The sequence below is a fragment of the Pantoea phyllosphaerae genome (assembly GCF_051025595.1).
Classification (GTDB): Bacteria; Pseudomonadota; Gammaproteobacteria; order Enterobacterales; family Enterobacteriaceae; genus Pantoea.
Window position 1 is genome coordinate 1 of sequence record NZ_JBPFDE010000019.1, and the last position, 56917, is coordinate 56917.

At 62.4% G+C, this 56917-nt stretch carries 50 protein-coding genes (1 of these 50 cut by a window edge); 15 read left to right on the top strand and 35 right to left on the bottom strand.

The window, feature by feature from the left end; genetic code table 11:
- Window positions 1-158: 158 nt before the first annotated feature.
- On the bottom strand, window positions 159-1397 hold the full coding sequence (gene amiC / locus ACR6A7_RS19160; protein WP_434126867.1) for an N-acetylmuramoyl-L-alanine amidase AmiC: 1239 nt from the start codon (window positions 1395-1397) through the stop codon (window positions 159-161).
- A gap of 231 nt (window positions 1398-1628) precedes the next feature.
- Between amiC and argA the strand changes: the two genes are divergently transcribed.
- Window positions 1629-2957, top strand: a complete 1329-nt coding sequence (gene argA / locus ACR6A7_RS19165; protein ID WP_033752832.1) for an amino-acid N-acetyltransferase — start codon at window positions 1629-1631, stop codon at window positions 2955-2957.
- A 248-nt stretch (window positions 2958-3205) separates the two neighbouring features.
- On the opposite strand, the gene recD is transcribed toward argA, so the two are convergent.
- From recD to rppH, 12 genes are all read right to left on the bottom strand, one after another.
- Window positions 3206-5044, bottom strand: coding sequence for an exodeoxyribonuclease V subunit alpha (gene recD, locus ACR6A7_RS19170; protein WP_434126868.1), 1839 nt, complete (start codon window positions 5042-5044; stop codon window positions 3206-3208).
- The gene (recB, locus tag ACR6A7_RS19175) at window positions 5041-8577 is read right to left on the bottom strand and encodes an exodeoxyribonuclease V subunit beta (protein WP_434126869.1); all 3537 of its coding nucleotides are present in this window, start codon (window positions 8575-8577) and stop codon (window positions 5041-5043) included. The genes recD and recB overlap by 4 nt, the downstream gene beginning before the upstream one ends.
- Window positions 8574-11465 carry a pitrilysin gene (gene ptrA, locus ACR6A7_RS19180; protein WP_434126870.1) on the bottom strand — a complete coding sequence of 964 codons (2892 nt, stop codon included), beginning with the start codon at window positions 11463-11465 and terminating at the stop codon, window positions 8574-8576. The genes recB and ptrA overlap by 4 nt, the downstream gene beginning before the upstream one ends.
- A 117-nt stretch (window positions 11466-11582) precedes the next feature.
- On the bottom strand, window positions 11583-14960 hold the full coding sequence (gene recC / locus ACR6A7_RS19185) for an exodeoxyribonuclease V subunit gamma (protein ID WP_434126871.1): 3378 nt from the start codon (window positions 14958-14960) through the stop codon (window positions 11583-11585).
- Between the two features lie 102 nt (window positions 14961-15062).
- Window positions 15063-15422 (bottom strand): prepilin-type N-terminal cleavage/methylation domain-containing protein, encoded by a 360-nt coding sequence (locus tag ACR6A7_RS19190; RefSeq protein ID WP_434126872.1) that lies wholly within the window; start codon window positions 15420-15422, stop codon window positions 15063-15065.
- Complete coding sequence (locus ACR6A7_RS19195) at window positions 15349-15741, bottom strand: DUF2509 family protein (RefSeq protein WP_434126873.1); 393 nt, start codon at window positions 15739-15741, stop codon at window positions 15349-15351. The genes ACR6A7_RS19190 and ACR6A7_RS19195 overlap by 74 nt, the downstream gene beginning before the upstream one ends.
- Entirely contained in the window at window positions 15738-16271 is a 534-nt protein-coding gene (locus ACR6A7_RS19200) for a prepilin peptidase-dependent protein (RefSeq protein ID WP_434126874.1), read from the bottom strand. Before ACR6A7_RS19200 ends, ACR6A7_RS19195 begins: the two co-directional genes overlap by 4 nt.
- On the bottom strand, window positions 16262-16726 hold the full coding sequence (locus ACR6A7_RS19205) for a prepilin peptidase-dependent protein (RefSeq protein ID WP_434126875.1): 465 nt from the start codon (window positions 16724-16726) through the stop codon (window positions 16262-16264). The genes ACR6A7_RS19200 and ACR6A7_RS19205 overlap by 10 nt, the downstream gene beginning before the upstream one ends.
- Before the next feature lie 187 nt (window positions 16727-16913).
- Complete coding sequence (gene thyA, locus ACR6A7_RS19210) at window positions 16914-17708, bottom strand: thymidylate synthase (RefSeq protein ID WP_434126876.1); 795 nt, start codon at window positions 17706-17708, stop codon at window positions 16914-16916.
- Window positions 17705-18586 (bottom strand): prolipoprotein diacylglyceryl transferase, encoded by an 882-nt coding sequence (gene lgt / locus ACR6A7_RS19215; protein WP_434126915.1) that lies wholly within the window; start codon window positions 18584-18586, stop codon window positions 17705-17707. Before lgt ends, thyA begins: the two co-directional genes overlap by 4 nt.
- Before the next feature lie 119 nt (window positions 18587-18705).
- Window positions 18706-20952, bottom strand: coding sequence for a phosphoenolpyruvate--protein phosphotransferase (gene ptsP, locus ACR6A7_RS19220; RefSeq protein ID WP_434126877.1), 2247 nt, complete (start codon window positions 20950-20952; stop codon window positions 18706-18708).
- Window positions 20953-20963: 11 nt separating this feature from the next.
- Complete coding sequence (gene rppH / locus ACR6A7_RS19225) at window positions 20964-21494, bottom strand: RNA pyrophosphohydrolase (RefSeq protein WP_033752842.1); 531 nt, start codon at window positions 21492-21494, stop codon at window positions 20964-20966.
- A 686-nt stretch (window positions 21495-22180) separates the two neighbouring features.
- Between rppH and mutH the strand changes: the two genes are divergently transcribed.
- The 4 genes from mutH (at window position 22181) to ACR6A7_RS19245 (ending at window position 25190) form a co-directional block, all read left to right on the top strand.
- Window positions 22181-22858, top strand: coding sequence for a DNA mismatch repair endonuclease MutH (mutH, locus tag ACR6A7_RS19230; protein WP_434126878.1), 678 nt, complete (start codon window positions 22181-22183; stop codon window positions 22856-22858).
- A gap of 60 nt (window positions 22859-22918) precedes the next feature.
- A complete protein-coding gene (locus tag ACR6A7_RS19235) occupies window positions 22919-23629 on the top strand; it encodes a TerC family protein (protein WP_434126879.1) in 711 nt (236 codons plus the stop codon).
- A gap of 161 nt (window positions 23630-23790) precedes the next feature.
- The gene (locus tag ACR6A7_RS19240) at window positions 23791-24009 is read left to right on the top strand and encodes a YgdI/YgdR family lipoprotein (RefSeq protein ID WP_434126880.1); all 219 of its coding nucleotides are present in this window, start codon (window positions 23791-23793) and stop codon (window positions 24007-24009) included.
- A 140-nt stretch (window positions 24010-24149) separates the two neighbouring features.
- Window positions 24150-25190, top strand: a complete 1041-nt coding sequence (locus tag ACR6A7_RS19245; protein WP_434126881.1) for an NADP(H)-dependent aldo-keto reductase — start codon at window positions 24150-24152, stop codon at window positions 25188-25190.
- Between the two features lie 184 nt (window positions 25191-25374).
- On the opposite strand, the gene dinB is transcribed toward ACR6A7_RS19245, so the two are convergent.
- On the bottom strand, window positions 25375-26427 hold the full coding sequence (dinB, locus tag ACR6A7_RS19250) for a DNA polymerase IV (protein ID WP_434126882.1): 1053 nt from the start codon (window positions 26425-26427) through the stop codon (window positions 25375-25377).
- Between the two features lie 288 nt (window positions 26428-26715).
- Here dinB and dpaA point away from each other — a divergent pair, with 288 nt between their 5' ends.
- On the top strand, window positions 26716-27462 hold the full coding sequence (dpaA, locus tag ACR6A7_RS19255; protein ID WP_434126883.1) for a peptidoglycan meso-diaminopimelic acid protein amidase: 747 nt from the start codon (window positions 26716-26718) through the stop codon (window positions 27460-27462).
- Here dpaA and ACR6A7_RS19260 read toward each other — a convergent pair.
- A complete protein-coding gene (locus ACR6A7_RS19260; RefSeq protein WP_434126884.1) occupies window positions 27433-28200 on the bottom strand; it encodes a class II glutamine amidotransferase in 768 nt (255 codons plus the stop codon). The genes dpaA and ACR6A7_RS19260 overlap by 30 nt on opposite strands.
- Before the next feature lie 54 nt (window positions 28201-28254).
- Window positions 28255-28833 carry a D-sedoheptulose 7-phosphate isomerase gene (gene lpcA, locus ACR6A7_RS19265; protein ID WP_434126885.1) on the bottom strand — a complete coding sequence of 193 codons (579 nt, stop codon included), beginning with the start codon at window positions 28831-28833 and terminating at the stop codon, window positions 28255-28257.
- A gap of 224 nt (window positions 28834-29057) precedes the next feature.
- On the opposite strand from lpcA, the gene fadE reads away from it, so the two are divergent.
- Window positions 29058-31505, top strand: coding sequence for an acyl-CoA dehydrogenase FadE (gene fadE / locus ACR6A7_RS19270; protein WP_434126886.1), 2448 nt, complete (start codon window positions 29058-29060; stop codon window positions 31503-31505).
- Between the two features lie 184 nt (window positions 31506-31689).
- Here the strand turns inward: fadE and mtnK are convergent, their stop codons facing one another.
- Window positions 31690-32889 carry an S-methyl-5-thioribose kinase gene (mtnK, locus tag ACR6A7_RS19275; protein WP_434126887.1) on the bottom strand — a complete coding sequence of 400 codons (1200 nt, stop codon included), beginning with the start codon at window positions 32887-32889 and terminating at the stop codon, window positions 31690-31692.
- A gap of 131 nt (window positions 32890-33020) precedes the next feature.
- Between mtnK and mtnA the strand changes: the two genes are divergently transcribed.
- On the top strand, window positions 33021-34040 hold the full coding sequence (gene mtnA / locus ACR6A7_RS19280; protein ID WP_434126888.1) for an S-methyl-5-thioribose-1-phosphate isomerase: 1020 nt from the start codon (window positions 33021-33023) through the stop codon (window positions 34038-34040).
- A 32-nt stretch (window positions 34041-34072) separates the two neighbouring features.
- Here mtnA and ACR6A7_RS19285 read toward each other — a convergent pair whose 3' ends face one another.
- From ACR6A7_RS19285 to ACR6A7_RS19295, 3 genes are read right to left on the bottom strand one after another with little or no spacing between them, the layout of a single operon-like run.
- Window positions 34073-34615 (bottom strand): 1,2-dihydroxy-3-keto-5-methylthiopentene dioxygenase, encoded by a 543-nt coding sequence (locus tag ACR6A7_RS19285; protein ID WP_048781551.1) that lies wholly within the window; start codon window positions 34613-34615, stop codon window positions 34073-34075.
- Window positions 34612-35289, bottom strand: a complete 678-nt coding sequence (gene mtnC, locus ACR6A7_RS19290) for an acireductone synthase (RefSeq protein WP_434126889.1) — start codon at window positions 35287-35289, stop codon at window positions 34612-34614. Before mtnC ends, ACR6A7_RS19285 begins: the two co-directional genes overlap by 4 nt.
- Window positions 35286-35900: a methylthioribulose 1-phosphate dehydratase gene (locus ACR6A7_RS19295; RefSeq protein WP_434126890.1), complete on the bottom strand. Its 615-nt coding sequence runs from the start codon at window positions 35898-35900 to the stop codon at window positions 35286-35288. The genes mtnC and ACR6A7_RS19295 overlap by 4 nt, the downstream gene beginning before the upstream one ends.
- 132 nt (window positions 35901-36032) lie before the next feature.
- On the opposite strand from ACR6A7_RS19295, the gene ACR6A7_RS19300 reads away from it, so the two are divergent.
- Both ACR6A7_RS19300 and ACR6A7_RS19305 read left to right on the top strand, forming a co-directional pair.
- Entirely contained in the window at window positions 36033-37193 is a 1161-nt protein-coding gene (locus ACR6A7_RS19300; RefSeq protein ID WP_434126891.1) for a pyridoxal phosphate-dependent aminotransferase, read from the top strand.
- A complete protein-coding gene (locus ACR6A7_RS19305) occupies window positions 37181-37951 on the top strand; it encodes an amidohydrolase (RefSeq protein ID WP_434126892.1) in 771 nt (256 codons plus the stop codon). Before ACR6A7_RS19300 ends, ACR6A7_RS19305 begins: the two co-directional genes overlap by 13 nt.
- Before the next feature lie 83 nt (window positions 37952-38034).
- Here ACR6A7_RS19305 and katG read toward each other — a convergent pair whose 3' ends face one another.
- The 10 genes from katG to hpxU form a co-directional block, all read right to left on the bottom strand.
- Window positions 38035-40293: a catalase/peroxidase HPI gene (gene katG, locus ACR6A7_RS19310; protein WP_434126893.1), complete on the bottom strand. Its 2259-nt coding sequence runs from the start codon at window positions 40291-40293 to the stop codon at window positions 38035-38037.
- Between the two features lie 106 nt (window positions 40294-40399).
- Entirely contained in the window at window positions 40400-40735 is a 336-nt protein-coding gene (gene uraH / locus ACR6A7_RS19315; protein WP_434126894.1) for a hydroxyisourate hydrolase, read from the bottom strand.
- Window positions 40732-41226 (bottom strand): 2-oxo-4-hydroxy-4-carboxy-5-ureidoimidazoline decarboxylase, encoded by a 495-nt coding sequence (gene uraD / locus ACR6A7_RS19320; protein WP_434126895.1) that lies wholly within the window; start codon window positions 41224-41226, stop codon window positions 40732-40734. Before uraD ends, uraH begins: the two co-directional genes overlap by 4 nt.
- Complete coding sequence (hpxK, locus tag ACR6A7_RS19325; protein WP_434126896.1) at window positions 41223-42482, bottom strand: allantoate amidohydrolase; 1260 nt, start codon at window positions 42480-42482, stop codon at window positions 41223-41225. Before hpxK ends, uraD begins: the two co-directional genes overlap by 4 nt.
- The gene (locus tag ACR6A7_RS19330) at window positions 42479-43711 is read right to left on the bottom strand and encodes a pyridoxal-phosphate-dependent aminotransferase family protein (RefSeq protein ID WP_434126897.1); all 1233 of its coding nucleotides are present in this window, start codon (window positions 43709-43711) and stop codon (window positions 42479-42481) included. The genes hpxK and ACR6A7_RS19330 overlap by 4 nt, the downstream gene beginning before the upstream one ends.
- An 18-nt stretch (window positions 43712-43729) precedes the next feature.
- Entirely contained in the window at window positions 43730-44461 is a 732-nt protein-coding gene (locus tag ACR6A7_RS19335) for an amino acid ABC transporter ATP-binding protein (RefSeq protein ID WP_434126898.1), read from the bottom strand.
- Window positions 44442-45098: an amino acid ABC transporter permease gene (locus ACR6A7_RS19340; protein ID WP_434126916.1), complete on the bottom strand. Its 657-nt coding sequence runs from the start codon at window positions 45096-45098 to the stop codon at window positions 44442-44444. The genes ACR6A7_RS19335 and ACR6A7_RS19340 overlap by 20 nt, the downstream gene beginning before the upstream one ends.
- Window positions 45098-45763: an amino acid ABC transporter permease gene (locus tag ACR6A7_RS19345; protein WP_434126899.1), complete on the bottom strand. Its 666-nt coding sequence runs from the start codon at window positions 45761-45763 to the stop codon at window positions 45098-45100. Before ACR6A7_RS19345 ends, ACR6A7_RS19340 begins: the two co-directional genes overlap by 1 nt.
- A gap of 9 nt (window positions 45764-45772) precedes the next feature.
- The gene (locus tag ACR6A7_RS19350) at window positions 45773-46558 is read right to left on the bottom strand and encodes a transporter substrate-binding domain-containing protein (protein ID WP_434126900.1); all 786 of its coding nucleotides are present in this window, start codon (window positions 46556-46558) and stop codon (window positions 45773-45775) included.
- A gap of 181 nt (window positions 46559-46739) precedes the next feature.
- Window positions 46740-47579: a MurR/RpiR family transcriptional regulator HpxU gene (gene hpxU / locus ACR6A7_RS19355; RefSeq protein WP_434126901.1), complete on the bottom strand. Its 840-nt coding sequence runs from the start codon at window positions 47577-47579 to the stop codon at window positions 46740-46742.
- 135 nt (window positions 47580-47714) lie between these two features.
- On the opposite strand from hpxU, the gene ACR6A7_RS19360 reads away from it, so the two are divergent.
- From ACR6A7_RS19360 to hpxZ, 4 genes are read left to right on the top strand one after another with little or no spacing between them, the layout of a single operon-like run.
- Window positions 47715-49301, top strand: a complete 1587-nt coding sequence (locus ACR6A7_RS19360; RefSeq protein WP_434126902.1) for a gamma-glutamyltransferase family protein — start codon at window positions 47715-47717, stop codon at window positions 49299-49301.
- A 14-nt stretch (window positions 49302-49315) separates the two neighbouring features.
- Window positions 49316-49501, top strand: a complete 186-nt coding sequence (gene hpxX / locus ACR6A7_RS19365; RefSeq protein ID WP_434126903.1) for an oxalurate catabolism protein HpxX — start codon at window positions 49316-49318, stop codon at window positions 49499-49501.
- Window positions 49498-50895, top strand: coding sequence for an AtzE family amidohydrolase (locus ACR6A7_RS19370; RefSeq protein WP_434126904.1), 1398 nt, complete (start codon window positions 49498-49500; stop codon window positions 50893-50895). Before hpxX ends, ACR6A7_RS19370 begins: the two co-directional genes overlap by 4 nt.
- Window positions 50885-51274, top strand: a complete 390-nt coding sequence (gene hpxZ, locus ACR6A7_RS19375) for an oxalurate catabolism protein HpxZ (RefSeq protein WP_434126905.1) — start codon at window positions 50885-50887, stop codon at window positions 51272-51274. The genes ACR6A7_RS19370 and hpxZ overlap by 11 nt, the downstream gene beginning before the upstream one ends.
- A gap of 1 nt (window position 51275) precedes the next feature.
- Here hpxZ and ACR6A7_RS19380 read toward each other — a convergent pair whose 3' ends face one another.
- From ACR6A7_RS19380 to ACR6A7_RS19400, 5 genes are all read right to left on the bottom strand, one after another.
- Window positions 51276-52004: an HPP family protein gene (locus ACR6A7_RS19380; protein WP_434126917.1), complete on the bottom strand. Its 729-nt coding sequence runs from the start codon at window positions 52002-52004 to the stop codon at window positions 51276-51278.
- Between the two features lie 140 nt (window positions 52005-52144).
- Complete coding sequence (locus tag ACR6A7_RS19385) at window positions 52145-53356, bottom strand: oxalate decarboxylase family bicupin (protein WP_434126906.1); 1212 nt, start codon at window positions 53354-53356, stop codon at window positions 52145-52147.
- 310 nt (window positions 53357-53666) lie between these two features.
- Window positions 53667-54623 carry an allantoinase PuuE gene (puuE, locus tag ACR6A7_RS19390; RefSeq protein WP_434126907.1) on the bottom strand — a complete coding sequence of 319 codons (957 nt, stop codon included), beginning with the start codon at window positions 54621-54623 and terminating at the stop codon, window positions 53667-53669.
- 34 nt (window positions 54624-54657) lie between these two features.
- Window positions 54658-55389 (bottom strand): allantoin racemase, encoded by a 732-nt coding sequence (gene hpxA, locus ACR6A7_RS19395; protein ID WP_096072615.1) that lies wholly within the window; start codon window positions 55387-55389, stop codon window positions 54658-54660.
- On the bottom strand, window positions 55386-56108 hold the full coding sequence (locus ACR6A7_RS19400; RefSeq protein WP_434126908.1) for a GntR family transcriptional regulator: 723 nt from the start codon (window positions 56106-56108) through the stop codon (window positions 55386-55388). The genes hpxA and ACR6A7_RS19400 overlap by 4 nt, the downstream gene beginning before the upstream one ends.
- 144 nt (window positions 56109-56252) lie before the next feature.
- Here ACR6A7_RS19400 and ACR6A7_RS19405 point away from each other — a divergent pair, with 144 nt between their 5' ends.
- Window positions 56253-56917: the 5' end (the start) of an NCS1 family nucleobase:cation symporter-1 gene (locus ACR6A7_RS19405; protein WP_434126909.1), read on the top strand. 832 nt of this gene lie beyond the right edge of the window; only the first 665 of its 1497 coding nucleotides appear in the window; it begins with the start codon at window positions 56253-56255; its stop codon lies beyond the right edge, outside the window.

Below are 56917 nucleotides of genomic sequence, written 5' to 3' on the forward strand. Positions count from 1 at the left end.
CGGGATGGAGCAGCCTGGTAGCTCGTCGGGCTCATAACCCGAAGGTCGTCGGTTCAAATCCGGCTCCCGCAACCAACATTTAAGCACCTGAAAGGGTGCTTTTTTGTTTTTGTACTCTCTGAAAAGCGGGACGGCCTGCGCCATCCCCTCTCCTCGCCTTAGCGTCGCGCCCCGACGTTGTCGAAGTAAGCCTTTATGCCATGAAAAATCGCTTCCGCCACCTGCTGCTGATAGCGGCTGGTGCGTAGCTTGCGCTCTTCTGCCACGTTGCTGATAAACGCCGTCTCCACCAGTATCGACGGAATATCCGGCGCCTTTAGCACCGCAAAGCCCGCCTGATCGACGGTGCGCTTGTGCAGATGGTTGATGCGCCCCATGCGATGCAGCACCTCTTTACCGAAGTTAAGGCTGTCATGGATGGTCTGGCGCTGCACCATATCGAACATGGTGTGGTCAAGATAGCGATCGCCGCTCTTGCTGACGCCGCCGATAAGATCCGATTCATTCTGCGTTTGCGCCAGGAAACGCGCCGCCGCCGAAGTGGCACCTTTGGTGGAGAGCGCGAACACTGAGGAGCCGCGCGCGCTACGGCTGGTAAAGGCGTCGGCGTGTATCGAAACAAAGAGATCGGCGCGCTGCTTGCGCGCTTTGGCCACCCGCACCCGCAGCGGAATGAATACATCCTCGTTGCGCGTCATATAGGCCTTCATATTCGGCTCTTTGTCGATCAGCGCCTTGAGCCGCCGCCCCATCTTCAGCACGATATCCTTTTCACGCGTTTTATATTTGCCGTGCGCGCCGGGATCTTCGCCGCCGTGCCCGGGATCGATCATCACGATCAGCGGCCGATCGCGCCCCGCCTTGCCGGGCAGCGGCGCGGATGCCGGTTCGCTGCGCCCCAGATCGCCCTGGTTGTAATCCTTGAGCAGCGCCAGCAGCGGATCGTCTTCAGCGGTATCCTGGCTCGGATAAAGATCCACCACCAGCCGGTGTTTGATGCCGGCCACCGGCGCCAGGGTAAAGGTTTTCGGCGCGACGTTGCGCTTCAGCTCCAGCACGATGCGCACGGTACTGGCGTCGAACTGCCCGACCCGTGCGTTTTTGATAAAAGGATCGTTGACGCGCACCAGCTTGTCGACGCCCTTCAGCACCGGATTAAGATGCATATTTTCGATATCGATAACCAGCCGATCCGGATGCGAAAGCGCGAACTGCTTATAGTGAAGCGGCACGCTGGACTCCAGCGTCATACGCGAATAGGTAGAAGATGGCCAGATGCGTACCGCAACGATATGATTTTTTGCCGCCAGCCCTGTGCGGCTGACGCTCAGCAGCAATAATGCGCCGGTTCCCTGCAGGAGCCTTCTGCGGGAAATGAGGGGATTTGATTCTGACATGCCGCTCCAGCTGCTCTGTTCTGTCTAAAAAAGCGCCACTTTAATAAACGGCGCTGAAAACTTTAGCCCATCCCTTTGGCGAAGTCATCCAGGAAAAGCCAAATAATGCAGTCTCTTAGCAGCGAGCGCACCCTAAAAAACGTAAATTTACGTCAGGTTTAACGCTTGCAAATAGCGCCCTAAAAGAATAAAAATACAAAAATTACGAATAATCATTCATTGAGGTTTGCCGTGAAGGAACGTAGTACTGAGCTGGTTCAGGGTTTTCGCCACACCGTTCCCTATATCAACGCCCACCGGGACAAGACCTTTGTCATCATGCTGGGCGGCGAAGCGATCGAGCATGAAAACTTCTCCAGCATCGTTAACGATATCGGCCTGCTGCACAGCCTCGGCATTCGTCTGGTGGTGGTCTATGGCGCGCGTCCGCAGATCGACGCCAGCCTGGCGGCGAACCAGCTCGAGCCGGTTTATCACAAATACACCCGCGTGACCGACGCGCAGTCGCTGGAGCTGGTGAAGCAGGCGGCGGGACGGCTGCAGCTCGACATCACGGCGCGACTTTCAATGAGCCTGAACAACACGCCGCTGCAGGGCGCGCACATCAACGTGGTCAGCGGCAACTTTATTATCGCGCAGCCGCTGGGCGTGGACGACGGCGTCGATTATTGCCACAGCGGGCGCATTCGCCGCATCGACGAAGAGGCGATTCATCGGCAGCTGGATAACGACGCGATTGTGCTGCTCGGCCCGGTGGCGGTCTCCGTGACCGGTGAGAGTTTCAACCTGACGTCGGAAGAGGTCGCCACCCAGCTGGCGATTAAGCTGAAGGCGGAGAAGATGATCGGCTTCTGCTCCGAGCAGGGTGTGACCCGCCGCGACGGCACCATTATCTCCGAACTGTTCCCGAACGACGCGCAGGCGCGCATCGACGAGATGGAGAGCGACGGCGACTACCTTTCCGGCACGGTGCGCTTCCTGCGCGGCGCGGTGAAAGCCTGCCGCAGCGGCGTGCGCCGCAGCCATCTGATTAGCTATCAGGAAGATGGCGCGCTGTTGCAGGAGCTCTTCTCACGCGACGGTATCGGCACGCAGATCGTGATGGAGTCGAGCGAGCAGATCCGCCGCGCCACCATTAACGATATCGGCGGCATCCTGGAGCTTATTCGCCCGCTGGAGCAGCAGGGTATCCTGGTGCGCCGCTCGCGCGAGCAGCTGGAGATGGAGATCGACAAGTTCACCATTATTATTCGCGACAACCTGACCATCGCCTGCGCGGCGCTCTACCCCTTTATGGATGAGAAGATCGGCGAGATGGCCTGCGTGGCGGTGCATCCCGACTACCGCAGCTCGTCGCGCGGCGAGATGCTGCTGCAGCGCGTCGCGCTTCAGGCGCGGCAGATGGGGCTGGAGAAGCTGTTCGTGCTGACGACGCGCAGCATTCACTGGTTTCAGGAGCGCGGCTTTACGCCGGTGGATATCGAGTCGCTGCCGGAGAGTAAAAAGCAGATGTATAACTACCAGCGGCGCTCAAAGGTGCTGATGGCGGACCTGACCTGAGTCAGGCCAGCCGGCTCAACTTTCAGACGGCACCGTCGCTGATGCGCGGGCGGCATGGGCCGTGGAGCAAAGCGTCCTGCGCCAGGGACAAAAACGCCGGGAGCGTTTTTGAACAACGCGGCGCGTTGGCCCGTTAACGGGCGCACCTCAGGGATGAGGTGCGTATTGGCGCAGGCCGAGCGGGCAAGGATGCGCAAGCGACTTTGCGTAACGGCCCATGCCGCCCGCGTTCGCCCCTGATGCGTCCTTTATACCAGACTTAGCCTTTCCACCAGCCCGCTGCGGCGCTGGGTTTGCAGCTGCACCGCGCGCTGAAACACCGCGGGTTCGCTGTAGAGCGTCAGCCGTTTGCGCGCGCGGGTAATAGCGGTGTAGACCAGCTCGCGCGTCAGCACCGGCGAGAACTGAGCTGGCATCACCAGCGCGGTATGCTCAAACTCCGAACCCTGCGACTTATGCACCGTCATCGCCCAGGCGGTATCGTGCGGCGGCAGGCGGCTCGGCTGCACCGCCTTCACCGATCCGTCCGGCAGCGGGAAAAAAACCTTCAGCTGATTTTCCGCATCGCGCAGGGTAATGCCGATATCGCCGTTGAACAGCCCCAGCGCGCTGTCGTTGCGCGTCACCATCACCGGCCGTCCCGCATACCAGCGGCTGCCTATCGCCGGTCGCCGGATGCGCTGTAGCTGCACCAGGCGCTGCTCGATGCGCTGGTTCAGCCCCTGCACGCCAAACGGCCCGTCGCGCAGGGCGCAAAGCAGCTGATAGCGGCTAAAGGCCAGCAGAATCTCCTCCACCGGCGCGCGCGACTGCACTAGCTTCAGGAAAGGCCGGTAGCCTTCCGCCACGGCGTCGAGCATCGCCTGATAGGCCTCGCCGCTCTGTAGCGCCTGGAAATCGATATCCTCAAAGGCGGCGTTAATCACCGACTCAACGGCGCGCGCGTCGCCAAGGTTGACCGCCCGCGCCAGCTGGCCGATGCCCGACGTCGCATCAAAGCGGTAGCTTTTGCGCAGCAGGCAGATGCTGTCGCGCACGTCGGGGGCGCCCGCGTCATCCGCGCCGTCGAGGGCGCACTGGGTCAGCGCCGCAAGCTGCTGCGCGCGCGACAGGCTGTAGCCCGTCTCCGCGCAGCGGCAGATATCGCCCAGCACCGCGCCTGCTTCCACCGACGCCAGCTGATCGCGATCGCCGAGGAAAATCACGCGCGCATGGTCGGGCAGCGCGGCGATCAGCTTCGCCATCATCGGAAGATCAACCATCGAGGCCTCGTCCACCACCAGCACGTCGAGATGAAGCCGGTTGGCGGCGTGATAGCGCAGCCGCTGCGTATCGGGCTGCGCGCCCAGCAGACGGTGCAGCGTGGTCGCTTCGCTGGGAAAACGCGCCCGCTCCTCGTCGCTGACCGACAGCGCCTGCAGCGCCTGGCCGAGCGATTCGGTAAGGCGCGCCGCCGCTTTGCCGGTCGGCGCCGCCAGCTGGATGCGCAGATTGCTGCGGCTGAGGCGGATCAACGCCGCCAGCAGCTTCGCCACGGTGGTGGTTTTGCCGGTGCCGGGGCCGCCGGAAATCACGGCGGTTTTGCGCGTCAGCGCCACGGCGGCGGCGATTTTTTGCCAGTCGTCAGGCCGATCGCCGAACAGCGCGCTCAGCACGCCCTGCGCGGCGGCGATATCCATCTCCGCCATCTCCGCCTGCCGGGTGAAAAAGTGCGCCACCCGACCTTCGCTTTGCCACAGACGATGCAGGTAGAGCCGCTCATGATTGAGCACCAGCGGCGTGGCGATGCCGCCGTCGCTCAGCGCAGGCCAGCCGGCGAGCGCCGTTTTCCAGCATGACGGCGCGCCTGCAGCGCGCCATAGCGCCTGCGCCAGTTCAGGATGACGTCCGGCGAACAGCGTATCGGGCGTCAGGTGCGCCAGCGGCAGGCAGACGTGACCATCGCCCGCTTCGGCGCTGACGCAGGCGGCCGCCAGCAGCCATGCCGGCTGCGAGGCGTCGGCCAGCAGCCGCGCGAACTGAAGATCGAGCGACCGTAGCAGACGTTTCTCTACCGCCTGATCGAGCAATGACACAATTTCCGTCATACTTCCTCCTCTTTCGGGCGACGAAACAGCGCGTCCAGTCCGGCGACGAAGGCGGCCGACGGACGCGCGGTAAAGATGCCGTTTTGCGGCGAACTGCCATCGACACCGCGTAAAAACAGATAAAACACGCCGCCAAAGTGGCGCTGGTAATCATAATCGGGCAGGCGATGCTGCAGATAGCGGTGCAGCGCCAGCGTGTAGAGCTGGTACTGCAAATCGTAGCGGTGATCCACCATCGCCTGCGCCATCGCCTCTGGGGTATAGGCCGCTTCGCTGTCGCCGAGCCAGTTGGATTTGTAGTCCAGCAGATAATATTGACCGTTCCAGCGAAACACCAGGTCGATAAAGCCCTTCAGCATGCCCTGCACCTGGTGGAACTCCAGCTTCGGCGCGCGCGCCGACAGCGCATCGTGCTGGCGCATCAGCGCATCCAGCTCCGACGCGTTCAGCATGCGCTCCAGCGGCAGATAAAAGGCCATCTCCACCAGCCTGTCCTGGTTCTGCAGCGCGCCCAGCGTCAGGCCGTCGCGATTAAGCGGCGTATGCAGCACGCGCGCGATCCAGGCCTCCAGCACCGGCAGCCAGTGCGGCGGATAGCCGTTCTGCTCCAGCGCTGTTTCCAGCAGTGCCCTGTCTGGCGGCCGGGTAAAATCGATCGATTCAAACAGGCCGTGCAGGAAAGTGCCCGGCGCCGCGCCGCGCGGAAAGTGATGCGGCGTCAGGGCGCTCTCCGCCTCGCCGCCCTCTTCGCCCGCCGCGTCGATATCAAAGGTGGGCATCGCCTCCAGCAGCGGCGAACTGCTGTGCTGCTGCAGCCCGGAGTAGCTGGTGACGCGCCAGGCGTCGCGCAGGTCGCGCGTCACCTGACGACTGCTGAGCGCATCGTCGGACTGCGCCTGTTCGCGCCAGTTTTCGCCAGGAATAAGATCGTCGCGCAGCACTTCGGTGTCCGCATCCGCCAGCGTCGCCAGACAGGCGCGCAGGCGATCGGCGTCGCCGCTCTCGCCCTGCTGCACCAGATAGCCCAGCGCGCTCTTGTGCAGGTCGCTGTCGCCCTCTTTTTTGCGCGCGCCCTTAAACAGCGGCGCAATGCCGACGCTACAGTGAAACACCGAGCGCGTTAAGGCGACGTAGAGCAGGCGCAGATCTTCCGCCAGGCGCTCCTGCTCGGCCAGCGTCATGCTCTCTTCGTCGCCCTGCACGTCGAGCAGCGTCGCGAAGCTCTCCCGATCGTGATAGAGCGCGCTGGCCGCCTCGCGAAAGCCGGCGGCGAAAGGCAGCCACACCAGCGGATACTGCAAGCCTTTGGATTTGTGGATAGTGACGATCTGCACCAGGTGGCGATCGCTCTCGAGCCGCAGCTGCTGCTCCGCCGACTGGCTATTGGGCCGGGCGATCTGCTGGGCGAGAAAGCGCACCAGCGCATGCGGGCTGTCGAGGTGGGTCGACGCCTCCTGCAGCAGCTCACCCAGATGCATCAGGTCGGTGAGCCTGCGCTCGCCATTCTCCGAGGCGAGCATATTTTCCGCCAGCTGCCGCTGATTCATGACGTCGCGCAGCATCGGCAACACGCCGCGCTGGTGCCAGAGCTGCTGCCAGCCGGCGAACTGCTCCACCAGCGCATCCCACTCGCGCTCGTTCTGGCTCAGCCTGTCCAGCGAAGCGGCGTCGATAGCGAAGATGGAGGTGGCCAGCGCGCTGCGCAGCAGACGCTCCTGCTCCGGCGCCTGCACCGCCTGCAGCAGCCACAGCAGCTCGCGCGCTTCGGGCGTGGTATAGACGCTGTCGCGGTTAGAGAGGTAGACCGACGGAATCGACAGCCCGTTCAGCGCGTCGCGGATCAGCCCCGCCTCGTTGCGGCTGCGCACCAGCACGGTAATATCGGACGCCTGCACCGGCCGCAGGCTATCGCCTTTGCCCAGCAGCGCCCGGCCCTGCTGTCCGGCGACCAGCCAGCGGCTGATATCGGCGGCGCACTGCTGCGCCATAAACTGCTGATAGTCGCTGACGCCGACCCCGTCGCCGGGCTGCAGCCAGAAGCGCAGCGCCGGCTGCGGCTGCGCATCTTTCACCAGCGCCAGCGGCTGATTCGGCGCGGCGGGATGCACCGGCAGAAACGGAATCGCCTCGAAAAGAAAAGGCGAATCCATACGAGCAAAAAGACGGTTGACGCTCTGCACCATGCCCGGCGACGATCGCCAGTTGGTATCGAGCGTATAGTGCGCGGCGACCTCGCTGCGGGCGCGCAGATAGGTAAAGATATCGGCGCCGCGAAAGGCGTAGATCGCCTGCTTGGGGTCGCCGATCAGCAGCAGCGCCAGCTCGGGCTGATGAAGATAGAGCGTGCGGAAAATACGATACTGCTGCGGATCGGTATCCTGAAATTCGTCAATCAGCGCCACCGGATAGCGGGCGCGGATGGTGTCGGCCAGCAGCGCGCCGCCCGGCTGCTGCAGCGCCTCGTCGAGACGGCTCAGCAGATCGTCGAAGCCAAGTAGCGCGCGCAGGCGCTTCTCTTTACGCACGGCGTCGCGCACTTCCACCAGCGCGCGGGCGATAACCAGATCGCGCAGCGACAGCGGCTCGGCAAGAAACGCCTCTACCGCCTGGAACAGCGGATGCTGCGGCGGCTCCCCTTTTTTGGTCTTCTCCACCAGTACAGGCTGGGCGAAACGCTCCAGCTCTTTCGGGAAGAGATAGTCGGTTGTTTCGCTGTTGGCCCACTGGGTGACTTTCGCTACCCAGAGCGGCAGATATTTGCTGCTGTAGCTGCGCTTATCCACGCCGGACTGGCTGACGATGCCTTCAACTTCGTCACTCACCGCCTGCCACTGGCGCTTCATCTCGCTGATGCGCGCCAGGTTGGCGGCGTGGCGCGTCGCCAGGGTTTCCTCGTCGGTTGGCGGCCGTTTCAGCCGCGGCGATTCGCCCTGCAGCCAGGGCCGCAGCGTCGTCAGCAAACTCTCTGGCCCGTTCCACTCGGCGACGATGGCGCGCGCCACATCCAGCGTCAGCGGATAGCAGTGGCGTCGCCAGAAATCCGCCGTCGCCTGCTTAAACAGCGCCGCCTCATCCTCTATCAGCTCCTGCTCGAACAGCATGCCGGACTCGAAGGCGTTCAGGTTAAGCATGCGCTGGCAGAAGCCGTGAATGGTGAAGATCGCCGCTTCATCCATCTGACGCTCCGCCGCCAGCAGCAGCGCAGCGGCCTGCGCGAGATCGTCAATCTGCTCCAGCAGAAGCGCCAGCATCGGGTTGCCGCTCGCGCCGCGCACGCAGGCCAGGCGCAGCTCGTGAATATTTTCGCGGATGCGCCCGCGCAGCTCAGCGGTGGCGGCCTCGGTAAAGGTCACCACCAGTATCTCTTCCACCGACAGCGGACGGCTGTAGCTGTTTTCGCCGCCTAACCCTAACAGCAGGCGCAGGTAGAGCACGCCGATGGTAAAGGTTTTGCCGGTGCCCGCCGAAGCCTCGATCAGACGCTCACCGCGCAGCGGCAGCGTCAACGGATTCAGCGATTCAGGGTAACTCATTGCGTCTCACTCTTAACCGGTAGCGACTGCTGCAGTTTCGCCACCTCATTCCAGGTTTTCCAGCCGGGCAGTTGGGCAAAAGCCGCTTTATCTGTGCTGTTGCCGGCAATCTGCGACGTCATCGCCATCCCCTCTTTCTGCAGTACGGCGCGATGGAAGAAGTCCGCCAGCGCGTCCGGCGTCAGCTGCTGGATCTGCGCGATAACCTTCTGCCGCGTATCGAAGGCGTAATTCTGGCGATCGAAGTCGCGGCTATAGCGCGACGCCTCTTCGTCAAGGGTCTGCGGCCGCTGCTTCAGCTGATTGATCATCGCCTGCTGATACTGCGCGAAGTCGCTCTGCGGCATGGCGCGCAGCCGCTTCTCCGCCTGCGGGTAGAAAGCCTGGTAGCGCTGCAGCAGATAAGCGGGCTGCTTGCTGTTGCTCTGCAGCAGGAAGCCGATGCCCCACTGACGGCCGATCGGCATCTGGAAAGCGAAAACCGCATAGCCCAGCTGCTCTTCGGTGCGCAGCTGGTTGTAGAACCAGGGCTGCACGATCTGGCTCAGCATCGAACTGTTCGCCATGCCCTGATACTCGTCGTAGCCGAGCGGCACATAGAGCGCCGCCAGCGCCGAATCGGTGCTGCTGCCCGCTTTTTGCAGGTTGGCTTTTACCGGCTTAGCGAAAGAGACGTAGTTGCTGCGCCAGAGCTGCGTGCCCTGCGTCTGCATCTGCTGCTTCAGCTCGCGGCCAAGCTGGGTCACGCTTTCAGCGCTGAGGTTGCCCACCGCCAGCAGTTCAGGCGTCGCATGATGGATCAAATTGTCGCGATACGCCACCACCTCGTCGAGGGCGATCGCCTTCACCAGCGCGCGGCGCGTCTCGCGCTGCGTATAGGGGAGCTGCGACAGCATCTGCATCGGCTGGATCGCCAGCTCGAACGCCTTGCCCTTGTCCGCCGCGTCAAGCTGATCGAGATACCAGGATTTCGCCTGCTCCAGCTGCTGCGGCGTAGGCTGAAAGGTGGCATAGCCTTCCACCAGCTTTTTCAGCAGCGTCGGCAGCCGCTGGGTAAAGCCGCTGGCGCTGAAGACCAGCCCGTCGTTTTCGCTGGTAGAGAAGCTGATACCGCCGACCGACGCCTGCGAGTTAAGCTCATCCAGCGCCAGGCTGGAGAGATAGTCGTTGAGGCCGAACAGCACCTGCTGGCGCGCGTCGCTGATGGCGTGCTGGTTACGCAGCGCCAGCGTCACCGAGGCTTTCGGCTCGCTGGCGTAAAAACGGCTCGGCATCCAGTAGATCGGCATGCCGAAGTCGTTGGGCAGCGCGACCGGATGGCTGTAGCTTTTGCCATCCTGCGGGATCAGGGTGAAATCGTCAGGAATATAGGGATTCAGCGTCGGCATCGAGAGCTGGATCTGGCTGGCGCGCTGACGCCAGTCGGCGAAGGTCTGGTCGCTAATGCGATCGACCTGATAGGGCGCGTTAACGAAGTAGGCCTCTTTGTTGTGCGGCTCCTGCGGGCTGATATACCAGATGCGCGCCTGCTGCGGCGTCATCTCGTCGAGGCGCGCTTTAATGGCAGCGGCGTCATAGTCGTCAGCCAGATAAGGCGCATCCAGCGTATGCTCCACCGGCACGCGCAGCATGGTGTCCGCCAGCCACTCAATGTAATCCATATCGCGCGTCAGCGAGGGATAGCGAAAATCGAGCGCCAGCACGTGCGAAACTTCGTCAAAGTAGCGCTTGTCGATGCCCTGCTCGCGCAGCATGGCGATGTAGCTGAAAATCGCCGCCACCACCTCATCGCGCTGCGCCAGCCCTTTGTCGGTGAGCGAGGCGGTAATGGCGAAGACGCCGCTGCTGCGTTCGCTCATCGGATCGGCACCGGCATTGACGCCGTCAGCCAGCCCACGCTTTTGCAGCCAGTCGGCCAGGGTGTTTTTGCTGCGGTTGCCGATCAGATAGCCGATCAGCGTATCGGTTTTGCTGCGGAAGCGATCGCTGTTATTGGCGATGCGGAACTCGATCTTCAGCTGCTTGCGCGACTGCGCCGGAACGTAGTGGATAATAATGCCCTGCTGCGCCTCGGTCACCACAGGCACGTCGATAGCGGGTACCGTCGCGTTGTGATTGGCGATGCGGCCAAAAGTGTTGGCGGCGATCTGCGCCATCTCCGGCAGCGGTTTATTACTGTAGAGCACCGCCTTCATCAGGTTGGCGGAGTAATGGGTATGGTAGAACGCCGACAGCGCGTCGAGCAGTTTGCTGTCAGGCTTATCCTTCAGCGTGTCGAGGTTGCCGCCGGAAAAGCGCGAGCCGGGGTGGGCCGGATTGAGCGTCTCTGCGCCAACCTGCGCCATACGCAGACCGTCGCGCGAGCGCGCCATCGTCAGCTCTGCGTTGACGGCGTTGCGTTCGCGATCGGCGTTGACCGGATCGAGCAGCGGCGCGGCAATGGCATCCGCCATGCGGTCCACCGCCGGCTCCAGCGCATCGTTTTCCACCTCAAGGTAGAAGGCGGTGCGGTAGGCGGCGGTGCTGGCGTTATGGCTGCCGCCATGCTTTTTCAGGAACTCCGCCAGATTGTCCGGCTGCGGATAGCGCTGCGACCCCATCAGCACCATGTGCTCAAGGAAGTGCGCCAGCCCGAGCTGTCGATCCGGATCGTCCAGCGAGCCGATAGGCAGCGTCAGCGCCGCCAGCGACTTCGGCGCCTGCGCGTCGGAAACCAGCAGCACGGTCAGGCCGTTATCGAGCCGGACGGCCTGATACTGGCGCGGATCGTTTTCGCTTTTGCGAATGGTTTCATTGACCGGCGTCCAGCCCGTCGCGGCTTGCGCCAGCGTGGCGCAGGCCGCCAGGCTCAACATCAGCGCCGCTATCCAGCGAGCGTATCTACGCATGTAAACCCCTTCTGTTACCCTTGAAACTGCGCTGCCAGGCAGGCGCAGCCGAAAATGGTGCAAACTGACAGACCTTGTTATCCGGCGTCGAGGTGTCAGAGCTCGTCGCGCCGCTTGCTATTCATCATCCAGGTGAGCCTGCAACACCGGCAGATACCAGCGCTGCGCAGCTTCGGCAATTTGCGCGATCTGCGCCTCGTTCAATACGCGACAGAGCCGCTGCAGGTAGGGATCGCCGCCCTCGCCTTCCTGCTGATAGCCGCCCGTCCAGGCCTGCAGCAGGCGGTTGCGCGCCTTGACCTGGGTCGCTTCGTCCAGCAGCAGCTGCTGCGTTTTCTTGTCGTAACTCGCCGTCAGCCAGGCGCCACCGCTCTTGTTGAGCAGCATCAGCGGCTGCGACATGCCTTGCTGATAGCCCTGCATATAGCGCGTCAGCATCGCCTCCGCCTCTGGCTGCGCCACCGCCGCAAAGCGCCAGCGGCTCTTTTCTCTGCCCATCATGCGGCTTTCCCCGTCGCCGCCCAGCGCACAGTAGATAAGGTGCTCCAGCCAGAGCAGCAGGCCGTCGTTCATGTTCAGCACCCCAGGACGCCAGCGCAGCAGGCCGTCGCGCTGGACCTGCGTCAGCCAGCCGGTCAGCGTGACGCCGCCGAGCGGCAGCGTGACTTCCCAGCTGTCACCTTCGCTGCGCTGCTCGATGACCGCCGCCGCCACCTCCTGCATCTCCTCCTGCTGCGCCTGCCAGAACAGCTCGCCGAACGCGCCATAAGGCAGGTTGCCCGCCGCGCGATGCAGCGCGTAAAGACGCTGCGTATCTTCGCCCTCCACCAGCGCGTTCAGCAGCTCGGCGTTGATCTGGTAGCGCTCCAGGCTGTCGAGCGCGAAAGGCTCGTTGTCCGACAGCTCCGTCTCTTCCAGCCAGAAAGCGACGCCGAGCCGCTGGTGGAACCAGGCGCGCACCGGATGCCGCCAGAAGCGCAGGAACTGCTCACAGGAGACCGATTCGATCTCCGGCAGCGGCAGCGGCTGCACAAAGTCGGGCTGCGCCTCGCCTTTCCCCTGGGCAGCGGGCAGCCATTCGCGTGCAAAGCTGTGGCAGCGCGACTGCGGATGAAAATTCTCGGCGGCGAACGGCATGCGGCTGTGCAGATGCTGAATATGGTGCTGTACGCGCTGCGCGCTCTCGTCCAACTCCTTCGCCTCGTCGCCAGGCAAGCAGAAGCTCTGGCCGATGTAATCCAGCAGCTCTGTGACCAGCACCGAGGGATAGCGTTCCGTATTATCCTGAATTGCGCGGCCGATATAGCTGATATAGAGCCGATCCTGCGCCGAAAGCAGCGCCTCAAGAAAGAGGTAGCGGTCGTCGTCGCGGCGGCTACGATCGCCTTTGCGCGTCTGATGCTGCATCAGGTCGAAGCCCGGCGCCGGCAGCGTACGGGGATAGACGCCGTCGTTCATGCCAAGCAGGCAGACCACGCGGAAGGGAATCGAGCGCATCGGCATCAGCGTGCAGAAGTTAATCTGACCGGCGAGAAAGCGCTGGCTGATACGCTGCTGGTCGAGACGCGCGCGCAGATCGTCGCGCAGCAGCGTCACCGGAATAGCCGCTTCATAGCGCGCCGCCTGGCCATATTCAATCAGCTGTTTCCACTGCTCTTCAACCAGCAGCAGCGCGGCTTCCGCTTCGGCGTCGCCGTGGAAGAAGTCGTTGATCATTTCCCGACAAAGCGGCAGCCAGCCCTCCAGCGGGCGGGATTCGCTGAGCCGCGCGCGCCAGTGGTTCAGCCGCATCAGCAGCTCCGCCAGGTGGCCGGCCAGCTCGCCGACCAGGCCGCTCGACTCATCGTAGGGCAGAATGCCCTGCCAGTCGCCGTGATGGCTCTCCATTGCATAGCCCAGCAGCATGCGCTCCAGGCCGAAACGCCAGGTGTGCTGGCCGGTGACCGGCAGCGCCAGCGCTTCGGCGCTGTCGTCGTCCAGCCCCCAGCGCACGCCCGACTCATCTACCCAGCGGCGCAGCAGGCGCAGACCGCTCTCATCCACCGAAAAACGGTTCGCCAGCGCCGGCACCTCCAGCAGCGCCAGCACATCTTCCGCCGCAAAGCGGCTGTCCGGCAGCGCCAGCAGGCTGAGAAAGGCGAAGATCGCCGGATGCGCCTGGCTGGCGCGGCGATCGGAAATAGAGAATGGCAGGTAGCGATCGGCGGGCGCATTAGCGAAGACCGCCTGAATAAAAGGCGCATAGCTGTCGATATCAGCCACCATCACGATAACATCGCGCGGTTTGAGGCCAGGATCCGCCTCCATCATCGCCAGCAGATGATCCTGCAGGACCTCCACCTCGCGCTGGGCGCTGTGGCAGATCTGCACGCTAATCGACCGATCGTCAGGATCGAGCAGGCGCTTGCTGCCGCTCCAGGCGAGCTCTTCCGCGTTCAGCCCCAGCACCGCGTTATCCTGCAGATGCAGCAGGTCATGCTGCATGGCGTGCAGCAGGTTGTCTTCCTCGACCTCGACGAAGGCGTCAACGTCATCCGCCTCGTCCATCTGACTCAGCAGGAACAGGTTGTCGCGGCCCAGCTTGCCCCAGGAGGCGAGCAGCGGGTTGCTGAGCTGCTGTTCCCCTTCGGCGTTGAAACGCGCGGGCGCGTCGAGCGGATCGCTGAAAAGATCGCGCGCCTCTTCGCTGTCGAGACGACGGCGCTGGCGGCTCTGCAGCTTCGCCAGGAAGGCGTAGTCCTGAATATCGCCCCAGTAATCGCGGCAGGGATTGGTAAACAGCAGATGAATATCAATATGGCGGCCCAGCGCCTGCAGCGCCTGGAGATAGACCGGCGGCAAGGCGGAGATGCCGCAGATAAAGACGCGCTTCGGCAGGCCAGGCGGCGCATGCTCGGCTCGCTCCAGCGTCTGAATAAAGCGCGCATAGAGACTGGCGCGGTGCCATTTCGGCTGTCCCAGCGCCTCGGTGTAGGCCACCAGATCGCGCCACAGCGCCGACTGCCACAGCTGCGCCTCCCCCAGCCCCTCAACCAGCCCGCCCTGCTCCCAGCGGTTCAGCCAGTCGGCGCGATAGACCAGATACTGGTCGAAGAGATCGGCGACGCGTGAGCAGAGCTGGAACAGCTTGCGCTTGTCGCTGTCGTCATGCAGATAGTGGCGCAGCGAGACAAAGGCCTCCTCGGTCAGTAACGCCGGCAGGCGGTGCATCAGCTTCCAGCTCATGCTGGCTTTGGTAAAGGCGCTTTCGGCAGGAATATCCGGCAGCACGCGCACAAACATATCCCAGATAAAGGAGGCAGGAAGCGGAAAGTCGATATTGGCGGCGATGCCGAAGGTGTGCGCCAGCTCCATCTGCAGCCACTGCGCCATGCCGGGACTCTGCACCAGCACGGTTTCAGCGGCGAAGGGATCGCTAAGGGGGTCATGTTCAATCACCGCTGCCGCGAGAATCTTCAGAACATCGAGCTGGTTTGAGTGATAAACGTGAAACATGCAAACTCCTGTGGTGACACTGTCTGGCGCGGCAAAGCGGCAGACTGGTCACTCTACCGCGTATCGCCGGGGTTGCCCATAGCGCGGGGGCGCTTTTGCCTCTCAGCAACGTAAACGGGTTAGCCTGGCGCGCACCGCGTACGGCCCGCTGACCTCGGCGCGCTCCAGCATGCAGGTCGAGAGCGCGCCGCTGCGCTGGAGCGAGCTGCGCCAGCCTGCGACCTCGTGGCCCATCAGACGCTGCGCGGCGACGCGCACCGCCACGCGCTGCTGCCACTGCTGGTCAAAGCCCTGCGTCAGGGCACGGTGATAGTGCAGCAGCGCGCTGACGCTTGTCGCCAGCAGCAGCAGCGCGAACAGCGCTTCCGGCAGGCTGAACCCGCGTTGCCTACAGGCAGCGCGCCGCTGCCAGCGGGCAGTAGTCGATCCAGCCGTGCGGCAGCGGCCTGATCCGCTCGCCATCCCTCGCCACCCAGCGCCGCAGCGCCAGTTCGCTCGCCGCCGCGCGGCCTGTAAGTAACGCTCGCTCATCGCTTACCCTCTGCAAACAGCTTTGCCAGCCCTGCTCCGGCGCCTGCTGGCAGCCCTGCGTCCTCCAACTCAGCGTCAGCCCCCACTGCAGCGCCGACTGCGCCGCCCAGAAATCGCGATAGTGCTGCCGCTCGTCGGCTACCAGCGACATGCCCTGCTCCAGTCGCTCCCGGCTGGCGTGCAGCGTCAGGCTGCCTGCCAGCAGGATCGTCAGCACTATGCCCAGCGCGCTGTTACCCTGTTGATTCACAGATTTTCGCCCTCGATCCAGCTCTCCAGCGTTTCCAGCCAGCGACCGGCGCGACCGGTCAGTTGCAGCTTAATCAGCGCGCCCGCGCGTTCAACGCTGAACTGCTCAATAGTGAGAAAGGCGGGATCGGTCAGGCGTTCCCAGCCGGTGCCGCCGCAGCCGTCCACGCCGCGCTGGGTTTCCAGCTGCTTTTGCCGCAGCCGAAAGCCGTAGTAGTCGCTTTCGCTGTGGCCCACGCCTTCCCATTTCCCGTTGCTGTTGTCATCCCAGCGCAGCAGCAGGCAGCTGGCGGAGAGGCTGAGCGCCGTCCCGCCGCACTCGCCATTGCAGTAGCCAGCACGGCGCACCGCTTTTTCCAGCGTCTGCATCAGCTGCTGCAGATCTTCCCGCAGCTGAACGCGCTGCTGAAGGCGCAGGCTCTCGCCGATCAGCAGCGGTAAAAAGCGTCCCGCGCTCAGCATCAGCACGGCGCTAACGGCCATCGCCACCAGCATCTCCAGCAGGCTGAATCCCGCCATCTTCAGTCGCATCCCTGCTCCTCCGGCTGGCAGAGACGAATGCGGGCGCGGGCGGAGATGATCAGCCGCAGCCTGCCGCTGGCGTTGCCGAACTCGAGGCTGCCCGCCTTCGCCATATTGCGGCGGCCATAAAAGCCCGGCTCGCCGCGCAGGCTCAGCATCTGCACGCCAGCATAGGGCGCGACGAACCGCAGCCGCCCGCTGCGCGCGCAGCCGCCGTCGGGCTTCGGGCCGCTGCCCAGACAGCCGCGCTCGCCCGGTATCAGCCAGAGCGCGCGATCCTGGTTTTGCCAGTTGGCCTGGGCGCGCAGCCGCTGTAAAAAGCCCTGCAGCTGTTGCGCAGTTTCGCGCAGCTGCTGTCGCTGCTGCCAGCGCTGCCAGCCCTGCAGCGCGCCGAGGCTGAGGATGCCGACGATAACCAGCACGAACAGCAGTTCCGCCAGCGTAAAGCCTTTCTCTGTTTTCATGGCGCTACTCTGCCGCGCCGCGCGCACCGTCGCCAGCGGCGCTGGCCAGGCATGCGTGCCGCTTTCCCGCAAAAACGCGCGTGTTGCAGCGAGCCGCAAAGAAATGCGGCAGAAGGCGCAAAAGCTGGATAAAAAAAGCCCCGGCGAGCAGGGCTTCGCCGGGGCGTGGTTAGCGCAGATCGGAAGGTTACACCGCGACCGGCGCCTTAATGGCCGGATGGGGATCGTAGCCTTCGATTTCGAAATCCTCGAAGCGATAGTCAAAGATGGAGTCGGGCTTGCGCTTAATCACCAGCGTAGGCAGCGCGCGCGGCTCGCGCGTCAGCTGCAGACGCGCCTGCTCCAGATGGTTGCTGTAGAGGTGCGTGTCGCCGCCGGTCCAGACGAAATCCCCGACCTGCAGGTCGCACTGCTGCGCCACCATATGCACCAGCAGCGCATAGCTGGCGATATTGAACGGCAGGCCAAGGAAGATATCGCAGGAGCGCTGGTAGAGCTGGCAGGAGAGTTTGCCGTCTGCCACATAGAACTGGAAGAAGGCGTGGCACGGCGCCAGCGCCATCTCGTCCAGCTCGCCGACGTTCCACGCCGAAACGATAATGCGGCGTGAGTCGGGATCGCGCTTCAGCTGTTCGATAACCTTCGCAATCTGGTCGATCTCTTCGCCGCGCGCGCTGCCCCAGCTGCGCCACTGTTTGCCGTAAACCGGCCCAAGATCGCCGTTTTCATCCGCCCACTCGTCCCAGATAGTGACCTTGTTCTCTTTCAGGTAGCGGATATTGGTCTCCCCTTTCAGAAACCACAGCAGCTCGTGAATGATGGAGCGCAGATGCACTTTTTTCGTGGTCACCAGCGGAAAACCATCCTGCAGGTTGAAACGCATCTGGTGGCCAAAAATCGACAGCGTGCCGGTGCCGGTACGGTCAGATTTCGGCGTGCCGTGGTTCAGCACGTGTTGCATCAGGTCCAGATACTGTTTCATTTTACCTCTCGAGTGTGTTGCTGCGGGCGACGACGATACGCCCAGACCATCATGATAATGCCCGCCAGGATCATCGGAATGGAGAGGATCTGCCCCATACTGACGCCGCCCTCGAACAGGCCGAGCTGCGCATCCGGCTGACGGAAGAATTCAACGATAATGCGAAACGCGCCGTAGCCGATGAGGAACAGGCCGGAGACGCTGCCCATTGGACGCGGTTTGCGAATAAACAGGTTAAGGATAATAAACAGCACCACGCCCTCCAGCATCAGCTCATAGAGCTGGGAGGGATGACGCGGCAGTACGCCGTAGGTGTTCAGCAGCTCCTGATAGCGCGGGTTATTCGCCGCCAGCGCCACATCTTCGCTGCGCGAGCCGGGGAAGAGCATGGCATATTTGAAATCAGGCGCCACGCGGCCCCACAGCTCGCCGTTGATAAAGTTGCCGAGACGGCCTGCGCCGAGGCCGAACGGGATCAGCGGCGCGATAAAGTCAGAGACCTGGAAAAAGGTGCGTCTGGTGCGGCGCGCGAAGATCAGCATCACCACGATAACGCCGATCAGGCCGCCGTGGAACGACATGCCGCCATCCCAGACTTTAAACAGATAGAGCGGGTTGTCGAGAAACAGCGGCAGGTTATAGAAGAGCACGTAGCCGATGCGGCCGCCGAGGAAGACGCCGAGGAAGCCAGCATAGAGCAGGTTTTCAACCTCCTCTTTTTTCCAGCCGCTACCGGGTTTGTTGGCGCGGCGCACCGCCAGCCACATGGCAAAAACAAAGCCGACGAGGTACATCAGTCCGTACCAGTGCAGCGAAACCGGTCCGATAGAGAAGATCACCGGATCGAACTGCGGAAATGCGATATAGCCGTTATTCATCATTCACCATTCAATTTTCTGCCCTGAAAAAGGGGCGCCAGGCGGATATGTTAAAGGCTGCGCATGATAGCACAGCCTGGTTTTTTACAGAGCAGCGTAAATGTAAACGAGGATAACGCTTAGCGCCCGCCGCGGATCAGGCCGCCCAGCCCGCGCCGCTCCATAAAGACGGCGACCAGATGGCGGACCTCCGACGCGGTGTGCGCGCTCAGGCCCTGCTCGCTTAGCTTTTGCGTCTCTTCTTTATCCAGATGGCGCAGCAGATATTTTACGCGCGGCACGTTCTTGCCGTTCATGCTGAGATGGTGATAGCCAAGCCCCACCAGCAGCGCAACGCACATCGGATCGCCCGCCATTTCACCACAAAGGCAGAGTTCAAGATTCGCCAGACGGGCTTCGGTGGCGATCGCCTGCAGCGCGCGCAGCATCGCGGGATGCAGCGGATCGTAGAGGTTGGCGACGCGCGTGTTGTTGCGATCCACCGCCATCAGATACTGGGTCAGATCGTTGGTACCGACCGAAACGAAATCGACGCGCGACTGCAGCTGCGGGATCATAAACAGCATCGACGGCACTTCGATCATTACGCCGATGCGCGGTTTGGGGATCACATAGCCCAGCATCTCTTCTACTTCGCGTCCGGCGCGCTGGATAAGCCGCACCGCGTCGTCGATCTCGTCAATATGGCTGATCATCGGCAGCAGAATGCTGAGGTTGCCGGAGGCGGCGTTGGCGCGCAGCATGGCGCGCACCTGCACCAGAAATATCTCTGGCTGATCGAGCGTCAGGCGAATGCCGCGCCAGCCGAGGCAAGGGTTCTCTTCGCTGATCGGCATATAGGGAAGCTGTTTATCAGCACCGACGTCGAGCGTGCGCAGCGTGACCGGCTTGTTGTGAAACAGCTGCAGCATGCCCTGATACTGCGCCACCTGCTCCTCTTCGGACGGGAAGCCGTTCTGCAGCATAAAGGGAATTTCGGTGCGGTAGAGGCCGATGCCGTCTACCCAGCTGTCGAGCGTCTGCTCATGCTCCGGGCTGAGGCCAGCGTTGAGCATCACCTGAATGCGCTCGCCGCTTTTCAGCTCGCCCGGCTGATCCACCACCCCTTCCGCCATTTTGCTCAGCGCGTTCTCTTCGCTGATCAGACGCTGGTACTCCTGCACCAGCACCGGCTCGGGATCGATTAACAGCTCGCCGCGGTAGCCGTCGACGATCAGCAGTCGTTTATTGAGCTGCGCAGGCAGAATATCCGCGCCCATGACGGTGGGAATGCCCATGGCGCGCGTCAGGATAGCGGCGTGCGAGTTAGCGGCGCCGTCGCGCACCACGATGCCCGCCAGCCGCTCGTGCGGCAGCTCCGCCAGCGTGGTGGCGGTGAGCTCGTCGGCCACCAGCACAAAGCGTTCCGGCCAGGCGTTGGTGCCGACCAGCGAGTCATCGAGATGAAACAGCAGACGCTGGCCCAGCACGCGCAGATCGCCCGCACGCTCGCGCAGGTAGCTGTCGCTCAGGCTGGCGAACTGGGCGGCGAATTTTTCGATAACCTTTTTGACCGCCCATTCGGCGACCGATCCCTGCTCGATCTCGTCGAACAGATCTTTTTTCAGGCGGGCATCGGTCAACAGGTGGGAGTAAAGATCGAAGATCGCCGCGCTCTCTTTCTGCACGCCGGCGGCAAAGCGTTTACTGAAGCGGCGAAATTCGCTGGCGGCTTCGCTCATCGCCAGCACCAGCCTTTCGCGTTCGCGCTGCACGTCGAGCGTCGAGGCGGCGGAGACCTGATCCAGCAGCGGCTGCGTTTCGTCTACCCAGCCCGGTGCGACGGCGACGCCCGGCGCGGCGGCGATAGCGCGCACCCGCGTCTGGCGGAACTGGCCGAAAAGCTGGCCGAGCTGCGACTGCGACAGCAGGGTCGCCATCTGCGTCGCCAGCGTGACCAGGAAAGACTCTTCGCTCTCGTCGAACTGTCGATGTTCGCGCTGCTGCACCACCAGCACGCCCAGCAGCTGGCGGCGGCTGATGATCGGCACGCCAAGGAAGGAGCGATAGCGCTCTTCTTTCACTGCGGGGATATATTTGAAGCTGGGGTGACTTTGCGCATCCGCAAGGTTGATGGGCTCGGCAAGCCGTCCCACCAGGCCCACGATCCCTTCGTCGAACGCCAGCGTGACGGTGCGCCCGCGCGGCTTTTTCAGGCCGCGTGTCGCCATCAGGTAGTAGCAATGGTGATCGTGATCCGCGAGATAAACGGAGCATACTTCCGTGTCCATCGCCAGGCAGATCTCATTGACCAGGATGTCGAGCGCGTCGTTAAGCCGCGGCGCGCCCGCCACCTTTTCTACTATTTCGCGCAACTGAGTGAGCATAAGGGCGTGGCCTATCCTCTTTTCCGTCGATGGGCTGGCGCGCTGCGCTGCTGCCCCGCACTCTCCTGCATCGACATTACCACGCCAGCGAATTCCTTCATTACGCGGCGATAGACGTCGCGTTTAAAGGAGACAACCTGACGCACCGGATACCAGAAGCTCACCCAGCGCCAGCCGTCGAACTCTGGCGTGCTGCTGTGTTGTACATTGATATCCGCGTCACTGCTCATCAACTGCAGAAGAAACCACTTTTGTTTCTGGCCGATACACACCGGCTTTGTGTCCCAACGCACCAAACGTTTTGGCAATTTGTAGCGCAACCAGTTTCGGGTAGATGCAAGTATTCGAACATCTTTACGGTGTAAACCCACTTCTTCGAACAGTTCGCGATACATCGCCTGTTCGGCGGTTTCACCGGGATTGATGCCTCCCTGAGGAAACTGCCAGGAGTGCTGTCCAAAGCGCCTGGCCCACAACACTTGTCCTTGCCTGTTACAGATTACGATACCAACATTCGGGCGGTAGCCATCATCATCGATCACTGGACTACCTCAAAGCTAAATTTGAATAGCCTGATTGTTTCACACTCCTTACAGGCGGTAAACCACTGGATTGTCGGGAAGAACGCGGCACAGCACCTGGATAACTCACAGTATTGCCCCAAGTTATAAACAATTACGCCGGCAAAGAGGCGATCTTATTCACGTTTTCTGTGGATAGCTTTGTGCAGAACACGGGAATTAGCTGAAGAAACTTTTGCGCCCCTTACCGAGCCCGCCTGTGAGCAAATGAATATTTCAATTTAAAAACAGCGCATTAAACGACTCTTATTCGGAACATTAGCGGCCAGATTAAAGGTAGACGTCACGGAAGCGTTTTAACTGGTTAAAGATCAAGCGACGTCGTTTTTATCCACAGACAATGCAGTAAACTTGCTCATCACTGGATAAAAAAGCGCCTTTTTCGCCAAAGTCAAGGCTGTAAATGGAACCAGTAGCGGGAGGCTGGCAGGGTTATCCCACCGATCTGTGGATAACTCAGGCGAAGATCCTGTTCATTATTGCCGTCAGTCCGGGATAACCTTGTACGGTCGTCGCAGGCCAGCAGGGCGCGCAATTAAAAAAGCATGAGGAATCATGCTATTATCGGCATCCTTCTGCCTGGCGCCGCTGTGGGAAAAGTTTGCGGAAGAAAAACTGTCTATTTTTTAACCAACAGAGTATTCGTCATGTTCCAGCTGCCTGCCCCGCCCGAAAATGAAGCCGTTCTGCTGGCGCGCGCCCATGCGCTGGCAGGCCAGACGCTGGCGACGCTGGCCGCGCAGGCTGGCCTGCCGATGCCGGCCGATCTGAAACGCGATAAAGGCTGGGTCGGCATGCTGCTGGAGCGCTATCTGGGCGCCAGCGCAGGCAGCAAGGCGGAGCAGGATTTCGCCCATCTCGGCATCGAGCTCAAAACCATCCCTGTCGACGCACAGGGCAAACCGCTGGAAACCACCTTTGTCTGCGTGGCGCCCCTGACCGGCAACAGCGGCGTGACCTGGGAGACGAGCCACGTACGCCATAAGCTGGCGCGCGTGCTGTGGATCCCGGTAGAGGGCGATCGCGCAATTCCCCTTGCCCAGCGTCGCGTCGGCGCGCCGCTGCTGTGGAGCCCGAGCGAAGAGGAAGATCGTATGCTGCGCCAGGACTGGGAGGAGCTGATGGATATGATCGTGCTGGGCCAGGTTGAACGCATTACCGCGCGCCACGGCGCCTGGCTGCAGATCCGACCGAAAGCCGCCAATAGCCGGGCGTTGACCGAAGGCATCGGCGAACACGGCGAGCCGGTCATGACGCTGCCGCGCGGTTTTTACCTGAAAAAGAGCTTCACCGCCCCGCTGCTGGCGCGTCATTTTTTACTGTAAGTTCATCAAAGCGGATGCGTATAATCGCCGTTTACTTTTCGTTTAAGATTGAGTGTACGCATGTTTGAGTGGATAACCGATCCCAACGCCTGGCTGGCGCTGGGCACGCTGACCATCCTCGAAGTGGTTCTGGGTATAGATAATATTATTTTCCTGTCGCTGGTGGTGGCGAAACTGCCTAAACATCAGCAGGCCAGCGCGCGTCGTCTCGGCCTGATGGGCGCTATGCTGATGCGTCTCGCCCTGCTGGCCTCGATCGCCTGGGTTGCGCGTCTGACCCACCCGCTGTTTACCCTTTTTGATCACGCTTTCTCCTGGCGCGATCTGATCCTGCTCGGCGGCGGTCTGTTCCTGCTGTGGAAATCGAGCATGGAGATCCATGAAACCATCGAAGGCGGTGAAGAGGAGCACAAGACCAACGTGCACTCTTTCTTCGGCGCTATCGTGCAGATTATGCTGCTGGATATCATCTTTAGCCTGGACTCGGTGATTACCGCCGTCGGCCTTTCCGATCATCTCTTTATTATGATGGCTGCCGTGGTGATCGCCGTACTGATGATGATGTTCGCCGCGCGCGCCATCGGCGAGTTTGTCGATCGCCATCCTTCGATCAAAATGCTCGCCCTCTCTTTTCTGATTCTGGTAGGTTTTACCCTGATTCTGGAGAGCTTCGCCGTGCATGTTCCAAAAGGTTACATCTACTTTGCCATGTTCTTCTCTATGGCGGTCGAGTGTCTGAACCTGATGCGCACCAGGAAAAGCGCGGCATAAAATGTCAAGGGCGGCCACTGGCCGCCCTTTTATTTTCAGATTCATGCGATAACGCAACGCGCCAAAACCATTTATTACTACACTTTTTGCTGTTGATGCTGCGTAGCCTCTGACAGGGCGACGCGGCCCACTGGCTGACGGGAGTGAGAGGAATACATGTGATGAAAGAGTTGGCAGGCGTAGCAGTGTTGTTTTTTGCCGCCGTGACACTGAGCGGATGCAGTTCAGATTATGTTATGGCAACCAAAAACGGCCAGATGATCATGACGGAAGGCAAGCCGACCATCGATAAAGAGACCGGTCTGGTGAAATATACCGATCAGTCAGGCCATGAAGTGCAGATAAATGGCGACGAAGTGTCGACCATTATTGAGCGTTAAGTGCCATTTCAGCTCACCTGTCCCGCAATTTGCCCGGACAGGTGATTTCCCCGATTTTCCCCACTTCCTTCCCTGCTAACTCACGCGCTATAGTCCCAAATGACACACCATTACATTCCATAACAATAAGGAAGACGGCTATGCATTATCACCGCATCCCCCATAGCACGCTGGAAGTGAGTCAACTGGGGTTGGGAACCATGACGTTTGGTGAACAGAATAGCGAAGCCGACGCCCACCAGCAGCTCGATTTCGCCCTTGCCAGCGGCATCAACTTTATCGATACCGCTGAAATGTATCCGGTGCCGCCGCGCCCGGAAACCCAGGGTTTGACCGAACAGTATATTGGCAGCTGGCTGAAGGCGCGCGGCAGCCGCGATAAGGTGATCCTCGCCAGCAAGGTTGCAGGTCCGTCACGCGGCGCAGATGCCTCGATTCGTCCGAACCAGGCGCTGGATCGCAAAAATATCCGCGACGCGCTGGACGCCAGCCTGAAGCGCCTGAATACCGACTACCTCGATCTTTATCAGCTGCACTGGCCGCAGCGCCAGACCAACTATTTCGGCAAGCTGGGCTATCAGTACAGCGAGACCGCGACGCCCGTCACGCTGCTGGAGACGCTGGAAGCGCTGACCGAGCAGGTGCGCGCCGGCAAAATTCGCTATATCGGCGTATCGAACGAAACGGCCTGGGGCGTGATGCGCTATCTGCAGCTGGCGGAGAAGCATGAGCTGCCGCGCATCGTGACCATTCAGAATCCCTACAGCCTGCTGAACCGCAGCTTTGAAGTGGGCCTGGCGGAAATCAGCCAGCATGAAGGGGTGGAGCTGCTGGCTTACTCCAGCCTCGCCTTCGGCACCCTGAGCGGCAAGTATCTGAACGGCGCGAAACCGGCCGGCGCGCGCAATACGCTGTTCAGCCGCTTTACGCGCTACAGCGGCGAGCAGTCGCAGCGGGCGATTGCGGAATATGTGGCGCTGGCGCAGAAGCATCAGCTGGATCCGTCGCAGATGGCGCTCGCCTATGTACGTCAGCAGCCGTTCGTCGCCAGCACCCTGCTGGGCGCAACGACGATGGAGCAGCTGAAGATCAATATCGACAGCTTCAACCTGACGCTGGACGCTGAAGTTCTGGAAGGGATCGAGGCGATTCACCGCCGTTACACCTATCCGGCGCCATAAGAGCCGTCGTCTGTTAGCCTGGCGCCTGCGCAGGTCGCCAGGCCCGATCGCAAAGTCGCTTTACGCATCCATGCTCGCTCGGCCCGCAACATCCCTGTTGCGGGACGCTTTGCTCTTCGGGCCTGGCGACCTGCTTTTCCAACACTTTGCGGTCTGTAAGGCTCAGTTCAGGTGCCCTGTCTGACTACAACCCCAGCAGCAGCTGCCGCTCAAGCTGCGGATCGAGCAGCGTAACGTGCAGCCCCACCAGCCGCACGCCGCGTCCGGCGCGGCGCTCATCCCAGGTTTTGCGCGCCACCGCAATCAAATCCTCTTTGTTCAGCTCCGGCCAGATATGCTCCTGCGTCGTCAGCTGGAAATCGTTGAACTTGAGCTTCACGCCCTGCCGCGCGATTTGCCTGTCGGGCCGAACCTGCGTCAGGCGGCGCTCCAGCTCCGCATAGAGAAAATCGATAATCTCCAGGCAGGCTTCCCAGCTGTGAATATCTTCCGCCAGCGTGCGCTCCACGCCGACGGACTTGCGTTCGCGCTCCACCACCACGCCGCGCTCGTCGATGCCGTGGCTGCGCTCCCACAGCACGCGGCCAAACTTGCCAAAACGCTTGAGCAGCTGCGCCACATCCGCTTTCTGCACGTCGGCGCAGGTATGCAACCCCATCTCCTCGAGCTTTTTCGTCGCCACCTTGCCGACGCCGGGGATCTTCGCCAGCGGCAGCGACAGCAGAAAATCGGGCATCTCCTGCGGCGTAATCACATACTGCCCGTCGGGCTTGTTAAGATCGGAGGCGATTTTTGCGAGGAACTTAATCGGCGCGATGCCGGCCGAGGCGGTCAGCCCCGTCTCGCGCTGAATAGTATTGCGGATCTCGCGGGCGATCAGCGTAGCAGAGCCGTGGCAGTGCGGACTGTCGGTGACGTCGAGATAGGCCTCGTCCAGCGACAGCGGTTCGATCAAGGGGGTATAGCGCAGAAAGATGTCGCGGATCTGCTGCGACGCCTCTTTATAGGCGTCGAAGCGCCCCGGCAGCAGCTTCAGATGGGGACAGAGCTTCAGCGCCATGGCGGTGGGCATCGCGCTGCGTACGCCGAACTTACGCGCCGGATAGTTGGCGGTGCTGATTACGCCGCGTCGTTCGCGGCTGCCGCCAATGGCGATGGGAATATCGCGCAGCGCCGGATTGTCGCGCATCTCTACCGCTGCATAGAAGCAGTCCATATCGACATGTATGATTTTCACGCTTGCCCGCCATCCGTTTTCCGTCACGCCTTATGATACTGTATAGATGTACAGATGCAAAAGCGCCGCCGCGTCAGGCGCGCCTGAAAAACGGATTTACCCTCCGTCGCCACTAAAGTTTACAAATTTATGGCCGTCATACCTTGAGGAAAACGCGAATTTACCTGGCGGCGTCTTGATAAAAAAACAGACAATGCTAATGTTGCGCTGCGGTAGCGGAGTTTTCCGATAATGCAAGTCTGAGACGCGTCTCGCGTCATCGTTCTCTTCACTCAAGGTACACACAGCATGGGCAAAATCGCACTTCTGTTTGCGATGATTTTGATGCCAGCCCTCAGCATGGCAATGACTCCCGAGCCGACGCAGCCAGTGTCGACGCCGGTAAGTAAAGAATTAAAGAAACAGTTACTCGGTACCCCGGTCTATCTGCAGATTTTCAAGGAAGAACGCACGCTGGAGCTCTATGGCAAAATCGGCAACGAATTTCGCCTGCTCGATACCTACCGCATCTGTAACTTTTCCGGTGGCCTCGGCCCGAAGCGCCGCGAAGGGGATTTTAAAAGTCCGGAAGGCTTTTACAGCGTCAGGCTCAACCAGCTGAAGCCCGACAGCCGTTTTTATCGCGCCATCAACGTCGGGTTTCCTAACCAGTACGATCGCGAGCATGCCTACACCGGCAACTATCTGATGATCCACGGCGACTGTAAATCAATCGGCTGCTATGCGATGACCGACGCCTATATGGACGAGATTTTCACCTATGTGAACGCGGCGCTGCGTAACGGCCAGTCAGAGGTGCACATCAGCATCTTCCCGTTCCGCATGACCGACACCAACATGCAGCGCCATCGCTACTCCACCTACGCCAGCTTCTGGCGCGAGCTGCAGCCCGGCTACGCTTACTTTGCGAAATACCATCAGCCGCCGACGGTCAGCGTCGCCAGCGGCAGCTACGTGATGAACAGCGGCAGCCCGGCGATCGTCAATCCCGAAGCCGCCTCTAAATCATTCCTGGCGCTCTCCAAGGTAGAATAGCGCCCACTCGCCTGGCACGATGCGGTGCCAGGTTTCATTTGCCGTCAGCGGCTGCGTCGCAATCACCGTCACCACGTCGTTGGCGGTGGTGTGCTGCTGGAAATCAATCTCGACATCCTGATCGAGCAGCTGCGCTTTGCCGAAGGGCGCGCGGCGCGTGATCCAGTAGAGGTTGGTCGAGCAGAACGCCATCAAATAGCGCCCGTCCGACAGCAGCATATTGAACACCCCTTTCTGCCGCAGCTCTCCCGCCAGCTCCGCCACATAGCGAAACACCGCTGGCCAGTTGGCGGGCGTGCGCGGATAGCGCGTCGCCAGCTTGTGCAGCAGCCAGCAGAACGCCTTCTCGCTGTCGGTTTCGCCCACCGGGCGGAAATGGCCGGTTTCCAGCTGGCGATAGCCTTTGAGCTGGCCATTGTGCGCGTAGGTCCAGTTACGCCCCCACAGCTCGCGGGTAAAGGGGTGGGTATTCTCCAGCGAGACCGGCCCGCGGTTCGCCTGGCGAATATGCGCCACTACCGATTGCGATTTAATGGGGTACTCCTGCACCAGCCGCGCAACAGGCGAGTTATAGCTCGGCAGCGGATCTTTAAAGGTGCGGCAGCCCCGGTCTTCATAAAAGGTGATGCCCCAGCCATCTTTATGCGGCCCGGTTCCCCCCCCGCGCTGCACCAGGCCGGTAAAACTGAAACAGATATCGGTTGGAACGTTAGCGCTCATCCCGAGCAATTCGCACATAGCTACCGCCTTAGTCAGAAAAGCCGCCAGCCAGCAAGATGGCGGCCGGCACCCTTACTTCACCATCTCTTTTTCGATCAGCAGCATCAGGATATGGATCACTTTGATGTGGATCTCCTGGATGCGGTCGGCGTAGCCAAAGTGCGGCACGCGAATGTCGATGTCCGCCGAGCCCGCCATTTTGCCGCCATCTTTGCCGGTCAGGGTGATGACCTTCATGCCCTGCGCGCGCGCCGCCTCGATCGCCTTGATGATATTGGCGGAGTTGCCAGAGGTCGACAGCCCCAGCAGCACGTCGCCCGGACGGCCTACCGCTTCGATATAGCGGGAGAAAACGTAGTCGTAGCCGAAATCGTTGCTGACGCAGGAGAGATGGCTGACGTCGGAGATGGCGATCGCCGGGTAGCCCGGACGGTTCTCGCGGTAGCGTCCGGTCAGCTCTTCGGCGAAGTGCATCGCGTCGCAGTGCGAGCCGCCGTTGCCGCAGGAGAGCACTTTCCCGCCCGCCTTAAAGCTGTCGGCCAGCAGCACCGCCGCGCGCTGAATGGCGTGAATATTCGCCTCGTCGCTAAGGAAGGTATTAAGCGTGTCCGCTGCTTCATTCAGCTCGGAGCGAATGATGTCCTGGTACATAGGGATGTCCTTGTTAGTAAAAGAGTGACTCTGCAAGTTTAACGGAATGGCGGGTTGGCGCAAAGCGCGCACCGCGCGAAAGCCCGCCTTCGCTCCGCAGCGGATTTGTCGATTTTGTGAGTAAGGTTGTAATTGCGATGTAAACAAATTGCTAATTGGGCGCAGGTGGCATACACCTCTACAGATAACAGGTCAGACCTCTTACTACTTACGGAGCCGTGATTATGATGGTTGTGTCGATCCTCGCGACGCTGGTATTAATCAGCGCCCTGTTTTATCACCGCGTTTCTCTGGCGGCGAGCAGCGCGATTTTACTCTTGTGGACCGCCGCCTGGGCGGCGGCGCACATCTGGACGCCCTGGCTGCTGCTGCCGCTGGCGATCCTTCTGCTGCCGCTTAACCTCCCCTCAATGCGCCGTTCGCTGTTTTCAAAGCCGATACTGCAGCGCTTTCAGAAGGTGATGCCGCCGATGTCGCGCACGGAAAAAGAGGCGATCGACGCCGGGACCACCTGGTGGGAAGGCGACCTGTTCCAGGGCAAGCCGGACTGGCAGAAGCTGCACAACTATCCGCAGCCGCGCCTGACGCCGGCCGAGCAGGCGTTTCTCGACGGCCCGGTGGAAGAGGCGTGCCGCATGGCGAACGACTTCGCCATCACCCATGAGATGGCGGATCTGCCGCCGGAACTCTGGGCCTATCTGAAAGAGCAGCGTTTCTTCGCCATGATCATCAAGAAAGAGTATGGCGGCCTCGAGTTCTCCGCCTATGCGCAGGCACGCGTGCTGCAAAAGCTGGCGGGCGTTTCCGGCATTCTGGCGATTACCGTCGGCGTGCCTAACTCGCTTGGCCCAGGCGAACTGCTGCAGCATTACGGCACCGACGAGCAGAAAGATCACTATCTGCCGCGTCTGGCGCGCGGCGAGGAGATCCCCTGCTTCGCGCTGACCAGCCCGGAAGCGGGCTCCGACGCCGGCGCCATCCCCGATACCGGCGTGGTCTGCATGGGCGAGTGGCAGGGCAAGCAGGTGCTCGGTATGCGCCTGACCTGGAATAAGCGCTACATTACGCTGGCACCGGTGGCGACCGTGCTGGGGCTGGCCTTCAAGCTCTCCGACCCTGACCATCTGCTGGGCGATACCGAATCGCTGGGCATTACCTGTGCGCTCATCCCTACCAGCACGCCGGGCGTTGAGATCGGCAAGCGCCACTTCCCGCTCAACGTGCCGTTCCAGAACGGCCCGACGCGCGGCAACGCTATTTTCGTGCCGATCGATTTTATTATCGGCGGGCCGCAGATGGCCGGTCAGGGCTGGCGGATGCTGGTTGAGTGCCTGTCGGTAGGACGCGGCATTACCCTGCCCTCGAACTCCACCGGCAGCCTGAAAAGCGTGGCGCTCGCCACCGGCGCCTATGCGCATATTCGTCGCCAGTTCAGGGTCTCTATCGGCAAGATGGAAGGCATTGAAGAGCCGCTGGCGCGTATTGCCGGTAACGCCTACGTGATGGACGCCGCAGCGACGCTGATCACTACCGGCATTATGCAGGGCGAAAAACCGGCCGTGCTGTCGGCGATTGTGAAGTACCACTGCACCCACCGCGGCCAGCGCGCCATCATGGACGCCATGGATATTGCGGGCGGCAAAGGCATTATGCTCGGCAACAATAACTTCCTCGCCCGCGCCTATCAGGGCGCGCCTATCGCCATTACGGTTGAAGGCGCTAATATCCTGACGCGCAGCATGATTATTTTCGGTCAGGGCGCTATCCGCTGCCATCCGTACGTGCTGAAAGAGATGGCGGCGGCGGCCAGTCAGGATCTGAATGCCTTCGACGCCGCGCTGTTCAGCCATATCGGCTATGTCGGCAGCAACGCCGTGCGCAGCCTGTGGCTCGGCCTGACGGCCGGACGCGGCAGCGCCACGCCGACGCGCGACGCCACGCGCCGCTACTACCAACACCTTAACCGTCTCAGCGCTAACCTGGCGCTGCTGGCGGACGTGTCGATGGCGGTGCTCGGCGGCAGCCTGAAGCGACGCGAGCGTATTTCAGCGCGACTGGGCGATGTGCTGAGCCAGCTCTACCTCGCCTCTGCCACGCTGAAACGCTATGACGACGAGGGACGTCACGAGGCCGATCTGCCGCTGCTGCACTGGGGCGTGCAGGATGCGCTGCATCAGGCTGAGCAGGCGATAGAGGATCTGCTGCGCAACTTCCCCAACCCACTGGTGGCTGGCGCGCTGCGCATGATGATTTTCGCTGGCGGCAAGCACTGCCCGGCGCCGAGCGATCGTCTCGATCATAAGCTGGCGAAGCTGCTGCAGCTGCCTTCCGCCACGCGCACAAGGCTGGGACGCGGCCAGTATCTGACGCCGAGCGAGCATAACCCAGCCGGTCAGCTTGAGCAGGCGTTGCAGGAGGTGATGGCGGCGGAAGTGATCCACGATCGTCTGTGCAAGCAGCAGAAAGAGCACTTCTCGTTTACCCGGCTGGACGCGCTGGCGCAGCGGGCATTAAAAGCGGGCTGGATTGACGCCGCCGAGGCCGAGGTGCTGACGCGCGCCGAGGCGAGCCGTCTGCGCGCCATTAACGTCGATGAGTTTGAAGCGGATGCGCTGGCGGTGCCGGTGAAGCAGCCGACGATGAAGGCGGCGCGGGAGAGCGAGGCGGCGTAACAGTAATAACAGTAAGGCTGGCGTGGAAAGAGCATGAGGCATGGAGCATGCGCGGGTGGCAACGCTCGATCGCAAAGTCGCTCAAGGCATCCCTGCTCGCTCGGCCCACGCCATCCCTGGCGTGGGACGCTTTGCTCTTCGAGCCTTGCCACCCGCGCCTAAACTAACGTGCGGCCTGCCGCCCTTACCCCGCCTGCCGAATACGCGCGATCAGCGCCTCGGCGTCCTCGATGTGATCCGCCGCCAGAATCAGCGTCCGCCCCAGCGTAATGCAGCTGCGAATACACTCGGTGCGCATCGCCTCATCCTTAATCAGCTTCATATCCGCCACGTGGGACATGCCGACGGTGCGGCGAATCAGCTCGGTGCCGCAGTAGCCAATGGTATCGGCCCACACCTTGCGCAGAAACGCCTGCGCATAGCCCGGATAAGCCAGCGCCACGTCCGCTGTTTTCTCCTGCGCCAGCGCCAGAAAGCGCGCGGCGAAACTGTTCCACACCTCGCGCACGTCGTTAAGACGCAGCTCGCGCCCTTCCGCCGCCTCGCGCGGGGCCAGCAGCCCCGGCAGGCCGCAGTAGTTGATCAGCAGATTGCCCAGCGCCGTGCCGACGTCAAAGCCGATCGGGCCAAAATAGCCGAACTCTGCGTCGATCGCCTTCAGGCTGTTGTCGGCAACGAAAATCGAGCCGCTGTGAATATCGCCGTGCAGCAGCGCTTCGGCATGGGCGAAAAAGCGATGCTTCAAGCCGGCAACGGCGATGCGTAACGCCTCATCGTCGCGCAGGCTGGCGACCAGCGGCTCCAGCGCCAGCGGGTAGCTGTTGCGCTCGTGATCGGTGTAGGGATCGTTGAAGAAAAGATCTTCGGTAATCTCGCACATCTCTGGATTGATAAAGCGCGCCACTGCGGCTTTTTTCTGATGAGGATGCAGCACGAAATCGGAGGTGTGAAACAGCGTCTGCGCCAGATATTCGCCCAGCTGCGCCGCCGCCTGCGGGTAGAAAGCGCCCTTCACCAGCTCGCTGCGCCAGATGCGGTGGCTGGAGAGATCCTCCATCACCATCACCGCCAGCGTCTCGTCATAGTGCGTCACCCTCACGGTGTGCTGGGGGCAATGTTTATAGTGCTCGATCAGGGTTTGCGCTTCCAGCCGCGCGCGGTCCAGCGTCAGCGGCCAGGATTCGCCGACGCAGCGCACGTAAGGCAGCGCCTGTTTAACGATAACCCGGCTGTTGCCCTGACGGTCGAAAATTTTGAAGACCAGGTTAAGGTTGCCATCGCCAATCTCTTCCGCCTCGACCAGCGAAGCGGGATCGTTTACGCCGCCAAACTGCCGGGCATACTCAACGGCATCCGCCGCGGTGAAGGTACGGTATTGCGACATTGCCTTTCCTCTTATACCAAACTGAAACGAAATCCCGCCAGGGCAGCATAATAAGCCGTTCAGACGTCTATACATCCGTTCCGCATGTTGGCACAATACGCGATAACAACGCAACAGGGATTTCACAGACAATGCAAACACTCCGCACCACCAGCTTACAGGTTCGTGACAGTCAGCTCTGGATCCTCGATCAGCAGGCGCTGCCGCAGCAAAAAAACTGGCTGCCAGCGCACGACGTGGCGCAGCTGGTCGACCATATTCACGCCCTGCGCGTGCGCGGCGCGCCGCTGATCGGCCTCTCCGCCTCGCTGCTGCTGGCGCTGCTGGCTGAGGCGGGCGTAAGCCGCGACGCGCTGGCGCAGGCGCTGGAGGTGCTGCGCGCCGCGCGTCCTACGGCAGTCAACCTGATGAATAATCTCGATCGCATGAAGCTGGCGCTGGCGCAGCCAGATTTTGCCGCCGCACTGAGCCAGGAAGCGCTGCGCCTGGTCGAGGAGGATCGCCAGCTATGCGACAACATCGCCGAGGCGGGCAGCGCGCTGGTGAAGCCAAACAGCCGCCTGCTGACGCACTGTAACACCGGCGGGCTGGCAACGGCGGGCGTCGGCACGGCGCTGGGTGTGATTGCCCGCGCGCATCAGCAGGGCAAGGTAGCGAACGTCTGGGTGGGTGAAACGCGCCCGCTGCTGCAGGGTGGGCGCCTTACCGCCTGGGAGCTGGGCGAGCTGGCGATCCCTTTTCAGCTGATCACCGATTCAATGGCGGCCAGCCTGATGGCGAGCGCCCAGGTCGACGCCGTCTGGGTCGGCGCGGACCGCATCGCGGCCAACGGCGACGTGGCGAACAAAATCGGCACCTACAGCCTGGCGGTGCTGGCGCAGTACCATCAAATCCCCTTCTACGTTGCCGCACCGCATACCACGCTGGATCGCCAGTGCGTCAGCGGCCGCGACATTCCTATCGAGCAGCGCGCCGCCAGCGAAGTGACCGGCGCGGCGGGCAGCTTCGGCAGCGTGCAGTGGGCGCCGGAAGCGGCAAACGTCTTTAACCCGGCGTTCGACGTGACGCCTGCGGCGCTGATTAGCGGCTGGGTGCTGGACACCGGCGTGGTGACGCCGGAGGCGGTTGCGACGGGGATTTTTCAGCCCTGACCGGGCGCGCTGAGCGCGCCCGGCTGGCCTGATTAAGGCAGGCGCGGATAGGCGTCGGCGATGGCGTCGCCGGTAAAGTGCGCCACCCAGCCTTCCTGATTATCGAAAATGCGGATAGCGGTGAAGTTGGGCGAGGAGCCCATATCGAACCAGTGCGGCGTGCCCGCCGGTACTGAGATCAAATCGTTCTTTTCACACAGAATCTGGTAGACCTGCCCATCGAGATGCAGGCAAAAAAGGCCCGCGCCCTCGACGAAGAAGCGCACCTCATCTTCGCCGTGGGTGTGCTCAGAGAGAAACTTCTGACGCAGCGTCTCTTTTTGCGGGTTGTCGGCGCGCATGCTGATCACATCCCAGCTCTGATAGCCTTTCTCCGCCACCAGCCGATCGATAGCGTGCTGATAGGCTTCAATGACGTCGGCGGGTTGGGGGTTATCGCCTAAATCGCGATCCGCCGCCCAGCGCTCGAAGCGCACATTCTTTGCATTCAGCCGTTCGCGGATCATCTCCGCATCGGTACTGTGCCACACCGGCAGCGTGGCTTCGGTATCGGTAAAAATGGTCAATGCGCTCATGCTAAAACGACTCCCGAAAAGGTGTTCACCTGATGATGGCGGCTTTCGCTGTCTGCGGGGCCGCGAATTAACTGCACGGTATTCCATCCGGCTTCCGCTGCCGCATCCAGCTCCTGACGAATGTCGGAGAGGAACAGCAGCTGCTCAGCGGGCAGGCCGGTTTGTTCAGCGATAGTGCGGTAGGAGGCGACCTCTCGCTTGGCGCCAACGCGCGTGTCGAAATAGCCGCTAAACAGATCGGTAATATCGCCTTCATCACTGTAGCCAAATAACAGTTTTTGCGCCGCAACCGAGCCGGAAGAATAGACGTAGAGCGCAAGGCCCTGCTCCCGCCAGGCGCGCAGCGTCGGCACCACATCGGGATAGAGATGGCCGGTAAAACTGCCGTTCACATAGCCGTCGCGCCAGATCATCCCCTGCAGCGCTTTTAGCCCGGTGGATTTGCGATCCTCATCCATAAAGCCCAGCAGGATAGCGGTGAGCGCCTCAAGGTCGGCTTCCGGCTGGCCCGCTTCGGCGCGCACCGCGTCGAGCGCGGCGCTGACGTCAGGTTGCGCATGCTGCGCACGGATAAAGGCGGCGAGATGTTCATGCGCGTAAGGAAAGAGCACATCATGCACGAAGCGAATATCGCTGGTGGTGCCTTCTATATCAGTAACAATGGCGCGGATCATGGAGCCTCCAGCAGGCGACGTTGGCGTTCACATTCAAATAAAAACTCCAGACCTTCCAGATGACGACGCGCTTCATTCACGTCCTGGCCCCAGCAGGTTAAGCCGTGGCCGCGCAGCAGAAAGCCGTAGCGCAGCGGGTGATTGCGGGCGTGCGCCTCAATGCGCCGCGCCAGCGCGTCGATATCCTGATCGTTATCAAACAGCGGGATCGCTACGCATGCAAGGTGCGTGTTCTGCCCTGCCAGCGATTTCTGCATCTCATAGCCTTCGAGACGCAGCTCAGCGCCTTTTTCGACGCGCGACAGCACTGTCGCGTTCACCGTATGGGTATGCAGCACGGCGCCCGCCTCAGGGAAGAGCCGGTAGATCAGGGTATGCAATCCGGTTTCCGCTGACGGCCTGCGCCCGGACGGTGCGCGGCTGGTGGCGATCTCCACCTGGATAAAGTCGTCGCGCGTCAGGCTGCCTTTATCCTTGCCCGACTCGCTGAGCAGGCAGAAGCGGGCATCTTCGCGCACTGACATATTGCCGCCGGTGGCGGGCGCCCAGCCTTTGGCGCCAATCCAGTGGCAGGCGGCCACCAGCTGGTCGAGCGGAGAGAGTTCAGACATAGCGTATCAGGCATCCTGTAAGGTAGGTTTTAGACGTCTAAGCGTCTCGATTGCCAAATACTAACATCCTGTTTATAGTGGCTTCAACACAGGGTTACTCCGCAATGACATTCGCGCTTAAGGCCATTAACCATGACGCAGCCCAACCTGACGCCGGAGAGTAAACTTCCTGCTCTCGGCACCACCATCTTTACCCAGATGAGCGCGCTGGCGCAGCAGCATAACGCCATCAACCTTTCGCAGGGCTTCCCCGACTTTGACGGCCCGCGCTATCTGCAGGCGCGCCTGGCGCATCACGTCCGCGAGGGCGCCAACCAGTATGCGCCGATGACCGGCGCGCTGCCGCTGCGTGAGGCGATCGCCGAGAAAACCGCTGAGCTGTATGGCTACCGCCCCGACGTCAACAGCGATATCACCGTGACCGCCGGCGCGACCGAAGCGCTCTATGCGGCGATCACCGCGCTGGTGCGCCCGGGCGACGAGGTGATCTGCTTTGACCCAAGCTACGACAGCTATGCGCCCGCCGTCGAACTGTCGGGCGGCGTGCTAAAACGCATCGCGCTGCAGCCGCCGGGCTTTCGCGTCGACTGGACGGCGTTCGCCGCGCGGCTTTCCAGCAAAACCCGCCTGGTGATCCTCAATACGCCGCACAATCCTTCCGCTACCGTCTGGCGTAAAGCGGATTTTGCGGCGCTCTGGCAGGCGATCGCCGATCGGGAAATTTACGTGCTGAGCGACGAAGTTTACGAGCATATCTGCTTCGACGAGGCGGGCCACGCCAGCGTGCTGGCGCATCCGCAGCTGCGCGAGCGCGCCATCGCCGTCTCCTCTTTCGGCAAGACCTTTCATATGACCGGCTGGAAGGTCGGCTACAGCGTCGCGCCCGCCGCCATCAGCGCGGAGATCCGCAAGGTGCATCAGTATCTGACCTTCGCGGTGAATACGCCCGCCCAGCTGGCGATCGCCGATATGCTGCGCCACGAACCCGCCCACTACCGCGAGCTGTCCGCGTTTTACCGCGCGCGCCGCGACCGTCTGGCGCAGGCACTGGAGAAGAGCCGCTTTAGGGTGCTGCCGTGCGAAGGCACCTATTTTCTGCTGGCGGACTACAGTGCCATCTCCGATCTCGACGACGTCAGCTTCTGCCAGTGGCTCACCAAAGAGGTGGGCGTGGCGGCGATTCCGCTGTCGGTGTTCTGCGCCGACCCGTTCCCGCACAGGCTGATCCGCCTCTGCTTCGCCAAACAGGAAGCGACGCTTGACGCCGCCGCGGAGCGCTTATGTCAGATTTAAACATTACCGTTTTGCAGGAAACCCTGCACTGGATGGATGGCGAAGCAAACCTGCGCCATTTCGACGCCGTGCTTGAGGGGGTGACGGGCCGCGATCTGATTCTGCTGCCCGAGATGTTCACCACCGGCTTCGCGATGGAGGCGGCGCAGCGTTCGCTGCCGCAGGCGCAGGTGGTCGACTGGCTGCGCAAACACGCCGCGGCGAGCGACGCGCTGGTGGGGGGCAGCGCGGCGATTCAGACGGAAAAAGGCGCGGTAAATCGCTTTCTGCTGGTGGAGCCAGACGGCACGCTGCACCAGTACGACAAGCGTCATCTGTTCCGCATGGCGGACGAGCATCACCACTATCTGCCGGGCGAGACGCGCGCGGTGCTGGAATGGCGCGGCTGGCGCATTCTGCCGCAGATCTGTTACGACCTGCGCTTTCCGGTCTTCTCCCGCAACCGCGACGACTACGACCTGGCGCTCTATGTGGCAAACTGGCCGGCGCCGCGCGCCCTGCACTGGCAGGCGCTGCTGCTGGCGCGCGCCATCGAGAATCAGGCCTACGTCGCAGGCTGCAACCGCGTCGGCAGCGACGGCAACCAGCATCACTACAGCGGCGACAGCCGGATTATTTCGCCGCAGGGCGAGATCCTCAGCGAAGCGGAGCCGTTTGCCCAGGCGCGGCTTGACGCCACGCTGTCGCGGGAGGCGCTGACCGCCTATCGCGAGCGCTTTCCGGCCTGGCGCGACGCCGATAGCTTTACGCTGTCGTAGCGCGCCTGCGGTCGCATCAACGCGAGCCAAAAAAAAGCCGCAGCGGTTACGCTGCGGCTTTCTCGTTTTTACGCGTCGCGCGATCAGATATCGAAGCGGTCCAGGTTCATTACCTTAGTCCAGGCCGCCACGAAGTCGGTCACGAATTTCTGGTGCGCATCGCTGCTGGCGTAGACTTCCGCCAGCGCGCGCAGGATGGCGTTTGAGCCAAAGACCAGATCGGCGCGGGTCGCATGATATTTCACTTCCCCACTCTGACGGTCGCGCCCTTCGAACAGCTCCTCGCTCTCATCGGTAGCGCGCCATGCGGTGCGCATATCCAGCAGATTAACGAAGAAATCGGTGCTCAGCACGCCAGGGCGATCGGTAAAGAGACCACGATCGCTGCCGTCGAAGTTGGTGCCCAGCACGCGCAGGCCGCCCAGCAGCACCGTCAGCTCCGGCGCGCTCAGCGTGAGCTGCTGCGCTTTATCCAGCAGCAGCGTTTCGGTCGACGACCCACCCTGCACGCGGCGATAGTTGCGGAAACCGTCGGCCAGCGGCTGCAGAAGATCGAAGGATTCGACATCGGTCTGGTCCTGACGCGCATCGACGCGGCCCGGCGTAAAGGGCACCTGCACCGCCACGCCCGCCGCCGCCGCGGCCATTTCGATGCCGACGTTGCCCGCCAGCACAATGACGTCCGCCAGCGACGCTTTGCCCGACGCCTGCTGAATCTGCTGCAATACCGGCAGCACGTCGCGGATCACGCTGGCGTTAACCGCCCACTGGTTCTGCGGCGCCAGCGCCAGACGTGCGCCGTTCGCCCCGCCGCGCTTGTCGCCGCCGCGGAAGGTCGAGGCGGATGCCCAGGCCGCGGAAACCAGCTGGCTCACGCTCAGCCCAGAGGCCGCGATCTTCGCTTTCAGCTCGCTGATGTCGCTGGCGTCCGGCTGATGGATCGCCGCCGGCAGCGGATCCTGCCACAGCAGATCTTCCTTCGGCACTTCCGGCCCCAGGTAGCGCGCTTTCGGCCCCATATCGCGGTGGGTCAGCTTGAACCAGGCGCGGGCGAAGGCTTCGTTAAACGCCTGCGGATCGTTGAGGAAGCGACGGGAGATCTTTTCAAACTCGGGATCGAAGCGCAGCGTCAGGTCAGTGACCAGCATGGTCGGCTTGCGCTTTTTCTCCGGATCGAAGGGATCGGGAATAATTGCGTCGGCGTTGCTGGCTTCAAACTGGATGGCCCCCGCCGGGCTCTTCGTCTGCACCCACTCATATTTGAACAGGTTCTCGAAGAAGTAGTTGCTCCACTGGGTTGGGGTTTGCGTCCAGACCACTTCCAGACCGGAGGTGATGGCGTCTGCGCCCGCGCCGCTGCCGTAGCTGCTGCGCCAGCCGAAGCCCTGGGCTTCAATCGGCGAGGCTTCCGGGTCAACGTCGAGGTGGCTGGCGGCGCCCGCGCCGTGGGTTTTGCCCAGCGTATGGCCGCCGGCGATCAGCGCCACGATCTCTTCATCGTTCATGCCCATATTGCCGAAGGTGGCGCGAATGGCTGGCGCGGCCGAGGCCGGGTTGCCGCTCGCTTCCGGGCCTTCCGGGTTAACGTAGATCAGGCCCATTTCCGTCGCGCCGAGCGGCGCACTGGCGAGGCTTTCCGGATGGCGGTGCGCCAGCCACTCGGTTTCGTGGCCCCAGTCCACATCCATATCCGGCTCCCACACGTCTTCGCGTCCGGCGCCGAAGCCGAAAGTACGGAAGCCCGCGTTCTCCAGCGAAACGTTGCCCGCCAGGATATAGAGGTCGGCCCAGGAAATTTTCTGCCCATATTTCTGTTTCACCGGCCACAGCAGGCGACGCGCTTTGTCCAGGCTGACGTTGTCCGGCCAGGAGTTGAGCGGCGCGAAACGCTGCTGCCCGCGCCCGGAGCCACCGCGACCGTCGATGGTGCGATAGGTGCCCGCGCTGTGCCACGCCATACGGATAAACAGGCCGATATAGCTGCCCCAGTCGGCTGGCCACCAGGATTGCGAATCGGTGAGCAGCGCGCGGATATCCGCTTTCAGCGCCGAATAGTCGAGCTTGCTGAATTCGTCGCGGTAGTTGAAGTCGTCGCTAAGAGGGTTGGAACGGCTGGAGTGCTGGTTCAGCAGGTCGACGCGCAGCATGTTGGGCCACCAGTCGCGGTTGGTGGTGCCGCTGCCGGCGCCGCGCGCCAGCACGCTCTTCTCTTCAGAGGCGCCATGGTTAAACGGGCATTTACCGGCGTCGGCGCCGCTCTCATTCTGGTTTTTTTCTTGCGATGCGCCATGAGGAAAAGGGCATTTACCTGCGGCGTTATTATTATCTTCGGACATGCTCATTATCATCGGCTCCGTTGGCTTTTGGTTACTCGGCTACGATAGCGTTACGCTTGCGTAAACACCATTTGGCTAAGCCGACGGTTTCGATAGCCGCAGGCTTTCAAAATCAGCTTCCACGATAGGTAGACCACGACCAGGGCGAAATTAAAAAAGGCAGATGGAAATGGCTTCCCGCCTCGGGGATAACGAAGTCGATCTGCGCGGAGACATAGAGCGCATCGCGTCCGTCTGCTGCAAAATAGTCGCCAATCTCGGCGGTCAGGCGATAGTGGCCCGGCGTTAGCGGCTCCGGCGTTAAGTCACCGATGCGGCCGTCGCTGTCCGTCTCGCCGTCGGCAACCGGCAGCCAGCCCTCAGGGCTGTTCTGCTCAAGGGAGATAGCGACGCCGACCGCCGGTTTGCCCAGCGCGGTGTCGAGAATATGGGTGGTGATGGTGCTCATATCAGGCTCTCCTTCAGACGCAACAGGGTGATCTCCCGTAGCTGTTCCAGCGCTTCGCGCGCTTCGGTGAGGTCGTCATTCGTCAGGCGGCGCTGAAGCTGCGCCAGCATCTCTTCACCGCTGCGTCCTTTGGCGCGGATTAAAAAGAGGCGGCCAAAGCGCGCTTCATAGGCCTGATTACCCGCCTGCATCGCCCGCTTTAGCGCTGCATCGGCATCGCTCATCGCGGCCTGCTCCTGCCGCGACAGCGCCGCCTCTTTGTCCACGCCGCCGGCGCGTTCACCGATGCGCGGATGGGCGGCCAGCGCCTGCTCAAGATCGTCGCGGTTCCACGTCTGCGCCAGCCGCTCCGCCTCTGCCAGCAAGGCTGCGACAGAGGAGAATGGCCGCGCGGCCGCCAGCGCCTGCCGCCAGCGCGGGATCGCCACGCAGTGGGCGAGCGCGGCCTGTGCCGCCGCGTCCGGCAGCGCGTTGAAGGTGGCAAGATTCATGGCGCGCCCCGCTGCGCCAGCTGGCACACCGCCTGCAGGTAAGCGCGCACCGCCAGCGCCACGTCCTCGCTTATGACCGCTTCCGCCGGATGGTGGCTGATGCCACGTTCGTTACGCACAAACAGCATACCGACCGGCCAGCGCTCGGCGATGGCGATAGCGTCATGGCCCGCGCCGCTCGGCAGCGACAGCGTGCGGCCCTGCACCGTCTCGACGGCGCTGCTCAGCGCCTGCTGCAGCGCGCTGTCGCAGGCGGTGGCGCTGATGCGGTAATACTCCTCCGCCTCAAAGCGTAGCCCACGTCGCAGCGCGATCGCTTCGGCCTGCGTCAGCAGGCTCGACAGCAGCCGCTCCAGCGGCAGATCCTGCGGGCCGCGCACGTCGAGCGACAGCGTGACCTCGCCGGGAATGACGTTGACCGCGCCGGGCGCGCAGCTCAGGGTGCCAACCGTCGCTACCAGCTGCGGATCCTGCTCGCGCGTGGTCGCCTCGATAAACACCATCCACTCTGCCGCCGCCGCCAGCGCATCTTTGCGGTGGACCATCGGCACCGTGCCCGCGTGGCCCGCCTCGCCGGTAAAGCGGCAGCGAAGGCGGCGAGCGCCGTTGATGGCGGTGACCACGCCCAGCGCCAGTCCCTCCTGCTCCAGGCAGGGGCCCTGTTCAATATGCAGTTCGAGATAGGCGACAATATCCTGCAGATCGCGAGCGGCGCGCGGAATCGCCTCGGCGTCCAGCCCCACGTCCGCCATTGCCTGGGCGACGGTTATACCGTTGCCGTCTGGATGGGTGGGCCAGCTATCCGGCCAGCTTCCCGTGATGCCCCGGCTGCCGAGCAGCGTAATGCCGAAGCGCGTGCCTTCTTCGTCGCCGAAGCCGACGATCTCAATCGCCAGCGGCAGGCGCTGCCGCTGCTGGTGCAGCCACTGCACGGTCTCAATCGCGGTCAGCACGCCGAGCATGCCGTCGTAGCGGCCAGCGTTGCGCACCGTATCGAGATGGGAGCCGAGCAGCAGCGCGGGCGCGCCGTCGCTCGCCCCTTCGTAGCGGCCGCAGATATTGCCAACCTCATCCTGCCAGACGCGCATGCCCGCCTGCGCCATCCACTCGCCGACCTGCGCGTTGGCGCGCAGATGCTCTGGCGAGAGGTAGACGCGCGTCAGCTGATCGGGCGATTCGCTAATTGCCGCCAGCGCGTCGCAGCGCGCCATAACGCGTTCGGCGGCCAGCTGCGCCTCAGCGGCGTTCATCATCATGCGCAGCTCCCGTAGTGGTCCCACGCCGCCTGCATCGCCGCGCCCTGGGTCGCGCGGAAGCCGACGTGCGTCAGCACCGCCTCCAGCGCCGCCAGCGTGGTCATCACGCAATCTTTGCGCGCGTTGAAGCCCATGGTGCCGATGCGCCATACCTTGCCGTGCAGTGGGCCGAACGAGGTACCGATTTCGATGCCGAAATCCTCCAGCATCAGCTGACGCACCTGGTCGCCGTTAACGCCCTGCGGAATCACCACGCCGAGCACGTTGTTCATCTTGTGCTGCAAATCGCCGAAGGTTTCCAGTCCCATGCCCTGAATGCCTTTCAGCAGCGCGTCGCCGTGCAGCTTGTGGCGCGCAATGCCTTTGTCCAGCCCTTCCTGCAGGATCAGCCGCGCGCACTCGCGCGCGCCGAACAGCGCGGTGGTCGCTTCGGTATGGTGGTTAAGACGCTCTGGCCCCCAGTAATCCATGATCATGCCGAGATCGAAATAGTTTGAGTAGATCATCTCTTCATCGCCGTCCTGGTGCGCGGCGGTGCGGATCCCCTCTTCGATGCATTTGCGGCGGCGGATCGCCTCCTCCATCTGCGCGCTCAAGGTGATCGGCGAGGTGCCGGAGGGGCCGCCGAGGCATTTCTGCATCCCGGCCGAGACCGCATCCAGCCCCCAGGCGTCGGTTTCCAGCGCGTTGCCGCCGAGCGACGCGGTGGCGTCGGTATAGAAGAGCACGCCGTATTTTTTGCAGATGGCGCCCAGCTCCGCCAGCGGCTGCAGCATGGTGGTCGAGGTGTCGCCCTGCACCGTCAGCAGCAGGCGCGGCCTGACGCGTTTAATCGCATCTTCCACCTGGTCCGGCGTAAACACCTCGCCCCAGGGCACCTCAATGGTGTGCACCTCGGCGCGGCAGCGGCGGGCGATCTCGCACAGCAGATGGCCAAAGCGGCCAAAGACCGGCACCAGCACCCGATCGCCCGGGCGGATCGCTGACAGCAGGATCGCCTCGATCCCGGCGCGCGAGGTGCCGTCGATCAGCAGCGTCCAGCGGTTTTCAGTGCGGAAGACGCCGCGATAGAGCTCCATCACCTCATTCATATAGTGGGTCATCGCCGGATCGTACTGGCCGATCAGCTGGGTCGACATGGCGCGCAGCACGCGCGGATCGGCGTTGATCGGGCCGGGGCCCATCAGCAGGCGCTGCGGCGGATTGATTTGCGGATAGCGGTTTTCCATGTTGATTTCCTTACTAAATTAGAGTCGCACCGAGGAGATGAACTGCTTCAGCTCCGGCGTCTGCGGCGCGGCGAACAGGGTTTTGCTGCTGCCCTGCTCCCAGACGCGCCCCTGGTGCATAAAGACCACGCGATCGCCGACGTCGCGGGCGAAGTTCATTTCATGGGTGACCAGGATCAGCGTCATGCCTTCGGCGGCGAGCTGCTCCAGCACTTTCAGCACCTCGCCCACCAGCTCGGGATCGAGCGCCGAGGTGATCTCATCGCACAGCAGTACCTTCGGGTTCATCGCCAGCGCGCGGGCGATGGCGACGCGCTGCTGCTGCCCGCCGGAGAGGTTGGCCGGCGAGTAGTTGAGGCGCTCGCCAAGACCGACTTTCTCCAGCATCCGGGTGGCCAGCGCGCGGCACTCTGCCTCACTCTTTTTCAGCACGCGGCGCGGCGCCAGCATGACGTTTTCCAGCGCGGTCATATGCGGAAAGAGGTTGAAGTTCTGAAACACCATGCCGACCGAGCGGCTGATGTCGCGCGCCTGAGCATCGCGGTCGGTAATGGTCATGCCGCCCAGCTTGATGCTCCCTTCCTGATAGCCTTCCAGGCCGTTCATGCAGCGCAGCAGCGTGCTTTTGCCTGAGCCGCTGCGGCCGATAATGGAGATCACTTCGCCCATCTCAATATCGAGATCGACGCCTTTCAGCACGTGGTTATCGCCGTAGTATTTCTGCACCTGATTAATGGTGATGAGCGGCATGGAATTTTTTCTCCAGATACTGGCTGTAGCGCGACAGCGGATAACACATCAGGAAGTAGCCCAGCGCGACCAGGCCAAACACCTTAAAAGGCTGATAAGTCACGTTGTTCAAAATGGTCCCGGCTTTGGTGAGTTCGATAAAGCCGATAATTGAGGCGAGCGCGGTGCCCTTAATCACCTGCACGGCGAAGCCGACCGTCGGCGCGATGGCGATGCGGATCGCCTGCGGCGCGATCACCCGGCACAGCGTCTGGCCGAAGCCGAGGCCGAGACAGCGCGACGCCTCCCACTGCCCTTTCGGCAGCGCGCGAATGCTGCCGAACCAGATATCGAGCAGAAAGGCGCTGGTATAGAAGGTGAGCGCGAGCGAGGCCGCCGTCCAGGGCGCGACGTCGATGCCGAACAGCCCGACGCCGAAGAAGGCGAGGAAAAGCTGCATCAGCAGCGGCGTGCCCTGGAACAGCTCGGTGTAGCAGCGGATCAGCCGCGTCAGCCACTTACGCTGCAGCAGGCGCAAAAAGAGCAGCGGCAGCGTCACCAGCGTGCCGCCGACAAAGGCGGTCAGCGACAGCAGCAGGGTCCAGCGCGCCGCCAGCAGCAGATTGCGCAGAATGTCCCAGTCGGTAAAGGTCGTCATCATGCCTGCACTCCTAACCATTTACGCCCCAGCGCCAGCAGCACCTGGCGCATGGCGATCGACAGCAGCAGATAGATCAGCGTGGTCACCAGGTAGACCTCGAAGCTTAAAAAGGTGCGTGACTGGATCAGGTTGGCGGCGAAGGTCAGCTCTTCATAAGAGACCTGCGACACCACCGATGAGCCGAGCATCACGATAATGCACTGGCTGACCAGCGCCGGATAGATACGCTGCAGCGACGGCGGCAGCACCACGCGCAGAAAGGTTTGCGGGCGCGTCAGGCCCAGCACGCGCCCCGCTTCCCACTGCCCTTTCGGCGTCACCTGAATGCCGGCGCGAATAATTTCGGTGCTGTAGGCGCCAAGGTTGATCAGCATCGCCAGCAGCGCCGCCTCGCCCGCCGTCAGCTTGAGCCCCAGATTGGGCAGGCCGAACACGATAAAAAAGAGCTGCACCACAAACGGCGTGTTGCGGATAATCTCAACGTAAAGGCCCCAGAGACGGCTGGCCCAGCCCGCTTTGCCGCTGCGCAGCGCCGCGCCGAGGATGCCCAGCCCGACGCCGCCGACGGTGGCCATCACCGTCAGCTGAATGGTGACCCACACCCCGGCGAGCAGCTCCGGCCAGTAGGGCAGGAGCGCAGGGAAATTAAGTTGCCCGAGCATAGCGCGCCCTTATGCGCCGAGGCTGGCGGGCAGCGGCGCTTTCAGCCACTCTTCCGACAGTTTGTTGAGCGTGCCGTCTTTGATGCCCTGCTCAATCAGCGCGTCCACTTTTGCCTTCAGCGCCGGCTCATCTTTTTTCAGGCCGATAAAGCAGGGCGAATCCTTCAGCATAAACTGCGCAACCGGCGCCTTTTGCGGGTTCTGCCGCGCGATCGCCGCCACGACCAGGTTGCCGGTCGCCACGTACTGCACCTGGCCAGAGAGGTAGGCCGACAGCGTGGTGTTGTTGTCCTCATAGCGCTTCACCTGCGCCTCTTTCGGTGCGAGGCTGCTCAGCACCATATCCTCCACCGCGCCCCGCGTCACGCCGATGCTCTTGCCGCTCAGCGCCGCCGCGTCTTTCAGCGTCTCGCCTTTCGGGCCGAAGACGCCGAGAAAGAACGGCGCATAGGCGCGGCTGAAGTCGATCACTTTTTCACGCTCGGGGTTTTTCCCCATGCTGGAGATCACCAGATCGACCTTATCGGTTTGCAGATAGGGCACGCGGTTGGCGCTGGTGACCGGCACCAGCTGCAACTTAAGTTTCATCTGTTTTGCGAGGTATTTCGCCGTATCGATGTCATAGCCCTGCGGCTGCAGATCGGTGCCAACCGATCCAAACGGCGGGAAATCCTGCGGCACCGCCACGCGCAGCACGCCGCGCTTCTCGATATCCTGCAGCTGATCCGCCAGCGCGCTGCCAGCCTGAACCATCAGTAACGCCGCCGCTGCCACCGCCATTAACGCTTTTTTCATTATGCACCCCGGTAAGTTGACCTGAAACAAAAGATTCTTGTAAATGTGATTTGCAACTAATGTGCCAATCACTGGCGCGGCGGATTAAGCGGCAGAAACGCTAATTCAAGCGAAGGAAGGCGGCCTGACGCCGCCTGATATCAAAGGATCAAAATGAGGCAAAGCACCAAAAAGGTGCTCTTTAACGGTGCTCCAGCTCGTCCAGCTGCTGGTAGAGGTCGGCGATTTGATGAATACGCTGGCGGCCCTGGGTCAGCATTTCATGCAGCAGCGCGTTGGTCAGCAAATTGATCAGGCTCATCGCAGACGCGTAGCTGTCAAAGGCCGATACGCTGTCGAGCGGCGCACAGAGCTGCCAGCGCGCCAGGCCGCTCATCGACTGCGCCTGCGGCTCGCACAGCGCCAGCAGCGGAATATCTCGCTGCTGCAGCTGCTGCATCAGCGGGCGAATCAGGCGCGGACGACGGCGAAACGCCATCACCACCACCATATCCTCAGGCGTGATATCGACAATTTCTTCCGCCAGCGTCTGGCCCGGCTGCGGCAGCACCATCACGTCGGCGCGTGCCTGGAGCAGCTGCTGGCGCAGGTGCAGCGCCAGCGGCCAGGAGTTGCGCATGCCGATAACGAAAATGCGCTTCGCTCGCGTCATCTGCTGCACCGCCTCGCCGAACTGCTGCGCGTCGAGCGCGTTCACCCACTGCGTCAGGTTCGCCATCTCCTGCTTATAATGGCGCGCCAGCAGCGTATTGCCCTGCACCGCATCGCGGTTGTCGGTGAGCGGCATGCCGCTCTGACGCAGAATGCGCAGCTCGTCGCGCATATCTTTATATTTGTCATAGCCCAGCCGCCGGAACAGGCGGCTGACCGTGGCCTTCGACACGCCGCTGAGCCTTGCCAGCTCGGCGCTGTTGTAGCTGATCAGATCGTCGAAATGGTCAAAGACGAAATCCGCAATACGCTGCTCCTGCGGCGAGAGCTGCGGATAGTGGCTTCTGAGTCGTTCATCAAGCTGTTTCATGCGTCGTCCTGTAACTTTCGTTTCAGCAGAAGCTAGCATAATTCGATCCAGGTTACCGCCGTCGTGCGCCACAGCAAAAAACTGGAACGGCTCTTGCTTGGATCCCCGCTCTGTTACCCAATAAGAACCCTCACTATGATTCAGAGCAATATGGCTCCGCTGGGCATGGCGGTCGCGCCGCATCACCTGGCGAGCGAGAGCGCGCTGGCAGTGCTGCGCGACGGCGGCAACGCCATTGAGGCGATGGTCGCCGCCGCCGCGACCATCGCCGTAGTCTATCCCCATATGAACGGCCTCGGCGGCGACGGTTTCTGGCTGGTGCTGCCCCCGAACGGCGATCCCGTGGCTATCGACGCCAGCGGCGCGGCGGGCGCGCTGGCACATCCCGATTTCTACCGCGGCCTGAGCGCGATTCCGCATCGCGGCCCCGCCGCCGCGCTCACGGTGGCCGGGACGGTGAGCGGCTGGCAGGAGGCGCTGGCGCTCTCCGGCGAGCTGGGCGGCGCCCCGCTGCCGCTGCCGCGCCTGCTGCGCGACGCGATCCGCTACGCCGCCGACGGCATTCCGGTTACCGCCTCGCAGGCGGCCGCCACCGCTGCGAAACAGCATGAACTGGCGCATCAGCCGGGGTTCGCCGCAACTTTTATGCCGGACGGCGAACCGCCGCGCGAGGGCAGCCGCTTTACCCAGCCAGCGCTGGCGCAGACGCTTAGCCTGCTGAGCGAGCAGGGTCTCGACAGCTTCTACCGCGGCGAGCTGGCGCATCATCTGGCGCGCGAAATGTCAGCGCTCGGTATGCCGGTGACGCTGGCGGATCTGCAGCAGCAGCGCGCGCGTCGCTGCGTGCCGCTGCACGTGGCGCACAGCGAAGGCGATCTGTGGAATATCGCGCCGCCGACGCAGGGGCTGGTGTCGCTGGCGATCCTCGGCGTGACTGACCATCTGGCGATGGCGCAGGCTGACGAGGCGCAGACGGTGCACCGCATTGTGGAAGCGACCAAAAAGGCTTTCGCGCTGCGCGACGCCCATCTTACCGATCCGCGCCATATGCGCTGCGAGGCGCAGTCGCTGCTGACCCAGGATCACTTCGCCACGCTGGCGAGCCAGATTAGCGAGACGCAGGCGGCGCCCTGGGGCGCCGGGCGCGGTCCCGGCGACACGGTGTGGATGGGGGTGATGGACAGCAGCGGCCTCGCCGTCTCCTTTATTCAGAGCATCTACCACGAGTTCGGCAGCGGCGTGGTGATCCCCGGCACCGGCATCACCTGGCAGAACCGCGGCGCCGCTTTCAGCCTCGACGCGGATCATCTGCTGGCGCTGGCGCCGGGCAAACAGCCGTTCCATACCCTTAATCCCGCCGCCGCGCGCCTGAAAGATGGCCGCACGCTGGTCTACGGTGCGATGGGCGGCGACGGCCAGCCGCAAACCCAGGCAGCGATCTTTACCCGCCACGTCATCCAGGGCATGCCGCTGCAGCAGGCGGTGAGCGCGCCCCGCTGGCTGCTGGGCCGCACCTGGGGTCAGTCCTCCGACTCGCTCAAGCTGGAGGGCCGCTTCTCGCCGGAGAGCGTCGCCAGGCTACGCCAGCTGGGGCACGAGGTCGAGCTGCTGCCCGACTTCAGCGAGGCGGTTGGCCACGCAGGCGCCATCGTGCGCCATAACAACGGCATGCTGGAAGGCGCATGCGATCCGCGCAGCAACGGCAGCGCGAGCGGATTCTGACAGGAGAAAAAAAGATGAATCAGACAACCGACTGGGGGCGCTATCTGGCGCTGATGGAGCAGCTGCTGGCGCTGGAGCTGGATGACCCGCGCCGCACTGAACTGGTGATTCAGCTTGAGCGCATCGCCGCGCTGGCGGCGCCGCTGATGGCGTTTCCCCTCGACGATCGGCTCGAAGTGGCGGGAGTGTTTCATCCATGAATCTGAGCGAACTCTCTCTCCGCGCGCTGCAGCAGGCGATCCAGCGCGGCGATCTCAGCGCGCGCGAGGTGGCGCAGCAAACCCTGCGTGGAATTGAACGGCACCGGGCGATTAACGCCTGGACCGAGCTCACCGACGAACGCATGCTGTGTGAGGCGGACGCCGTCGACGCGCAGCGACGCCGCGGTGAGGATCTGCCGCCGCTGGCGGGTGTGCCCTATGCGGTGAAAAATCTGTTCGACGTGGCAGGCCACACTACGCTGGCGGGGGCTGCCCTGTTTCAGGATCGCCCGGCGGCGACGCAGGACGCCTGGGCGGTGAGCCGCCTCAGCCGCGCCGGTGCGCTGCTCTCCGGCATGCTGAATATGGACGCCTACGCCTATGGCTTCACCACCGAGAACAGCCACTTTGGCGCAACGCGCAACCCGCACGATCTGACGCGCGTCGCGGGCGGCTCGTCGGGCGGCTCCGCGGCGGCGGTTGCCGCAGGCCTGGCGCACTTCTCGCTCGGTACCGACACCAACGGGTCCATTCGCGTGCCTGCGTCGCTGTGCGGCATCTTCGGCCTGAAACCGACCTTTGGCCGCCTGTCGCGCAGCGGCAGCCATCCCTTTGTCGCCAGCCTCGATCATATCGGCCCCTTCGCGCGCCGCGTTGAAGATCTGGCGCTGGTCTATGACATGCTGCAGGGCCACGACCCTCAGGACGCCTTTCAGGCAAACCGGCCCGCCGATCCCGCGCAGGTGGGGCTAGAGGAAGGGGGCCAGCGCTGTGCCGTGCTGGGCGGCTTTTTCTCGACCTGGTGCGACGACGACGCGCGCGATGCGCTGGCACGCGCCGCGCGGGCGCTGGAGATCCAGGATGAGGTGACGCTGCCGGAGGCGGAACTGGCGCGCTCGGCGGCCTTTATCCTGACCGCCTGCGAGGGCGGCAACCACTATCTGCCCGCGCTGCGCGCCTCACCGGCGCGTTTCGAACCCGCCTCGCGCGAGCGGCTGCTGGCGGGCGCAATGCTGCCTGCCGCCTGGTATGTGCAGGCGCAGCGCTTCCGCCGCCATTTCCAGCAGCAGGTGCTGCCGCTGTTCGAACGCTTCGACGTGCTGATCGCCCCCGCCACGCCCTGCACCGCGCCGCTCATCGGTCAGGAGAGCATCCGCGTTAACGGCGCTGACCTGCCGTCGCGCGCCAGCATGGGCATGCTGACGCAGCCGATCTCCTTCCTCGGGCTGCCGGTGTGCAGCGTGCCGCTGGCAACGAAAAGCGGCCTGCCGATCGGGCTTCAGCTCATCGCCGCGCCTTTTAACGAGGCTGCCGCGCTGCGCGTCGCTTTCGCCCTTGAGCAGCAGGGCATCACCCTGGCACCAACGTCTATGGATAACCGCAATGAACCCTGAAGAGATTAATTTACCGCACGTCGTCGCGGAGGTGACCGCCGCCTTTTACCGCTATGAGCAGGCGCTGGTAAGCAACGATATCGCGACGCTCGACGCGCTGTTCTGGCACGATGAACGCACCGTTCGCCTCGGGGCAGGCGAGAACCTCTACGGCATTGAGCAGATCCGCGCCTTTCGCGCCCAGCGTCCTGCGGCCGGGCTGGCGCGCACCCTGCGCAACAGCGTTATCACCACCTTTGGCGAAGATTACGCGGTATGCAGCACCGAGTTCACGCGGGAAGGCTCGTCGAAAACTGGCCGTCAGCAGCAGAGCTGGGTCAGGCTGCCTGAGGGCTGGCGCATCGTCGCCGCGCAGGTCAGCCTGATGAGCGAAAGCTAGATTAGCGGGCGCGCCGCGCCTGGCGCGCCACCGCAATCGCTTCGGCGCGCTGCAGCAGCTGCTGGAGGTCATCTTCATCAATATCCAGCAGTTCGCCGCTTTCCAGCGCCTGATGCAGATCATCGCGGGTAATCGGCACGTCCAGCGCCACCGGCGCGGGTTTCGCTTCGGCAGCGGCCAGCGGGTGCGGATAGCGGCGGCCCGCCAGGTTATTGAAGAAGATCGCCAGCAGCGCCAGGCAGAGGGAGTTAAGCAGTATGGGCGTCAGAATATAGTGGTAGCCCAGCTGGTGGACGTGCCCCCCGCCGAGAATCGCGGTCAGCGCCACCGCGCCGCTGGGCGGATGCAGGCAGCGCAGCTGAAACATCACGGCGATCGCCAGGCAGGCGGCGACGCCGCAGGCCAGCGGCGCATAAGGGATCGTGATGGCGGCGGTCACGCCAATCGCCGCCGCCACCATATTGCCGCCGACAATCGACCAGGGCTGCGCCAGCGGGCTGTTCGGGATGCCGAACAGCAGCACGGCAGACGCGCCCATCGGCGCAACGAACCACAAATTAACCTGCCCTAACAGCCAGTGGCTTATCAGGCTGGTGATGGTCAGGCCAAGCCCGGCGCCGACGCTGGCGATAACGATCTCTTTTTTGGCCACCGGCAGCGGATGCGGCCAGAAGCGGGCAAAAAAAGTGCGCAGCCCGCTCCTCCCCTTCGCCTGACGCGATTCAGTCATCTTCACAACGCTTATTCATCAGAAAAAATTATGGAATGGGCGATTGTCGCCGATTGATTTGGCCGTCACAACCGCAGGGTGGAGTGACGGGTCAGGATTCGGAATTGTGCCCAGGGCTGGCGGCGCGCCAGCCCGGAAGGCTATTTGACGACCGGACTTTTCTTCAGCGACAGCGCCGAGAGGAACGCATCGTCGAGCTGCAGATGCTGCGCCACCAGCTCGCGCGGCGTGCTGGCGAGCCACTGATTAAGAGAGATATCGGCGTAGTAATCGCTTTTGAACAGCTCCAGAAACCGTAGCGGCCCGGTGCCGGTGTTCTCGATATAGTGCCCCATGGCGAACGGGACATAGCCGACGTCGCCTGCCCGGTAATCAAAGGTTCTCGCCTGGCCGGAGGAGGCGAATACGCCCATGCGCCCCTCGCCTTCCAGATAGTATTGCCACTCATCGTTGTTGGGATGCCAGTGCAGTTCGCGCATGCCGCCCGGCGCAACCTCCACCAGCGCGGCCGCGATGGTTTTCGATACCGGAAAGGTCGAGGAGTCGGTAATGCGTACCGTACCGCCCGGCGCGTTAATCGGCGTCTGCGCCAGCATATGATGGGTGAAGACGCGTTTTGATTTCGGCGCCCCCTTGGTGGCGTCCGCAGCCAGGCTACCCGGCACCTTGCCGGCAAAAATATATTCGTCGTCCGGGGAAGGCAGTTTTGCAAAGGTTGAAACCGGCACGCTGAAGTTTTTTGCCAGAATATCGGGCGGAACATGTTTGAACCAGTCTGACAAGAGAAAGGTGCTGTCTTCATCGAAGCTGCCGTCGTCAAACGCCAGCAGAAACTCACAGCCGTCGGGCCCCAGTCCCTGAATCGAGTGCGGTATGCCCGGCGGAAAGTACCAGAGATCGCCGACCCCGATATCATCGACAAACCAGCCGCCGTCGGTATCGAAGGCGGTCACGCGCGCTTTGCCGAAGGTCATATAAGCCCACTCGCCCTCTTTGTGCCAGTGCAGTTCGCGGATGCCGCCCGCGTTGAGGCGCATATCAACCCCCGCGATGGTGGTGGAGATGCCCAGCTCGCGCTGCGTCACCTGGCGCGTCCAGCCGCCGCTGCCTTTGCGCACGTGCGCGTCGCTGAAAGAGAAGCGCAGATTGGGCAGCGTGCCGCTGTCGGTAGCGGGCGGATTGACGATATCGGGGTTCTGCGCCTCGCGCGCCGGATCGTGCGGCCCGGGATCGCGCGGCGTGCCCGCAGGCCAGGAGGCAATGGTGTCGTGGGCGTGGACCTGGCCTGCCGCCAGGGCTACCGTGCCGCCAGCGGCGAACGCCATAAAATTCCTTCGGGAAAGCTTGCTCATTTACAGGGTTCCTCATTCCGTGGTTAGTCCGGAATATCTATACGCGCAAAGCGAACCGTCGGCGGCAGGCAAGATGTAACAGTCCATCGGGCGACGAGGAACCTCAGGTTTTTTAATCAATTTTATGAGGGGAAAATTTTTACTTCATTTAAACATGGTTAAAAATGGCGTCAGAATGGGCTTTGAGGCGCGCACGAATTGCTAACGGTTGAGGAGATGCATTAATATTTCTGCTAAATAACCCGTTACATCTTTTTAACAAGAACGGTCCGGAAAGCGCGGCTGTTTGCGCAGCCGCGTCGGGTAATACTCAGGGCTGCGGCGCGGGATGCACCGCGGCCCAGTGATCGGCGATCTGCTGGCGGGTACAGATCCAGACATCGTTATGCTGCTGAATATGGTCGAGGAAGTTTTGCAGCGCTTTGAATTTCCCCGGCCGGCCCAGCAGGCGACAGTGCATGCCAACCGACATCATTTTCGGCTGGGTTTCGCCCTCTTCATAGAGCACGTCAAAGGTGTCGCGCAGGTAGGTAAAAAACTGCTCGGCGGTATTGAACCCCTGTGGCGTCGCGAAGCGCATATCGTTGCACTCCAGCGTGTAAGGGATCACCAGATGCGGCTTCACGGTGCCGTCCTGACAGGTGACCTGCGTCCAGAACGGCAGGTCGTCGCCGTAATAGTCGCTGTCGTAGCTAAAGCCGCCCTGCTCGACCACCAGCCGCCGCGTGTTGGGGCTGTCGCGCCCGGTGTACCAGCCGGTGGGCGCCTTGCCGAACAGGTCGGTAAGCACGTCGACCGCCTGCTGCATATGCTGGCGCTCGGTTTTGGCGTCCATCGACTGGTAGTGGATCCAGCGCCAGCCGTGGCTGACCACGTCGTAGTCGGCCTGTTTGATCGCCTCGACGATCTGCGGATGACGCGCCAGCGCCATCGCGACGCCAAACACCGTCAGCGGCAGACCGCGCTTCTGGAATTCGCGGTGGATGCGCCAGAAGCCAGCGCGCGAACCATATTCGTAGAGCGAATCCATCGACATATGGCGATCGGGATAGCTGGCCGCCCCGATGATGTCGGAGAGGAACTGCTCGGAACCGGCATCGCCGTGCAGCACGTTGTTCTCGGCGCCCTCTTCATAGTTGAGCACGAACTGTACCGCCACGCGTGCCTTGTTCGGCCAGGCGGCGTGCGGCGGCGTGGCGCCATAGCCGATCAGATCGCGCGGATAGTTTTTGTTGAAGCTGTACTCTTTCTTCTCTGCACTATCCATTCATCAATTCCTGTTTAATTACGGCAAGGTTTCGTTAGTTTAGATGCTGAAACGCGCCTGAGAGAGGTTTAGCGATCGGCTGAGCGAGATCGCCATGCTTGCTGGTGCCAAAGCCAAGCGCTACCAGTGCCTCCACCATTTTTACCGCTGCGCTGACGCCGTCGATAACCGGCATCCCCAGCTCCTGCGTCAGCTCGCGCGCCAGCGTCGCCATGCCGCCGCAGCCCAGCACGATGGCGCCGCTGCCATCCTGTTGCTTCGCCTGCAGGCACTGCTGGCGCACTTTCTCCTGCGCCAGCCCCGAACCATCCTCCAGCGCCAGCACCGGCAGATCGATGGCGTGCAGCGCGGCGCAGTGATGGGTAAAGCCGTACTGCTGCAGCAGATGGCGCGCGATAATCAGCGTGCGTGGCAGCGTGGTGACGATGGAAAAGCGCGTCGCCACCAGCGTCGCGGCGTGCATCGCCGCTTCGGCGATGCCGATGACCGGCCCGCTGGCCAGCTCGCGCGCCGCCAGCAGCCCGGGGTCGCCAAAGCAGGCAATAACGTGGCCGCTGACGCCCTGCGCTTTGCCGCGCTTCACCTGCTCCAGCACGCCAATCGCCGCGATCGCCTCATCGAAATGGCCCTCAATCGAGGGCACGCCCTGCGAGGGCGACACGGCGATAATCTCGGTGCCTGGCGCAGCGACCGCGCGCGCCGCCGCGCCGATGGTTTCCGTCATCGCCAGGCTGGTGTTGGGGTTGATGACCTGGATCAGGCTCATGATGTCACCTCTTTATGACGGGCAAATAACCGTGAGAAGTCGGGCAGCGTTTCACCGCTGCGCTCGAAGTGCAGGCTGGAGACGATGTGGTCGAAGTGGTGCTGCAGCGCCTGAGTCAGCGCGGCGAGGTCGCCCGCGCGCAGGTGGGCCACCAGCCGGTCGTGGTCGTCGCAGCGGCAGCCCTGCTGCCAGGGCGCGCCCCAGGCAGCGATCACCAGCGAAGAGCGCTGCGTCAGGCGCGTGACCAGTTCCGTCAGCACCGCATTACCCGCAATCGCCTGCAGTTCGATATGGAAAGCCGCGGAGAGACGGATCGCCGCTGCGCCGTCACGCGCATCGTGCGCCTGCTGCTCCTGAGCGATACGCTGCGTCAGCCCCGCCAGATGCGGCGGCTGCAGATGCGACAGCACGGCGGGCAAATTGGCGCACTCGATTAGCGCACGGGTGCGGAAAATGTCGCGCGCTTCATCAACGCCAGGCGTGGTCACCTGTGCACCGCGCCTGGGCAACAGCGTCACCATCTGCACTGCGGCGAGGCGCTGCAGGACTTTGCGAATGCCGGTGCGGCTGACGCCGAACACCTCTGCCAGCGCTTCTTCCGGCAGTTTGCTGCCCGGCGGCAGCTGATGCTCCACGATGGCGTTCATTAACGCCTGGTAGATAGATTCGTCTTTATCCCCGCGATCGGCGGCCAGTGCCTGGCCTGTCTCACTTCTCATACCGGACTCCCTTTACAGGCTGTGTGCCACCATCGTATACGCGAAAACCTTTTTTTGTATACAAGACTTCAATTCTGGCCTGGATCCTGCAACAGCTTTTCACGTTGCTAAGACCGTTAACCCTCGTGATAAGGAGCAGGTTTCATGCCAAACCCTCAAAAACATGTTTCCGCGTCGGCCGCTGAAGCCCGCGCGCGCTACAGTCCCCGCCTGACCAATGAGGATCTGGCGCCGACGCGCCAGCAAAACTGGACGTGGTACAACATTTTCTCTTTCTGGATGTCGGATGTGCACAGCATGGGCGGCTATGTGGTCGCGGCCAGCTTTTTCACCCTTGGGCTGGCGAGCTGGCAGGTGCTGATTTGCCTGCTGGCGGGGATCTGCATCGTGCAGCTCTGCGCTAACCTGGTGGCGAAGCCGAGCCAGATGGCAGGCGTACCTTATGCGGTGATCTCTCGCCAGGCGTTCGGCGTTTTTGGTGCCAATATTCCGGCGGTGATCCGCGGGCTGATTGCCTTCGCCTGGTATGGCATTCAGACCTACCTGGCCGCCAACGCGCTGATGCTGGTGCTGCTGAAATTCTTTCCGACGCTGGCGTCGATGACCCACGCCAGCTGGCTGGGCCTGTCGCTGCTCGGCTGGTGCTGCTTCGGCGTGATGTGGCTGCTTCAGGCGATGGTGTTCTGGCACGGCATGAGCGCCATTAAGCGCTTTATCGACGTGGCGGGTCCCGCCGTTTATGTGGTGATGGTGGCGCTGGCGGGCTGGATTGTATACAAGACGGGGTTCGACGGTATCTCGTTTACCCT

Excerpts from the sequence above, each read along its gene's own strand:
- amiC (WP_434126867.1), bottom strand. The coding sequence starts at position 1,397 with ATGTCAGAATCAAATCCCCTCATTTCCCGCAGAAGGCTCCTGCAGGGA.
- recD (WP_434126868.1), bottom strand. The coding sequence starts at position 5,044 with ATGACGGAAATTGTGTCATTGCTCGATCAGGCGGTAGAGAAACGTCTG.
- recB (WP_434126869.1), bottom strand. The coding sequence starts at position 8,577 with ATGAGTTACCCTGAATCGCTGAATCCGTTGACGCTGCCGCTGCGCGGT.
- ptrA (WP_434126870.1), bottom strand. The coding sequence starts at position 11,465 with ATGCGTAGATACGCTCGCTGGATAGCGGCGCTGATGTTGAGCCTGGCG.
- recC (WP_434126871.1), bottom strand. The coding sequence starts at position 14,960 with ATGTTTCACGTTTATCACTCAAACCAGCTCGATGTTCTGAAGATTCTC.
- ACR6A7_RS19190 (WP_434126872.1), bottom strand. The coding sequence starts at position 15,422 with ATGGCGAGCGGATCAGGCCGCTGCCGCACGGCTGGATCGACTACTGCC.
- ACR6A7_RS19200 (WP_434126874.1), bottom strand. The coding sequence starts at position 16,271 with ATGCGACTGAAGATGGCGGGATTCAGCCTGCTGGAGATGCTGGTGGCG.
- ACR6A7_RS19205 (WP_434126875.1), bottom strand. The coding sequence starts at position 16,726 with ATGAAAACAGAGAAAGGCTTTACGCTGGCGGAACTGCTGTTCGTGCTG.
- thyA (WP_434126876.1), bottom strand. The coding sequence starts at position 17,708 with ATGAAACAGTATCTGGACCTGATGCAACACGTGCTGAACCACGGCACG.
- lgt (WP_434126915.1), bottom strand. The coding sequence starts at position 18,586 with ATGAATAACGGCTATATCGCATTTCCGCAGTTCGATCCGGTGATCTTC.
- ptsP (WP_434126877.1), bottom strand. The coding sequence starts at position 20,952 with ATGCTCACTCAGTTGCGCGAAATAGTAGAAAAGGTGGCGGGCGCGCCG.
- mutH (WP_434126878.1), top strand. The coding sequence starts at position 22,181 with ATGTTCCAGCTGCCTGCCCCGCCCGAAAATGAAGCCGTTCTGCTGGCG.
- ACR6A7_RS19235 (WP_434126879.1), top strand. The coding sequence starts at position 22,919 with ATGTTTGAGTGGATAACCGATCCCAACGCCTGGCTGGCGCTGGGCACG.
- ACR6A7_RS19240 (WP_434126880.1), top strand. The coding sequence starts at position 23,791 with ATGAAAGAGTTGGCAGGCGTAGCAGTGTTGTTTTTTGCCGCCGTGACA.
- ACR6A7_RS19245 (WP_434126881.1), top strand. The coding sequence starts at position 24,150 with ATGCATTATCACCGCATCCCCCATAGCACGCTGGAAGTGAGTCAACTG.
- dpaA (WP_434126883.1), top strand. The coding sequence starts at position 26,716 with ATGGGCAAAATCGCACTTCTGTTTGCGATGATTTTGATGCCAGCCCTC.
- ACR6A7_RS19260 (WP_434126884.1), bottom strand. The coding sequence starts at position 28,200 with ATGTGCGAATTGCTCGGGATGAGCGCTAACGTTCCAACCGATATCTGT.
- lpcA (WP_434126885.1), bottom strand. The coding sequence starts at position 28,833 with ATGTACCAGGACATCATTCGCTCCGAGCTGAATGAAGCAGCGGACACG.
- fadE (WP_434126886.1), top strand. The coding sequence starts at position 29,058 with ATGATGGTTGTGTCGATCCTCGCGACGCTGGTATTAATCAGCGCCCTG.
- mtnK (WP_434126887.1), bottom strand. The coding sequence starts at position 32,889 with ATGTCGCAATACCGTACCTTCACCGCGGCGGATGCCGTTGAGTATGCC.
- mtnA (WP_434126888.1), top strand. The coding sequence starts at position 33,021 with ATGCAAACACTCCGCACCACCAGCTTACAGGTTCGTGACAGTCAGCTC.
- ACR6A7_RS19285 (WP_048781551.1), bottom strand. The coding sequence starts at position 34,615 with ATGAGCGCATTGACCATTTTTACCGATACCGAAGCCACGCTGCCGGTG.
- mtnC (WP_434126889.1), bottom strand. The coding sequence starts at position 35,289 with ATGATCCGCGCCATTGTTACTGATATAGAAGGCACCACCAGCGATATT.
- ACR6A7_RS19295 (WP_434126890.1), bottom strand. The coding sequence starts at position 35,900 with ATGTCTGAACTCTCTCCGCTCGACCAGCTGGTGGCCGCCTGCCACTGG.
- ACR6A7_RS19300 (WP_434126891.1), top strand. The coding sequence starts at position 36,033 with ATGACGCAGCCCAACCTGACGCCGGAGAGTAAACTTCCTGCTCTCGGC.
- ACR6A7_RS19305 (WP_434126892.1), top strand. The coding sequence starts at position 37,181 with ATGTCAGATTTAAACATTACCGTTTTGCAGGAAACCCTGCACTGGATG.
- katG (WP_434126893.1), bottom strand. The coding sequence starts at position 40,293 with ATGAGCATGTCCGAAGATAATAATAACGCCGCAGGTAAATGCCCTTTT.
- uraH (WP_434126894.1), bottom strand. The coding sequence starts at position 40,735 with ATGAGCACCATCACCACCCATATTCTCGACACCGCGCTGGGCAAACCG.
- uraD (WP_434126895.1), bottom strand. The coding sequence starts at position 41,226 with ATGAATCTTGCCACCTTCAACGCGCTGCCGGACGCGGCGGCACAGGCC.
- hpxK (WP_434126896.1), bottom strand. The coding sequence starts at position 42,482 with ATGATGATGAACGCCGCTGAGGCGCAGCTGGCCGCCGAACGCGTTATG.
- ACR6A7_RS19330 (WP_434126897.1), bottom strand. The coding sequence starts at position 43,711 with ATGGAAAACCGCTATCCGCAAATCAATCCGCCGCAGCGCCTGCTGATG.
- ACR6A7_RS19335 (WP_434126898.1), bottom strand. The coding sequence starts at position 44,461 with ATGCCGCTCATCACCATTAATCAGGTGCAGAAATACTACGGCGATAAC.
- ACR6A7_RS19340 (WP_434126916.1), bottom strand. The coding sequence starts at position 45,098 with ATGACGACCTTTACCGACTGGGACATTCTGCGCAATCTGCTGCTGGCG.
- ACR6A7_RS19345 (WP_434126899.1), bottom strand. The coding sequence starts at position 45,763 with ATGCTCGGGCAACTTAATTTCCCTGCGCTCCTGCCCTACTGGCCGGAG.
- ACR6A7_RS19350 (WP_434126900.1), bottom strand. The coding sequence starts at position 46,558 with ATGAAAAAAGCGTTAATGGCGGTGGCAGCGGCGGCGTTACTGATGGTT.
- hpxU (WP_434126901.1), bottom strand. The coding sequence starts at position 47,579 with ATGAAACAGCTTGATGAACGACTCAGAAGCCACTATCCGCAGCTCTCG.
- ACR6A7_RS19360 (WP_434126902.1), top strand. The coding sequence starts at position 47,715 with ATGATTCAGAGCAATATGGCTCCGCTGGGCATGGCGGTCGCGCCGCAT.
- hpxX (WP_434126903.1), top strand. The coding sequence starts at position 49,316 with ATGAATCAGACAACCGACTGGGGGCGCTATCTGGCGCTGATGGAGCAG.
- ACR6A7_RS19370 (WP_434126904.1), top strand. The coding sequence starts at position 49,498 with ATGAATCTGAGCGAACTCTCTCTCCGCGCGCTGCAGCAGGCGATCCAG.
- hpxZ (WP_434126905.1), top strand. The coding sequence starts at position 50,885 with ATGAACCCTGAAGAGATTAATTTACCGCACGTCGTCGCGGAGGTGACC.
- ACR6A7_RS19380 (WP_434126917.1), bottom strand. The coding sequence starts at position 52,004 with ATGACTGAATCGCGTCAGGCGAAGGGGAGGAGCGGGCTGCGCACTTTT.
- ACR6A7_RS19385 (WP_434126906.1), bottom strand. The coding sequence starts at position 53,356 with ATGAGCAAGCTTTCCCGAAGGAATTTTATGGCGTTCGCCGCTGGCGGC.
- puuE (WP_434126907.1), bottom strand. The coding sequence starts at position 54,623 with ATGGATAGTGCAGAGAAGAAAGAGTACAGCTTCAACAAAAACTATCCG.
- hpxA (WP_096072615.1), bottom strand. The coding sequence starts at position 55,389 with ATGAGCCTGATCCAGGTCATCAACCCCAACACCAGCCTGGCGATGACG.
- ACR6A7_RS19400 (WP_434126908.1), bottom strand. The coding sequence starts at position 56,108 with ATGAGAAGTGAGACAGGCCAGGCACTGGCCGCCGATCGCGGGGATAAA.